We start from the raw sequence: 57,671 nt of genomic DNA, 5'->3' as shown, positions 1-57,671 counted from the left end.
GAACACCAAGTGCTTTTGCACCGGCCCGGCGAACTTCGGCCCCGAGATGGCCACGTCGGCCTGGGCCATGTTGGGGCCGGCCGGCGCGATGTTGGTCACGGCGAAGGTCTCCGGAAAGTTCCCGTTGCGGTAGGCCTTTCGCAGATCGTGGTCGGCAACGTGGCCCTCGTCGGGGCTGATGCCGTTTTCGACCAGATTGTTCTTGGTCGTGTACGAGACGCCCGGGTCGGTGGCCTGGTTGCACAGGGTCGACAACTGTTCGGCGGTCGGCAGCGCTCCCGGGGCCGGCGGCGGCGGCGGTGGCGGGTCCTGCGGCAACGGGGCGCCGAGCGCGGCCAGCTGCACCTGATCCATCGGTGCTGTGACGAATGCGCCACCGGCGGCTCCCCCTACGACGGCGAACGCCGCCACGCCGGTGGCAATGGTCTTCCAGGTCTTCATGGTGTTCACGGTTCCCCCTTCGATGCGCGTCCACCATGACGGGATTTCAGTGATGTTGTCCCCCACACGGTTACGCGTTACCACGGTTTGGTTGGTGTAAGTGTGCCTGGTGTGACCGGCATTTGTGTCTCGCGCCGGTCACGTTACGGTGACGCTACGGCGGCATGGGCCGCCGTCGGCGTCAGCGTCGCTTGAGTGATTCCTGGAGACTCTTCGGCCGGATGTCGGTCCAATTCTGTTCGATGTAGTCCAGGCACTCCGCGCGGCTCGCTTCGCCGTAGACCACCCGCCAGCCGGCCGGTTTTTCGGCGAAGCTAGGCCACAGGCTGTGCTGGTCCTCGTCGTTGACCAGAACGAAGAAGGTGCCGTTTTCGTCATCGAAGGGGTTGATGCTCATCGCGTCTCCTTGTCGTGTGCGTGGACGGGCCCACCAAGCCGCCACTGGATCCCAGTATCCGGTCAGACAACAATCCCAAGCAGCTGAGGTTGGGAAATCCGGGCCCCTGCGTCAGTCCGGACAAATTGGGCAGAAACAGCTTGGGCTTGACGTCGGCGACGGCCAGGTCGTAGCCGATCGCCTCCTGCAGGGTGTCGGCGGTCAGCGGTCCGCCGAGGCCGAGCTCCAACAGGTCCAGCACGTCCTGGCCGAACAACGACGTGAACCACAGCGCGTCGGCGCCGGAGCCGTCGATGACCAGGTCGAAACCGTGTACCGTCTCGAGGTTTTCGGTGCCGCGGTTGGTGGACAGGGTCAACCGGATCTGCCCGTCCCGGCCCACCGCATGGGCCACCCGGCCCCGCAGGTGGCGGATGCGGTCGTCGGCCAGCAGGGCCTCCTGCACGTTGGCCGAGAACACCCCGCGGTCGGTGCGGGCCAGCGCGTCGCGGCGCTCGGCCAGCGTCAAGGCGCTCCAGTCGGTGGGGTCGGAGAACAGCGAGTTCTCGAAGAAGCTCTCCCCACGGGTGAACAGCGTCACCTGCGGGGAAATGACGGTGATGGTCGAAACCCGGTGCCGGAACAGCTCGTTGAGCATGGACGCGGCCGTCTCGCCCCCGCCGATCACCGCCACCCGCTCGGCGCTGATCCGGTCGTGACCGGCGGCCCGGTCCCAGAACTGGGCGATCGAGAGCATCCGTGGGTTGCCGGGCAGCAATGACTTCTCGGCCTGTCCCGGCCCGGTGATCATCAGGGCGTCCGCGTGCACGGTGGTCTCGTGGCTGTGCAGCGCCCATTGGTCGCCACTGACGGCCAGCCGTTCCACCTCGCCGTGCACCACCTCGAGGCCGATCTGGTCGGCGACCCAACCCAGGTATTGACTCCACTTGCGATGAGTCGGAGCCGGCCGGCCCCGGTCGATCCACTCGGCGAACGCCGCCGTCGCGATCAGATAGGACTGCCAGCTGTAGCGGGTCATCCGCTCGTCGAGCTCGGCGTTGCGGCGGGGCACCAGCGCGGACCGGTACGGAAACCCCACATCCTTTTCCGGGCTGGTGCCCAGCCGCTGCGCCCCGTCGGTCCAGCCGCCGCTGGCCTGCCAGTTGGCCGCGACCCCGATCCGTTCGACCGCGACCACCTCGGGGGCGTCGACGCCCATGTCCCGCAGCACGGACGCCTTGGCCGCAACGGCGACCGCCTTGGCTCCCGCACCCAGGATCGCAAGCCTGCTCATGTCACCGTCTCCCGCAGCGATTCGATCCAAAGGCGTTGCAGCTCCGCCACATCGGCATCGTCGAGAATGCCGGGCAGCGTGCGCCACTGCGCGGCCAGCACGCGCTGACCGTCGAACTTCAGGATGGCGGCCACGATGGTGAGCTCGTGACGCACCGCCAGATCGGGCTCCGGTTGCGGCGACACCCCGGCGAGCAGCTCGCGCTCGAGGGTGAGTCCGGTCCCGCCGCCGGAGTGGGCGGCGCCGAGGTAGTTCAGCAGCAGTTGCGGGCCTGGCAGCGGGGCGAGGCGCTCGGCGGTGTCGGGGCGCAGATAGCGCAGCAGCCCGTAGTCCAGCCCGTCGCCGGGGATGGCCGCCAGCTGCTCCCCCACGTCGCGCGGGTCGGCCGACGGCACCCGGATCGGGTAGATGGAACTCAGCAGTCCGACGGTGTCGCCGGTGTCGAGGGTGTACGCGCCCGGCCCGTCCACGAGACCGTCGGCGCGGCCGTGGGTTTCCAGCGCCAGCAGGGGCGGCGGGGTGGCCTGGTTGCGCGACCGCCGCCACCGCGTCACCGTCGCCGCGGTGGCGGCGATCAACAGGTGCGGCAACGGCACGCCCGACTCCAGCAGCCGGCGGGTCGTGTCGGCGTCGGTGGCGGTCAGGCGGACGGTCAGGTCGCGGGCCCGGTCGCGACCCGGGTCGACCCGCCGGGCACCGAGATCGGGATCCGCACCGTCGGACTGGGCGACCCAGAACCGCACCGTGTCCAGCCGGTGGGCGCGCTCGACCAGCGCCCCGGCCCAGCGCCGGTAGCCGGTGTGCTCCCGGACCGGGGCGGGCGGGTGACCGGTGGCCAAAGCCGTTAGCGCGGCGCCCAATTCGCCGAGAACCACTCGCCACGACGCCGGGTCCATCGCCAGGACGTGGGCGGTGAGCAGCAGCACGCTCGGCCCGGTCGGGGGGCGAAGCCACACCGCGGCCAGGAGCGCTCCCCGCTCCGGGTCCAGGCGGTCGACGGCCCGCGCGACGTGTCCGGGGATGGCGGCCTGCAGGTCGCCTTCGACCTGGACTTCGAGGAGTTCGATCCCGGCGGTCTGCGCCGGGATCAGGGTCATCGCGGCGCGGTCCAGGCGGGCGCGCAGCACCTCGTGACCCCGCACGATGCCGGCCAGCGCGGTGTCCAAATGCTCGCGGGTGACACCGTCGGGCAGCCGGATGGCCTCGGTCTGCGCGAGCCGCCGCGGCTCGCCGTATTCGTAGAGCCAGCGGCCGTTGGGCAGCACGGGCATGGGTTCGGTGCCCTCGTCGACATCGCTTGCGGCGGCGATGATTTCGGAGTCGATCGCCTCGGCCAGCTCGCGGATGTTGGCGCACTCGAGGATCAGCCTGGCGCGCAGCGCGATCCCCCGCGCGCGGGCCGCCTGCACCACCGACAGGGCCGCGATGCTGTCCAGGCCCAGCTGCAGGAAGTCCGCGGCCACATCCACCCCGGGTTGCCCCAGCAGTCCCGAAAGCAGCTCGGCCAGAGCGGCTTCGGTGGGGGTTTCGGGCTCGGCCCGGACGGAATCCGGCTCGGCGGCGTCGAGGGCGCTCAGCGCGGCCTCGTCCAGCTTGCCGTTGACGGTGAGCGGGATTTCGTCGACCGTGACGATGCGCTGCGGAATCATGTAGCGCGGCAACCGGGAGCCGAGCATGCCGCGCAGCTCGGCCGGCGACGGCGGGCGCTGCGCCGCGTCGGCGACGACGACGTAGGCGGTCAGCCGCGCGGTGCCGTGCCCCCGGCGCACCAGCACGCCCGCATGCCGGACGGCGGGATGCGATTCGAGGACGGCGGCGATCTCGCCGGGCTCGACGCGGTAACCGCGGATCTTCACCTGCGCGTCGGCGCGGCCCACATATTGCAGCGCGCCGTCGGCGGAGCGACGCACCAAATCGCCGGTGCGGTACATGCGTTCGCCGGCCGCGAACGGGTCGGCCACGAATCGCCGGCCGGTTTCCGCGGCCCGGCCGAGGTACCCGCGGGCCAGCTGGGCGCCACCCAGGTAGAGCTCACCGGTCGCACCGCACGGCACCGGGCGCAGCGCCGAGTCCAGCACGTAGCCGCGGGTGTGCAGCGTCGGCCGCCCGATCGACGGCTCGTTGTGCTCCGCGAGCGCGGCGACCACCGCCTCGACCGTGGTCTCGGTGGGGCCGTAGCAGTTGTAGGCCGTCATGCCCGTACGCGCGCACTCGGCTCGGATCAGGTTCCAGGCCGCGGTACCGAGCGCTTCGCCGCCCAGCGCCAGCACCTCCAGCGGAACCCTGGTCACCAAACCGCATGCCGTGAGTTGGGCAAACATCGACGGGGTGGTGTCGATCATGTCGACGCCGTGCTGGGCGATCGCCGCGACCAGCGCCTCGGCGTCGGTCTGCGTGTGCTCGTCCACGACGTGCACGGCGTGGCCGTCGAGCAGCGCGACCAACGGCTGCCAGGCGGCGTCGAACGCGAACGACCACGCGTGCGCGATGCGCAGCGGTCGGCCCACCCGGGCGGCCGCCGGCCGCAACACGTTGTCCAGGTGGTCGTCGGCGTAGGCCGTCACCGCCGCGTGAGTTCCGATGACGCCCTTGGGTTCTCCCGTGGTGCCCGAGGTGAAGACGACATAGGCCGCCTGGCCGGGCGGCACGTCGACCGCGCGGAAGTCGGCACCGGGCGATACGCCGGCCGAAAGCCACTCGTCGTCGATCACGAGGGACGCCCCGGATTGGCGCAGCATCGATGCCACCCGTTCGGGGGGCGTCCCCGGCTCCATCGGCACACACACGCCACCGGCTTTGAGCACCGCGAGGATCGCGACGATGTACTGCGGGCCGCGGAAAAGCCGGACGGCGACCGGGGTTTCGCGCCCTACGCCGCGGTCCGCGAGCCTGGCCGCCAGGCCGTTGGCGAGCGCGTCCAATTGGCCGTAACTCAGCGCGCCGCCCCCCCAGCTCACTGCGGGGTTGTCCGGGGTCCTGGCGGCGACCTCGGCGAAGCGCGTGTGGACGCCGGCCGGCGCCGGGGCGGGAGCGTACTCGGCTTGCGGGGAGATCTCCTCGTCCTCGAAGAGCACGCTGACCCGGTGCAGCGGACGCTCCCAGTCGCGCAGCAGGCGCTCGGCGGTGACGAGCACCCGCCGGCCGAGTCCGGCGGCGGGGACGGCGCCCAGCGCGCCGTCGATCGCCTCTACCAGCACCACCAGTTCGCCGCCGGCCATGTGGGCCGCGACGGTGATCGGGAAATGCGACAGGGTTTGCAGCGCCGACGGCCGGAATGTCGCACCGGCGGCGGTCAATTCGGCTCCGGCGGTCAGTCCGTCCAATGGAAAGTTCTCGTAGACCAGCAGGGTGTCGAACATCTCCCCGACCCCGGCGAGCGCCCGCAGCTGCGCGTGTCCGAGGTAGCCGTGCTCGCGCAGCAGCGCGGCGTCGCGCTGCACGGCGCGGCATTGCTCGCCGACGGTGGCGGCCGGGTCGAGTCGCACCCGCATGGGCACAGTGTTGACGAACAGACCGATCATCGTCTCCACGCCGGCCAGTTCGGGCGGCCTGCCCGACACCGTGACCCCGAAAACCACGTCCTGGCTGTCGGTCAGCCGGGACAACACCAGCGCCCACGCCATCTGAATCAGGGTGCTGACGGTGATGCCCCGGGAACGGGTCTGCTCGACCATGCGCGCGGCGGCCGCGGCCGGCACCCGCAGTTCGGTGGTGCGGGGCAGCCCGGTCCGCCGGTCCTCCGCCGAGCCCAGCGCCGCCGATAGCAGGGTGGGGCCCGGAAGGCCGGCCAGGTGCTCTCGCCAGACCCGTTGGCCGGCTTCCGGATCGCGACTCGCCAGCCAGCCGATGTAATCGCGGTACGGCCGCGGGGTGACGGGCAGCGCCGACAGGTCACCACCGGCCCGGTACAGCATCGTCATCTCGTTGACGAACACCGGCAACGACCAACCATCGATCACGATGTGGTGGGCGGTGAGCACCAAACGCCATTGCGCGCCGGGCAGTTCGACCAGCAGGAAGCGGATGGCCGGCCCGCGTTCGAGGTCGAACGGCCTGCGGCGTTCGGCGGCCTCCAACGCCGGCACATCCTCGAACGCGGCGGCGACGGTGCGCCACGGCAGGTCGACCCGGGACGGCACGATCTGCACCGGGCGCGCGATGCCGCGGCTGAAGAAGCTGGCCCGCAGGTTCGGGTGTCGCTCCAACATCTTTGCCGCGCAATCACGGAGCAGCGCGGCATCGAGCGCACCGGAGATGTCGGCGGCCATCCCGATCACGTACGGATCCTCGGCGGTTTCGCCGTCGCCGAATTCGGCGAGCGTGGTCAGTGAATACAGGCCCTCTTGCAGCGGGCTCAGCGCCATCACGTCCTCGATGCCGGGCGCGACGTCCCTGGTGGCCGTCATGGCGTACCGTCGCGCGACGACGACCACAGCTGCGTCACGGCGGCGAGATCCTCGGCCGACAGCCCGGACGCGCTCATCGGCTCAAACCGGGCGTCGGCCGGCTCGGCCTCATCTCCGTTCGCGCCCAATGCGTCGAGAGCGGCCGCCAGCTGCTGCACCGTCGGGTTCTCAAAGATCATCCGCGGACTGACCGCCAGGCCGGCGGCCCGCGCCCGCGAGGCCAGCTGCACCGACAAGATGCTGTCACCGCCCAGCGCGAAGAAGTCGTCGAAGCGCCCCACCTCGGGTGTCGACAGCAGCTCGGCGAACACCTTGGCCAGCGCGCGTTCGGTGTCGGTGCGCGACGGTTCCGTCCGTCCACTGGTGCTGACCGCCGGTCGCGGCAGCCCGGGCCGGTTCAGCTTGCCCGACTCGGTCTTGGGGAGCGCGTCAAGGACGGTCAACGACGACGGCATCATGTAGCCCGGCAGCACCGCGCCGATCGCGGCGCGCACCTCCGATGCGAACGAGGCTTTCTCGGCCTCGTCGGCGATCGGCCGTTGTGGCACAACGTATCCGGCGAGCGAGGTGCCCCCATGCAGTTCCCAGGTGCGGGCGGCCGCGACCGCGACGCCGTCGGCCCCCGCCAGCGCCGCCTCGACCTCGCCCAATTCGACTCGGAAACCGCGCACCTGCACCTGATGGTCGGAGCGCCCGACGAACTCCAGCCTGCCGTGCTGGGTCCAGCGCGCAAGGTCGCCGCTGCGGTACAGGCGCGAACCCGGTTCGGTCGCATAGGGATTGGCCACGAACCGGGTCGCGGTCAGCCCGGGCCGCTTCCAGTAGCCCCGCGCCAGTTGATCGCCGGCGTAATACAGCTCACCGACGACCCCGACCGGCACCGGCCGCAGCGCGTCGTCGAGCAGGTAGGCGTCGGCCCCCGGGACCGGCTTGCCCACCAGCGGACGTGGCGGCTCCAGTCGCCCGCGGCACACCGCACCGGACGTTTCGGTGGAGCCGATGTTGTTCAACAGCTCGGTGTCCGCGCCGGAGCACACCGAAACGAGTCGCTGCAGGAGCGCGGTGCCCACCGGTTCTCCGCCACACACCAGGCGGGACAGGGCCCGCACCGCGTCGGGCCGGCTGTCGATCAGGGCGGAGACCAGGCTGGGCACGGCGGTCAGCTGGGCGACCGAATGCCGGATCATCAAGTCGCCCAGAGCTTCCGGGTCGCGGTGCTCGGCATCGTCGGCGAGGATCATGGTGGCCCCCGCCGCGAGGCCGGCCAGCATCTCCATGCCGCCCTCGAGGAACGTCATCGAGGCCTGCGCCAGCCGAACGTCGTCCGCCTTCGGCGGGTAGTGCCGCAGCTGCCAGTCCAGCCGGGCCGCCATCGATCGGTGGGTGCCCACCGCGCCCTTCGGCGTGCCCGTCGATCCCGACGTGAAGACCAAATACATCGGGTCATCCGGGTGCGGATGCGGCAGTTCCCGCCGGTCGGCCCCGCCGTTGTGCACCGCGTCGCGTACCTGCGGGTCGTCCAGCGAGATCACCGTGATGCCGGCGACTTCGGGCATGCTGTCGGCGGCATCTGCGGTCGCCAGCACCACTGGCGGCCGCACGTCGTCGAGCATGAACTGCTTGCGCGCCGTCGGGTAGCCGGGATCGATCGGGAAGTAGCCGCCGCCGGCCTTCATGATGGCCACCAGCGCCACCACCAGGTCGAGGCCCCGCCGCGTCGAAAGCCCCACCAGCGTCCCGGGCCCGACCCCGTGCGCGGCCAGCAGCTCCGCCAGGTTGTCCGAACAGCGGTGCAGCGCGGGGTAATCCATCTGCTGATCGCCGCACCGCACCGCGATCCGGCCGGGTCCCCAGCTTCGGCTCGGCTGCAGCAGTTCGGGAATGGTGCGCGGCCGGTCGCGCGGCGCGCGCTCGCCGCGGCTCCAGTCATCGAGCATCCCCCGCCGCTCGCCGGCGTCGGTCAACTGTACGTCTCGCAAAGTCTGGTCGGGGTTGTTGGCAAACTCGGCTACCACCCGGGTCAGCCAGGCGGCCATCCGCTCGATGGTGGTCCTGGCATACAGCTCCGTCCGGAAGATCAGGTTGCCGTTGTAGCCGATGCCGCCCGAGCCGTCGGTGCCGAAGAAGTTGACGCTCAGGTCGGCGTGCGCCATGTCGAAGACGGGGTCCAGGGAGGTGCACACCGCGTCTTGTCCACCCTCGACCGGCGCCTGCTCGATCACCCGGGTGGCGGGCAGGTGGTCACGGACGTGCACGACGACCTGGAACAGCGGGTTGCGTGACAGGGAACGGACCGGGCTGACGGCGTCGACCACCCGGTCGAACGGCAGGTCCTGGTGGGCGTAGGCGGCCAACGCCGTCTCGCGCGCGCGGGTGAGCAGCTCGCGCAGCGTCGGGTTGCCGGTCAGGTCGTTGCGCAGCACCAGGATGTTGACGAAAAAGCCGATCAGTTGGTCCAATTCGGCCTCGGCGCGCCCGGCGACCGGTGTGCCGAGCGGGACGTCCGGGCCAGCACCCGCCTTGTGCAGCACCACCGCGACCGCCGTTTGCAGCAGCATGAACTCGGTGATGCCCAACTCGCGGGACAACGCGGCAAGCTTGCCGCGCGTCGCCGCGTCGACGCGGAACTCGACGGATTCGCCCGCGCCGCCGGGCACCGGCCGGCGGGGGAAGTCGGGCCGCAGCCCGGTGTCCTCCGGCAGCCCCGCGAGCTGCCGCGTCCAATACTCGCGCTGCTCGGCGGCAACGGCGGACTCCTGGCCGCCCGCGTCACCCAGGAACGCCCCCTGCCACGCCGCGTAGTCGGCGTACTGCACGCGCAGCGGCGCCCAGGACGGGGGCTCCCCGGCCCGGCGCGCCCGATAGGCGGTCATAACATCGGCGAACAGCACGCCGGCCGACCAGTGGTCGGAGGCGATGTGGTGGATCACCAGCGACAGCACATGCTCGGCGGGGTTGTCGGCCGTGTGCAGCACCGCGACCCGGACCGCCAGCTCGCGGTCCAACTCGAAGCAGTGCCGGCGCTCGTCGTCCAGCTGCCGTTGCAGCCACGCGTGGTCGGGGCCGCCGGCGCGGCGCACCGAGACCTCCCGGGCCGTCCCCACCACCTGGTAGGGCGTGCCGTCCACCTCGACGTAGGAGGTGCGCAGGATCTCGTGGCGGGCGATGACGTCGCCGACCGCGGCGATCAGGGCCTCGATGTCCCACGGGCCGGTCAGTTTCGCGGCGAAGGGAATGTTGTTGACCCAGCTGGGACCGTCGACGCGGTAGGCGAACCAGCTGCGCAGCTGAGACGCCGACAGCGGCATGGGCTCGTCGTGGGCGGTCGCGATCAGCTTGGGCCGCGACGGCCTGAGCCCGCCGGAACTCAGCTGGTCGACCCGCTCCGCCAGCAAGCCCACGGTCGACAGCTCGAACACGTCCCGGATGCCAAGGTCCACCCCACACTCGGAACGAATCGCGGTGACGAGTTTGGTGGCCACCAGCGAGTGACCGCCCAGGTCGAAGAACGAGTCGTCGGCCCCCACCCGGTCGTGACCCAGGAGCGCGGAAAACAGTGCGGCGACGCGGCGTTCGGTGATGGTGGTCGGGTCGCGATAGTCAGCGGCCGCAGCGATCTGCGGTTGGGGCAGCGCGGCGCGGTCGATCTTGCCGTGCGCCGTGATCGGGATTTCGTCGAGCGTCACAAAGGCCGCCGGTGTCATGTAGTCGGGCAGCGCGGCGGCCACCCTGGCGCGAATGCGCTCGACCTCAACGGTTTCCGGTCCACCGCCCTGGGCCGGCGTGACGTATCCGACCAGGCTCTTGCCCAGCCGGGGCAGGTCCATGGCCAGCACGACCGCTTGCCCCACACTGGGGTCGACGGAGATGGCGGCCGCGACCTCACCCAGCTCGATGCGAAAGCCGCGGATCTTCACCTGCTCATCGGCGCGGCCGACGAACTCGATGTCCCCGTCGGCGTTGCGGCGAGCCAGGTCGCCCGAGCGGTACAACCGGCGGCCCGGGGCGAACGGGTCGGCGACGAAACGTTCGGCCGTCAGTCCCGGTCTGCCGTGGTATCCGTGCGCGACATGTGTTCCGCCGATGTAGATCTCGCCGATCACGCCCGCGGGAACGGGCCGCAGCGCGTTGTCGAGCAGGTGCACCTGCGTGTTGATCTTGGGACGGCCGATGGGCACCACCCGGGTGCCCTGTGCCCCTTCCACCGGGTAACTGGTGCAGTTGACCACGGTCTCGGTCGGCCCGTAGAAGTTGTACAGCAGCGCATCGAAGGTGGCGTGGAACTTGTCGGCGACCTCGCCCGGCAAGGCTTCCCCGCCGATGGGTACGCGCCGCAGGGTGCGCCACTGGCCGACGCCGGGCAGCGACAGGAACAGCCCGAGCAGCGACGGCACGAAGTGCATCGAGGTGATGCCTTCGCGGCTGAGCAGTTCGGTGAGGTAACCGATGTCGCGCAGCCCGTCGGGCCGCGGAATCACCAGGCGCGCACCCATGATCAACGTGCCGAAAATTTCTCCCATGGAGACGTCGAAGCTGGGCGACGCGACCTGCAACAGCCGGTCGGTTTCGTCGACGCGGTACTCGTCGCCGAACCAGACGAAGTACTCGGCGATGGGCGCATGGGGCACCGGCACGCCCTTGGGCAGCCCGGTCGATCCTGATGTGTAGATCATGTACGCGGTGTTCTGCGGGCTCAGGGGCCGGACCAACTCGGCGGGCGCGGAGGCCGGGTACCGGGACAGGCCGGTAACCGGTTCGCGCAGCGTCAGTTTGGCGTCGGCGTCACCGAGGATGAAGGCCAGCCGGTCCTCGGGGTAGGCGGGATCCACCGGCAGGTAGACCCCACCGGCCTTCAGCACGCCCAACGCGGTGATGACCAATTCGGGTGACTTGTCCAGCAACACCGCGACGCGGTCCTCGGTGCCGATGCCCTGTTCGATCAGCCAGTGCGCCAGGCGGTTCGACTCTTCGTCGATCTCGCGGTAGGTGTACTGGCGTCCCTCGTAGACGACGGCGACGGCCTCGGGGGACAGTCCGGCCCGGCGGGTGACCAGCTCGGGCAGCGTCGCCGCCGGGGTTTCGAAATCCTCGCCGGCCGAGGCCCTGCGCAACCATTCGGCGTCGTCGGCGTCCATCAGCGCGCACGCCGACAGCGCGGTGTCGGGATCGCTCAACGCGTCGTCCAGCAACACTGTGTAGTGCCGCAGCAACTGATTGACCAGCTGCTGATCCAGCACCTCGACCAGGTATTCGGCTTCGACAAGCCCGCCGCTCGAGCCATCCAGCTCGATCATGAAACTCAAGGGCAGCTGGTTGAAATGGCCGCGCAGCTCCGCCCGCTCGCATCGCACCCCGCGCGGGCAGAAACCGGCGCCGTCGGGCTCGCGCTGCCCGAAGCTCACCCGGGTCATCCGGTCGGCGCCGTGCCGGCGATCTGGATTGGACTCGCGCACCAGCCACTCCAAGTCGGCGCGCGAGTGCGCGAAGGCACCCACCGCGCTGTCCCGGGTTTGCGCCAGCAGCTCGCGGAACGTCTGGTGTGGTTCCGGGCGCAGGCGGAGCACCACGGTATTGCCGTAGTAACCGATGTCCGAATCGGTCCCGACGTCCCGGTTGAGGACGGGGGCGGCGACGAGGAAGTCCGTCGACTGGGTGTATCGGTGCACCAGCGCGGCGAACGCCGCCATTAGCACCATGTACGGGGTGGCACCGGTTTCGCGCGCCAGCGCGGCCGCCCGATCGAGGGTGGCCCTCGACAACCGCGCGGTGGCGCGCTGCGCGCGCCAGATGCTGGGCACCACCGAGCCGTTGGGGCCCGGAAGTTCGAGCGGCTCGGGCAGATTCGCCATCAGCGGTCGCCAGTACTCGATGTCCGCCGCGGGATCCGCGGCATCGCCCGGCGGTGGGGCCGGCAACGCGGGTTGGCCGTCGAAAGCGTCCGGATCCGTGTACGCGCGGGTCAGGTCGGCGAAGAACGGTGTCCACGAGGCGTCGTCCCAGGCGACGTGATGGGCGGTGATCAACAGCATCAGCTCGTCGCCGGACAGGCGGGCCACGGTGACCCGTAGCGGCGAATCCTCGGCCAAGTTGAAGGGCCGGCGAAAGTCCCGCTGCGCCAGCACGTCCAACCGCAGCCGGCGGGCCTGATCGGACAGCTCCGACACGTCGTGCTCGGCCCACTCGGGCCGCAGCCCTTCCCGGAGAACCGGATACGGGTCGCCATCCTCGCCCACGGAGTACGTCGTGTGCAGCACGGGGTGCCGCGCGGCCACGGCGTCCACCGCGCGCCGCAAGCGTGCGGGGTCGACCGGGCCGGTGACGAGGTAGGAGACGCAGACGTTGAGCAGCGCGCTGTCCGGGTCCACCGACTGCACGAACCACATCCGGTGCTGGCCGGCGGACATGCGCGGCCGTGCGTCGGCCGCGGCCGCCTCGGCGGCCGGGCTGCCCAGGCCGCGTTCGGCGATCTTGCGGCGCAATATCTCCAGGCGCTCGTCGTCGAGACGGGCCCTGGCCCCGATGGTGTCCGTCACGCTGGGAGTCCAACCTTTCTGCCTTCGGGAGCGTCGAGTGTCACGCCGTCCCGCGAGCCGCCGGGCGAGCCGGTGCTCATCTCGTCGATCAATTCGTTGAGGGTGATCCCGCCGAGCATGCGGGCAACGGGGATGGAGCTTCCGACCGTCCGGCGCAGCCGCTTGCGCAAGTCGAGTGCGAGCAGCGAGTCGACACCGAGGTCGATGAGCGGTGCGGTCGGGTCGATCGCTGCCGGGTCAGCCAGGTGCAGCGTCGCGGCGAGTTCGGCGCGCACCGTCGCGGCGAGGGGTTTGGCCGCGGAGCCGTCGGCTCCCGCCACCGGCGTCGTGGACGGCGTTGGCATGCCCTGACTTTCGAAGAACACCCCGAGCCGATCGAGGTCCGCATCGAAGATCAGCGGATCGCCGTCGTAGCTGTGCAGGCTCGCCTCGATCGCCCGGTCCGGAGCCATCGCGATCAGGCCGGAGCGTTCGGTGCGGGCGATCTCCTCGGCCGCCACGACGCCGGCGGTCTGCCACAGTCCCCACCGGATCGCCATCGTGTCGCGGCCCCTGCGGCGCAGCGCGGCGACCAGCACGTCGAGCATCCGGTTCGAGGCGGCGTACGCGGCGTGGCCGTAGCCGCCCCATACCCCGAACACCGACGAGCAGGCCAGGATTCGGCAGTCCGGCCGCAGCGGCCACACCTCGGCCAGCACCGCCAGGCCGCGAACCTTTGCGGCACACACCGCCGCCACGTCGGCGCCCGTCAGCTCGGAACTTGGGCGGGCCTCGGCGATGCCGGCGCTATGGATCAGCAATGACGCGCCCGGGCCGGCGTGCCGGGCCGCGGCGGCTGCGAGGGCGGCCGGATCGGTGATGTCGCAGCGCGGGGCGTGTACCTCGGCGCCGTGGTTTTCGGTGAGCCGGCGCAGCGCGTCCCCACCAATGCCGTTGCGGCTCAACAACGTGACCGTCCGCGCCCCCCGCTCGATGCAGTACCGCGCATACTGCAGGCCGATGGCTCCGCTGCCGCCGGTGATCACCACATGGTCCAGCGCGTCGGCACTCAGCGGCCGTTCGGTTGTCGAGTCGAAGCACTGCCGAAAGGTTCGGACGTAGGGTCGCGGTGATTCACCGCCGCGCAGCGCCACCTCGGCCGCCTCGCCGAGCAGCGCGTCGACGACGGCGCGCGCGGTTGCGGCATCGACGTCCCGGTCCGGCAGGTCGAGATGTTTGAAGGTCTGCTCGGGGAACTCGAACCCGACGCTGCGATGCATCGCGGCCAGCGCCGCCTGCGCCGGGAAGGCGTCCGAGTCGTCCGGATCGACGGTCTCGGCGCCCGCGGTAAGCAACCAGACGGTCCGGCAGCGCGGGCCGATCAGGGCGGCGTAGTCGGGTAGACCCGCGTCCGGCCGGCCACCGATCTGCTCGACCGCGGCGGCGGGGTCCGGCTCGTCCAGCGCCGGCGCGATGACCGCGAGGACCTCCGCGTCGTTCGGCGGCACCACCCGGCAACCGCCTTGTGCCCCAAGGGCATCGATCAGCCGGCGCGTCAGGGCGCCTTCCGTCGGCGCGACGGCGAAGACGCCGACGTCGGCGCCCGACGCGGCCGACGGGGCCGCGTGCTGCCAGTCCTCGATGACGATGTTGAGCGCCGGGGCGGGCGGTGCGGTCTCGATCGGCGGTTCGGGCGCCGCCCACAGGTGTACGGCCCGCATCGGCGCGTTCGGGAACCCGCGCAGCGGTGGCCGGACGCCACCGGGAATGGCGTGGGCCCATTGGCAGCCGGGATCGGCGGTCCCCACTGCCGCGATGTTCGCCGTCAGCGTGTCGACGATGGCGCCGTCGCGATGACCGGACCCGACGGCCACCGCCGTCTCGCCGATCATGTCGGCGAGCGGATACAGCAGCGAGGGGTGCGCGGACAGCTCGACGAACGTGTTGGCCCCGAGCCGTTGGGCCGCGGTCACCGCTTGGTCAAATCGTACTGTGCTGCAGAGGTTTTCATACCAGTATCGGGAGAAGTCCGCGTCACTACCGACCTCCGTGCCAAAGGTCGAGCCGATGAACCGCACCGGACCGTCCCGGAATGCCGAGCCTGGTACCCGCTCGGCCAGTGCGGCGCGCAACTGCCGCAGCACGCTGGTGTGCCCGGGGTAGTCCACCGACAGTTGATGGGTGAACATGCCCCGCTGCCGCGCCAGCCGCACGGCGGCCGCGACGGCGTCGCGGTCTCCGGACACCACGGTCGACGCCGGGCCGTTGACCGCCGAGACTTCCAGCCAGCCTGCCGTTTCGGCGATCAGGGACTCGGCCTCGTCGACACCGGCACCGAGCACCGCCATGGCGTAGTGGCCCGCCAATTGGTCGACGATGGTGGCGCGGGCGCCGACCAGGCTGGCCGCGTCGGGCAACGATATCCTTCCGGCCACGTACGCCGCAGCGACCTCACCGAGGCTGTGACCAATCGCGAGGGCCGGCAGCACGCCATGGAATTGCCATTGGTGGGCCAGGCTGACCGCGTGGGTGAACTGTGCCCCCTGAATTTCGGTGCGCGAGCAGTTCCGGTCGCGCTCCCCGATCAGGTAGGGCAGCGGTGAGGGCAGCCCGGCGGCGCGGAAGGCCCGGGCGCACCGGTCGGCCTCGGCGCGGTACGCCGGAAGCCGTTGATAGGCCTCGGCGCCCATCGACTGCCACTGGTTGCCCTGGCCGGGAAACACGAAGGCGATGCACGGGGCGGCGCCGAGGGAGGATCGGGTGACCAGCGGGTGCTCCTCGCCGCGGGCCAGCGCGGACAGGCCGGAGAGCAGCTCGCCCCGGCCGGAGGCCCGCACCACCGCGCGGTGCCGGCGCACCCGCCGCAGGCGCAGCAGCGTCGAAGCTACCGCCGCGGTATCCGCGTCACCGCGGCCCAGATAATCCACGATGGCCCGGGCGTCCTGACCGATCAGCCCTTCGTCGTGTGCCGAGAGCAGCACCGGCACGCGGTCGTCGGGCAACGGGGTGGTCAGCATCATGCGACCTCGGGGAGGGAGACGATCACGTGCGCGTTGGTGCCGGCGATGCCGAATGCCGACGCCGCCGCGACCCGTTGGCCGCCGATCGCGGGCCACGGCGTCAGCGTCGTCGCGAGGCGCAATCCCTGGCGGTCCCAGTCGATTTCCGGGCTGGCTTCCGACGCGTGCAGCGTGGGCGGGACGGCTTCGTGCGCGGCGGACACCACCACTTTGGCTAGGCCGAGGGCCCCGCTGGCGGCCAGCGCGTGGCCGACGTTGGATTTCACCGAACCGAGCAGCGCGCCGCCGCCGGGCGCCGTGTCGCCGTAGGTCCGTGCCAGCGACCGCAACTCGGTGCGGTCACCGAGGCGGGTGCCGGTGCCGTGGCCCTCGACCATCCCGACGTCTCCGGGCCGGATCCCGGCCTGCGTCATGGCGCGCCGGAACAGCCGGACCTGGGCGTCCCCGCTGGGGGCGCTCAGTCCGGCGCTGCGACCGTCCTGGTTGACGGCGGTGGCGCGCACCTCGGCGACGACGTGGCGACCGGCGCGCAGCGCGGCCGATTTGCGTTGCAGCACAAACATCGCCGCCCCTTCGGCCCACACCGTCCCGCTGGCCTGCGCGCTGTACGGCCGGCAGTGGCCGTCGTCGGAGAGGGCGTGCTGTTTGGAGAACTCGACGAAGAACCCGGGCGAGCCCAACACGTTGACCCCACCCGCCAGCGCCAGATCGCAGTCGCCGATCTGGATCGAACGCACGGCGAGGTGGAACGCCGCCAGCGCGGACGCGCACGAGGAGTCCACCGTCAGCGCCGGGCCGGCCAGCCCCAGCGTGTAGGCGACCCGGCCGCTGATCACGCTCAGGGCCGTCCCGGCGAGCAGGTGGCCGCTGTGCCGGGAGAAGCTGGACATCTGCGGGCCGTATCCGGTGGCCGAGGCGCCGACGAAGCACCCCACATCGTGCCCGGCCAGGTCGTCGGGATTGATGCCGCTGTTTTCCAGCGCGCGCCAGGACACCCGGAGCACGACGCGTTGCTGGGGGTCCATGGCGACGGCCTCCCGCGGGGAGATGCCGAAGAACTCGGGGTCGAACATCGTTGCGCCGGAGAGGAATCCACCGCGATCGTGGATCTCCTTGAAACCCCCGCGCCGCGAACCGGCGAGCAGCTCGCGCACCTGCCAGCCCCGATCGGCGGGGAACGGCCCCAGCGCCTCACGCCCGTGTGACAACAGTTCCCAGTACTTGTCGGCGGTGTCGATGCCGCCGGGCGCTTCGAGCGCCATGCCGACGATCGCCACCGGATCGGACGCACCGTCGAACCCGTTGTCACCCATCGGCGCTCACCCGCTGCGCAACCGCGTCGAGGTGGTCGCTGAGATAGAAGTGCCCGCCGTCGTAGAGGAACATCTCGAAGGCGCCCGCGGTGTGGTCCTCCCACAGCCGCAAGGCGACCGGATCGACGCGGTGGTCGTCGCGCGCCCCCAGTACGGAGATGTCGGCACCGATGCGGACGCCGGGGGCGCATCGGTAGCGGTTGAGGGCTTGGTAGTCGGCCCGCACCGCGGTGGTCAGCAGCTCGGCGAACTCCTCGTCGGCGAGCAACTCGGGGTCGGTGCCGCCGAGATCGGCGATGTCGGCGAGCAATCCGTCGTCGGTGGTGGGGAGTTCGGGCATGGTGGCAACCGCGGACGGCGCCGGCCCGGCCGAGACCCACAGGCGCTGCACCGCCGTGTCGCGGGATTCGGCGATCCTGGCGAATTCGAAAGCGACGACGGCACCCATGCTGTGGCCGAACAACCGCAGCGGCGCAACCCGGCTCCACGGTCCGCCGTCGAACAGGTCCTGGGCAAGGTCGTGCACGGTGTCGGGAGCCGGATGACCCAGCCGGTCCGCACGCTGCGGGTACTGCACGATGTACGTGTCGCCGCCCGCGGCCAGCGCGGTCGCCAGCGCCCGGTAGCCCGCCGCGGCCGCGCCGGCGTGCGGAAACACGACGGTCGCGCCTGGCCGCCGGCCCCCGTTCCTGCCGGGCACCCGCTTGATCCAGGACGCGAATTCGGTTGGCATGCTCACCACGTGGTTGAAGGTCATTGCGGCGTACCGGATTTCCCGCTCTGGTGAGCAGCCGACAGTACCGCATCGGCGTCCATCTGGATGACCTCGAGATACAGCTCGGCCACCTGATCCAGCCGCCCGCCGTCGCGCTCGCGAGCGGCAAGCAGGCCGGCGAGCGCCGCGACTGTCTTGGTGGCGAACATGTCCGCGACCATGACGTGCGGGGTGTCCAGCCACGTGCGAATGCGGCCCACGGCCTGGGTGGCCAGCACCGAATCACCACCGAGGGCGAAGAAGTCGTCGTCACGACCGACCCGCTCGGTGCCGAGCAGCTCGCCGAGGAGCGCGGCGAGCGCGGATTCCAGCGGCGTCGACGGGGCGCGGTAGCCGGGCTGCCCGGATCGCGAAACCGCCACTCCCAGGTCGCGTGCGACGGCGCGACGATCGATCTTGCCGGCGTCGGTGAACGGGATGCGCTCGACCAGCGCGATGTGGCGCGGAACCATGTGCGCCGGTACGAGTTCGCCCATCAGCTCCCGAATTCGGTCGGCGGTCAGCTCGGCGCGTTCCCTGCGGACAGCGGCGGCCAGCACCTCGGATCCACCGGATCCGGGCAGCACCGCGGCGACCGCGATCGCGACGCCCGGCAGCCGGCGCAGTGCGGCCTCGATCTCGCCGAGTTCGACGCGGTACCCGCTGATCTTGACCCGATGGTCGGCCCGGCCGACGAATTCCAGCGTGCCGTCGGGCCAGTAGCGGGCGAGGTCACCTGTGCGGTACCACGTTCGGCCGGCGTGCTCGACGAAGCGCTCGGCGGTGAGGTCCGCACGTCCGCGATAGCCCCGGGCGATGCCGCGACCGGACACCCAGAGCTCGCCCGCGACCCAGTCGGGGCAGTCATCGCCCGCGTCGTCGACGACGCGGCAGGCGTTGTTCGCCAGCGGGACGCCGTACGGCAGGGCGGTCCAGTCCGCCGGCAGTTCGTCGGGATCGGCGACCTCGAAAATGGTGTTGTGCACCGGGGTTTCGGTCGCTCCGCCCAAGCCCGCGAAGCGGAGGTTCGGCGCCTCGGCCTTCAGGCGGCGCGCCACCTCGGGGCGCACCCAGTCCCCGCCGGTGGGAATCACCCGCACCGAGGAGAGCCTTCCGCGGCCGACCTCGAGGAGCATCTCCAGCCAGCCCGGCATGAAGTGCAAGACCGTGACCCGGTGGGTGTCGATGAGCCGGGCCCAGGCGTCGGGGTCGCGGCGCTGGGCCTCGTCGACCACGACGATCGACCCGCCGGTCCGCAAGGTGACGAAGACGTCCATCACCGAGATGTCACCTTCGAGCGTGGAGAGGGCCAGGCAGCGGTCCGCGGGGCCGATCTGGAAGTGGCGGGCGATGAACTCCACGGTGTTCATCGCGCCGTCGTGGGTCACCTCGACGCCCTTGGGCTCGCCGGTCGAGCCGGAGGTGAACAACACGTAGGCGAGTTCGGCGGGATCGACTCTCGCCGGGCGCATCTCAGCGGAGGCGGGTGTGTCGCGCAGCACGTCGGCGAGGATCAACTCGGGCACCGGCAGCGCCAGCCGCTGCCCGCCGCACACCAGGGCCAGGCGCACCCCGCCGGTCCGCAGGATGCGTTCCGCGCGATCGCGCGGCTGGTCGACGCCGATCGGCAGGTAAGCCGCGCCGATGCTCAGGATGCCCAGCAGGGCGGGCACCTGCTCGGCGGTCTTCGGGCCCACCACCGCCACCGTGTCGCCGGCGCCGACGCCGGCCGCATGCAGTACGGCGGCCACCGCCAGCGCCTGGTCGCGCAGCTGGCCGTAGCTGAGGTCACCGGAGCCGGCGAACACCGCGGGCGCGTCGGGCCGCCGCTCGGCTTGCCGAAAGAACCCATCGTGCAACGCTTCTCCGCTAGGTGGGGCGATGCGGCCATTGACCGCCTCGCGCACCGCGCGCTGCGCGTCCGGCAGCGGCGCCGGCCCCGGTGCGTCCCAGTCGTCGTCGGCGCGGGCCAGCCTGAGCAGTTCGTCGATGTGGTGGGCGAACATGGCGTCGATCACGCCCGGGGCGAAGATGCCCTCGCGCACATCCCAATTCACCAGCACGCCGCCATCGAACTCGGTGACCTGTGCGTCGAGCAGCACCTGCGGGCCCTGGGAGATGAGCCACGCGGGCGTGCCGAATTGCGCGATGACCTCGCGGCTGAACAGCTCGCCGAGGCCCAGGGCGCTGGTGAACACCACCGGTGCCAGCACCTGGGTGCCGCGGTGCCGGCTGAGGTCCCGCAGCACCGACAGCCCGGGATAGGCGCAGTGTGCGGCAGCGGTCCGCATCGCGTCCTGCACGGCATCCGCCCGCGCCGCCGGCGTGCGGGTTCCGGTGAGGTCGACGTCGAGCAGCAGCGAGGAGGTGAAGTCGCCGACCAGCGAGTCGACGTCGGGATGCAGGGGTTGGCGCCCGAACAGCGGCACGTTCAGCAGGAAACGTGAGGTGGTCGACCAGCGCGCGAGCGCGTTGGCGAACGACGCGGCGAGCGTCATGGCCGGGGTGATCCCGCGGGCCTGCGCGCGTGAGAACAGCGCGTCGCGGGTGTGGGGATCCAGCCAGTGCCAGAGCCGGGTGCTTCTGCGCGAGCTGCGGTCGCCGGTGGTGGGAAGCGTCGGCGGGTCCGGTAGACCCGGGATGCGCCGTGCCCACCACTCGCGGGCGGCATCGCGAGCCGGCTGGGGCCGCGCCTCTTCCACCTCGATCGCATGCCGGTACTGCCGGTAGGTGTAGCCCAGTGCGGGCAGTTCGTGCCCGAGGTAGAGGGCGGCCAGGTCGGCCATCAGGGTGCGATAGCTCATCGCATCGGCGGCCTGCATGTCCAGGTCGACGTGCAGGCGCGAACGCTCGCCGGGCAACCGCGTCAGTGCCAGCTCGAACACCGCGTCGTCGAGCTGCTGGTGCGATCTGGTGTCGCGGATGGCGGCCAGCCGCTGATCGACTTGGTCGCGGCCCAGGTGGCGGAGGTCTTCGACCGCGACCGGGAAGTCGTCGCCCGCCGCGGCATCGGCGATGCGCTGGGTGCCGTCGGGCAGGAACCGCACCCGCAGCATCGGATGGCGCCGCGCCAGCGCCGCGGCGGCCGCGCGCAGCCGCTCGGGACCGACGGGGCCGCCGTCGAATTCGACGTACAGGTGACCCGCCACACCGCCCAGCTGCTGACCGTCCTGGCGGCCGACCCACATCGCATGCTGCATCGGCGCCAGGGGGAAGGGATCACCGGCCGCACCCTCCGGTGATTCGGCGGGCGGCGAATCGGCGGACCCGTCCCGGCCGGTGAGCAGGTCGGCCCAGGCCTCGAGCGTCGGGGTGGCGGCCAGCGTGGCGAAATCGACCGCGATGCCCTGACGTCGCCAACGGCCCGCCAACGTCATGATCCGGATCGAGTCCAGGCCCTGGCCGATGAGGTTGGCGTCCGGTTGCAGGTCGTCGGCACCGACGCCGAGCAGTTCGGCAACCTCCGCCCGGACGTCTTCCGAGCGCACCGAGGCACGCACCACGAACCCTCCCTGAATTAGCACAGGCTGCCCTAAGTTGTGGTTACCCTATCCTTACTCCCGGATCGCCGCCACTACGCCCCCATGCCTGAGGAACTCATGACCGCGAACACAGGGCAGCCCCCGGCCGGGGCCCTCGACGGCTTCGTGCCGTTCCCCGCCGAGCGGGCCGCCGCCTACCGGGCGGCCGGCTACTGGGCGGGGCGCACGCTGGACACCATCCTGGGCGACGCGGCGCACTGGTGGCCCGGCCGCACGGCCGTGCTCGACGCCGTGGGCGGCGCGAGCCTGACTTATGCGCAGCTCGACGAGCGCGCCGACCGCGCCGCGGCGGGACTGCGCGGCGCGGGCATCGCACCGGGCGACCGGGTGCTGCTGCAGCTGCCAAACGGATGCCAGTTCGCGGTGGCGCTGTTCGGGTTGTTGCGGGCGGGCGCCATCCCGGTGCTGTGCCTGCCCGGACACCGGGCGGCGGAACTCGGACATTTCGCCGCCGTCAGCCAGCCCACGGCATTGGTGATCGCCGGCGCCGCAACCGGTTTCGACTACCGCGACATGGCACGCGAGCTCGTCGCGGACCACCCCGCGCTCGAGCACGTCATCGTCGACGGCGACCCCGGCCCGTTCACCTCGTGGGCGCAACTCTGCGCGCAGAGCACCACCCCGCCCCCTACACCGCCGCGCGATCCGGACTCGCCTGCGCTGCTGCTGGTTTCGGGCGGAACCACCGGCACTCCCAAGCTCATCCCCCGCACCCATGAGGATTACCTGTTCAACGCGACCGCCAGCGCCCGGGTCTGCCGGCTCACCGCCGACGACGTGTACCTGGTGATGCTCGGGGCGGGGCACAACTTCCCGTTGGCCTGCCCCGGGCTGCTCGGAGCCATGACGGTGGGTGCCACCACCGTGTTCGGCACCGACCCCAGCCCGGAGGCCGCCTTCGCTGCCATCGAGCGTCACGGCGTCACGGTCACCGCCCTGGTGCCGGCCCTGGCCAAACTGTGGGCGCAGGCCTGCGAGTGGGAGCCCGTGACGCCGAAGTCCCTGCGGCTCCTGCAGGTTGGCGGCGCGAAGCTGGAGCCCGACGACGCCCGCCTGATCCGCACCACCCTGACGCCGGGACTGCAGCAGGTCTTCGGGATGGCGGAGGGGCTACTCAATTACACCCGCCCAGACGATCCTCCCGAGCTCGTCGACCACACCCAGGGGCGCCCGTTGTGCGCGGCGGACGAATTGCGCGTGGTCGACGCCGACGGTGAACCTGTCGAGCCGGGCGAGGAAGGCGAGCTGCTGGTGCGCGGCCCGTACACGCTCAACGGCTACTTCCGAGCCACGCGCGACAACGAGCGCTGCTTCGATCCCGACGGCTTCTTCCGCAGCGGCGACCTGGTCCGGCTACGGCAGGACGGCTATCTGACGGTCACCGGGCGGGTCAAGGACGTGATCTGCCGCGGCGGTGAAACCATCTCCGCGGCCGACCTCGAGGAGCAGATGCTGCGCCACCCGTCGATCTTCGCGGCGGCCGCGGTGCCGCTGCCCGATCCCTACCTCGGCGAAAGGATCTGCGCGGCGGTCGTTTTCACCGGCCCACCGGTGACCCTGGCGGAGTTGAACGCGCACCTCGACCGGCGCGGGATGGCCGCTCACGCCCGACCCGATGTGTTGTTCCCGATGGCCGCGCTACCGACCACGCCGATCGGCAAGGTGGACAAGAAGGCGATCGCCAGGCGGCTTTCGGTGCAGGCAACCTCGTCGGGCTGAGCCGACCCGCGTCAGCCGGTGTCCTTGGCGCGCAACGCATTGAGGAGCCGATCCATCACGGCGCCGGCATCGGCGCGCGCCTGGCGCTGATCGTCCGCGCGGGCGATGTAGAGCGTCGCCTCGCGCAACGCCCCCATGACGGTGAGCGCCGTTGCCTCGACGGGTTGGGGCGGGATGCTGCCGGACTCGATGGCGTTGGTCAGCAGCGCCGTCACGAAGCCGATGTTGTATCGGTGCCCGATGTCGCTCCAGCGTTCCCATCCCAACACCGCCAGCGCCTCCAGCAACACGATGCGCTGAACCTCGGGTTCTGCGCACGCGTCCAACCACAGGCCCGCGCACAGTCGCATGATCTCGACCGGATCGGAGTGCCCCGCCGCCGCGACGGCCTCCCCCATCCGGGCGGCCATCTCACCCTCCACCTGCTCGAACACCGCCGCGAAGAGCTCCGTCTTGTCCGCGAAGTGGTGGTACAACGCGCCGCGCGTCACTCCCGCGTCGCGCACGATCGTCTCCAGCGATACCTCCGCGAATCCCCGCGAGGCGAACAGGGGCCGGGCGGCGCTGATCAGCGCGCCACGCGTGTCGGCGGCACGCTCGGCCTGCGTGCGGCGACCGTCTCGCGCCATGCCACCCTCACTTTCACCCGTAGGTGTGCATTGTCATACACACCGCATGAAGGTTGCGGGACGGTCTGCCGCGGCGTCGTTCAGAACACCCTGAACCGGCGGGCGATGTCCAGGGCCGACGGGTCGCCCTCGGCCTGAACGCCAAGCCCCTCCCAGGTGCCGCGCTGGGTCACCCACCGCACGAACGCCTGTGAATCCGACCCGATCCGCGCGGCCGGCTCCATGTGGGCGCCGAGGTGCAGCGTCCGGGCGCACATTCCGTCGAGGCGGATCTCGACACCGCCGCGTAAACCGTTGAGTAGCTCGGTGTTCTGCTGCGGCAGCGCAGCCTCGATCCAGTCCAGCGTCGGGGCAAGGCGGAGCTCGTCGACGGGCGGCGGATCCGACCGCAACGGGCCATCGGGAGCGAACAAGTCGTACCGAAGGTGGACGAAGGACTCGAAGACAAAAGTCGTGGGCACGACCGAGGCCGGATACGTTCCGACATCGCCAATCGGTATATCGACGTCTTGGCCCTCGACCGCGGCCAGTACGTCCAGGCCTCGTGCACTGACCGACTCGTAGTCAGCCAGCACTTGGGCGGGGGTCATGGAGCGACGCGACTCGACGTAAAGGTCCGCCGCGCGTTCGGCGGGCAGGCCGCCGGGATCGGGCAGCGTCGACGGATCGACCGCCAGCCAGTAGCTACAGGCCATGTGTGACACCAGGTCCTGGACAGACCAGCGCGGACATCCGCTGTCGGTAGCCCACGTCGAGTCGGGCAGGCGGGAGCACACGTCCAGTACGATCGCGCGCTCCTCCGCTATGGCTTCAAGCGTGGTACTCATCAACCTTGACCTCCTTCATACATACCGTATGTATCAACATACACACTGTATGTATGAAGTCAACGGCGTGGCATCTGACCTCCAGCGGGGTTCAGGGAGCGGCGTCGGCGCCCGACCCTCAACGGCCCGACCCCCCACCGCCTGCCCCGCTAGCGCAGGGTGGACGGGCCGAGGGTGGACGACTGGTGAGACGGCACTGCGGACGCTCGCCGAGTTCCGTGTTCGATGCGTTCGAACCCTCTTCGTGCGGCACTAGCCGCGCCGCCTTCCGCCACATCATCAATGGACTTGCTGCGCTGACGCTTTCGCTCTTGGCGAAAGTTGTTGCCTGCGGCCGACTCTGGCGTCCGCGCAGAAATAATGCGGATCTTTGCGTCGACATCGGATGTCCCAGTCGGGCGGTGCCTCATTCGCGCAGTCACCCCGCCATGCCCAGATGGTAGCGAAATCATGGTGATGGCGACTTTTGGGCTCTGAGCGGCGACGATGTAAAACGATTTGCGATCCGCAGCAAAAACATTGCTGCACAATGGGATGGCGTCCCATATCCGATGCCGACCACCACTTCGGATAGTGGCTTGACTTCAACGCGCGGTGAGCATAAGGGATCCGCGTCGTCGCCCCCATTATTGCCTCCGAATATGTCGGCCGTTTGCTCGACAAGCGCAAGAAGTGTTCGGCTGGTACTATTCCGCCGTGACCGTACCTGGGATATGGTGACCGAGGCTCGTTTCGCAGGAACGACAGAGGCACGAATGGCTTCGTCAAGATAGCGCTGGCTATCGGGGGAGGCATCGACGGATTGGGTCATGACGTCGAGAAAAAGGGCTGTTAGAGCACTGTTTTGGAGTTAACCACAACGCGAATTCAAGGCATTCGCGTTGTGGTTAACTCGCATGGCAAAAACGATGGCAATGGGGTGGACACTCAGAAATCCTCTGAGATGGCCGGGTTCAAGGGGGCCCATTATGGTTACGCCAGCATGCGGTAGCACCGGCTTGAACCGCAGCGAGGACAACGTCGTTCAGCAATTTTCCGCGCAGCGGGTCAAGTCCGTTCGGAATTGGCGCCGCCAACTGACGAAAGAAAGGTAGCGCATGTTCCTGGGCACGGTGGACGACTGGACGGCCGAGGGCACGGTCGTGTCCTGGTATCCCACCGCGCACACTTACGCGCGCGCCGCCGAAGCGCAATATCATCCCGCCCCTGTCAGTTACCAACAATCGCAGCATCTCCGGTATTACCGGCGCCAGGTCAGCCTCGGCCGTGACATCCCGCGGTTGTGCATCGGGGCCTGGGAGATCAGGGGCATCTGCGATATCGATGCGATGACGCAGGCGCTGAACAGCCATGTGCGGCGGCATGATGCCTACCACGACCGGTTTGCCCTTCGCGGCAAGGACGACGAGATCCTCCGCTACGTGATTGCCGACCCGGAGAACATCACCCTGGCGCCAACGGTTCTCGGAGGAATGGCTCCGCTCGAGATCCGGAAACTGATCCTGGACACGCCCGATCCGCTGCAATGGGATTGCTTCAGCTTCGGAATCATCCAGGGCGAGGACCGTTTCACCATCTTCATTGCCGTCGACCACCTACGCGCCGACGGCATGTCTGCCGGTGTGATCTTCTTGGACATCCAGACGGCGTATTTCACCGCGCTGCAGCAGGGGCAAGTCGCGCTGCCACCGGCGCCCAGTCACCGTGAATACAGCGCGAAGCAGCGTGCCTACACCGCCGGCCTCGATGGCGATTCACCCGAAATCCAGGGTTGGCGAACCTTTCTCGCGGCCAATCGCGGTGCGCTGCCGAGGTTCCCGCTCGAACTGGGCGAGGCCGCTGCGGACACGCCCGGGGCCATCGACGTATTCGACCTGATCGATGGCGACCAGGGGCGTCGTTTCGAGGCGGCGTGCCGCGCCGCCGGAGCGCGGTTCAGTGGTGGCGTGTTCGCCTGCGCTGCACTCGCCGAACATCGGTTGACCGGCGCGGACACCTACTTCGGGCTCACTCCCTTCGACAACAGGCGAGACCCCGCCCACGCCACCGCCGTGGGTTGGTTAGCCAGCTTCGTCCCGCTGGCGATCCCGACGGGGGGTGCGTCCTTCGACGAGGTGGTCAGCGCCGCCCAGGCGTCGTTTGACGCGAACACGGCCCTCGGCGCCGTGCCCTATTACCATTTGCTGGAGACGGTAGACGAATCGTGGGGCCGTCTCGAGGTTCCGGACCGGCCCGTCCCGATGCTGTCCTACATCGACATCCGCAAGCTGCCGTTCGGCGACTACTTCGACGGTTTGCGTGCCGGTATCTGGGGTGACAACCGGCTGTCGGAGACGGTGTGCATGTGGGTGAACCGCATGCACAACGGAACGCAGTTGGTGGTCGCTTACCCGGGCACCGACGTCGCCCGCGGATCGGTCGCGCGCTACGTGGAGACGCTCCGTGCTGAGTTCACCCGGGTAGCGGACGCCGGGCTGCACGACGACGCCTGATGCATTTCCCTTCTCGTGCCGGAGGTCTCGGTGCGGATGCCGCTGCGGCACTCCCCGCACCGTGCTCGAGCACTCGAAGCGGGGTTGCGGTGACGAGGCTGGCGTTTCTGGACCAGGCCGCCTTCTTGCGGCTGCGGGCCACCGGTCAAGGCAGCACCGTGCAGTGCACGTGGGTGTACGACCGCGACGTGCACCTCGACGCATTGCGCCGCTTCGCAGCCGATCTGGGGACTGGTCTTCTCGGCCGGCGGATCGAGCGTTCGCCGCTACCGTTCGGGCGTCATCGCTGGGTGCTGGAAAACCGCTCGCCCGACGTCGCGCTGGAACCACGGCGACCGCGGTCGGAGATCGGCGCATGGGTCGAACGACGCGCGCAGGTGCCCGTCGATCCCGAGCGCGGTCCGGTGTTCCATCTGGGCGTCCTGCCGTTGGATGACGGCGGTGCGGCAGTCACCTTGGTGGCATCACATTGCGTTGTCGACGGACTCGGATTCATCACGGCGGTGACCGAGGCGGTCGAGGGCGACCGACGCAATTTCGGCTATCCACAGCCGCATTCACGAGGCCGGGTGCGCGCCGTGTGCGAGGACCTGGCCGACGCCGTTCGCGGCCTGCCGGCGGCCATCCGCGCACTGATGGCGACGCTGGTGATCGTGCTCAAGACCTCGTCCGGCCCCAGGGGGGCGCGACGGCCCGGGCCGCCCTCCCCCATCGATGATGACCTGACGGCACTGCCATCGGTAACGATGCAGACCGACGCTGCGGCATGGGAAGCGCGTGCGCGCAGCCTCAACGGCAGCAGCAACACACTCTTCGTCGCGTTCGCGGCCCGCCTTGCTTACCGCATGGGCCGCGTGCTCGCCGACGGAAACTCGGTGACGGTCGTGCTTCCGGTCAGCGATCGCACCGCCGACGACGACCGCGGCAACGCACTGACATCGATCACACTCACCGTCGACGGAGCGGCGGTGACCAACGACTTGAGTTGCGCGCGTGCAGAGATCAAACACATGCTGACGTCGCTGCAACACCAACCCAACGAGATGCTCGCAGCGTTGCCGCTCGTCCCGTTCACGCCGCGCTGGCTGGTCCGGCGCGGCGAAGGCATTGCGATGTCGACCGGCCGGCTCCCGGTCGGCTGCTCCAACCTCGGAAGCCTCGACGCCACCGTCGGGCGCATCGATGGTGAGGATGCCGCCGAGGTCTGTATCCGGCTGGCCGAGCAGGGCGTCACCCGCGGCCGCGTCGAGCAGATGCAGGGCCAATTGTTCTGCAGCACAGGCATAATCAACGGAAGCCGGTTTCTCAACGTCGTGGCATGCCAGAGCGAGGCCGACACCACCGCCGCACAGACCCGCGATCTCGCGTTAAGCGCACTGGCCGATCTGCAGCTGTCCGCCACCACGGTCTATGAGGGACGAATTTGACGGCGGAGCTGGACCTGAAGGCGCAGGAACACGCACGCCGCCGAAGGTATGTGGGGATGGGCACCGGGATCGCGGCGTGGATAGTGGCGGTGCTGTGGTTCGCGATCAAGACCGTTCCGCTCGACGTGTACTGGATGTCGTACTACGCCGCCGATTACGCACACGGCTTCGTGCGTCGCGGGCTCGCCGGAGAACTGGTGCGTTCGGTGCCGGGTGACTACTTCGCGGTCACGCTGAGCCTGCGGTGGCTGTCGACGGCGGTCTACCTGTGCGCCCTGGCGGCGGTCGCGGCCATGGTGCTCGTCCGTCGACCTCTGTCGGGTCGCAGGATTTTGGTGGCGATGCTGATTCCGTTGCTGCCCTTCGGTGTCCCGTTTGCGGCCTATTCGGCCCGGCCGGACCTGTTCGGTGGGGCGGCCCTGGCGCTGTTCTCCTGCGCGCTGGTGGTCGCGCGTTCCCGCGCTGTCGCGACGGCGTGGTGCGTGGGCTACGGCGCGGCGATCGCGGCGTTGACGCTCGTGCACGAGGCAGTAGGGCTGCAGTTCGCGTTGGGGTCCGTGCTGGCGGTCATCGTCCTGGGCGGCGGCCTGAGAGATAGCCGGGGACTGGGCGCGCTGCTTGCGGTGGTGCCGGGCGTCGTCACGACGGCCGCCGTGGCGGTGTTCGGCCGGCACGACGTCGCCGCCCAACTGTGCGCGTCGGTGCCCCATCGCCTGATGCCCAATCCGTTTGCCACCGTGACGTCGCCGACCACGTTGCTGCGCTATGTCTTTGACGGACGAACGAAGCAGACCGACTATCACGACTGGGTGTGCCGCAATGTGATGCCGAACTACGACAATGGAATCGGCGATGCCATCCGGACCGTCGGCCACATCGGAATAGTCGGCCTGACGATGTCCCTGCTGTTCGGTGCGGCGGCCGTGGCGGCGACGATGTGGGGGCTCGGCAACGCTTCGGGCGTGCCGCTGCGTGTGTTTGTCGAGGCGCTGCGCGGGCGGATGGCGTGGGTCATCGGCGGGTTGCTGTTGGTGTGCCCGGTTTTCCTGACCGGCTACGACTGGACCCGCTGGCTGACGGTCGTGGCGCTCGATGTCGGCGTGGTATTTATCCTCCTTGCGGCGCGCCGGCCGGAGATCGAGCAGGAACCCTCCCGAAAAGCGTTGCGCTCGTTCACTCTTCTCGCCATCGCGCTCGCGCTGGTCCCGGTGGGCACGGTTCCGGGCTTCGGCGGACCGCGGATGATCTAGCCCGTGCCTCCTGCTTGTGTGGGAACCCATCTCGCGATTCCCCGGCGTGCGGCCGATCTCTCCCAGTGCTCAGCGCGCGATCAGGGTATCGAGTTCGGTGAGCCCAGGCCCTTGATGCGCAACTCCGCGAAATGCTCGGCGAGGACGTCGTCGACCATCACCGGGCCATAGAAGCGGCGGGGGCCGTGGACCAACCGTTCCGGACGGCGGCGTCGCCTGCGTACGCGCTTTCGGCGATCGCTCTGGTCAATGCGCGTGGCGCCGTCTAGAGTTTACACAACTAGTACTTGTAAAAACCTCACCGGTCCCAGAAAGGGGTCAAGGACCCGTGGACCATCGCCCACCCGTCCCACACGACTTCCCGAGTCGTACTGAAGGAGAATTCTCATGCGCGTCGTGGTAGACCGTGATCGTTGTGAGGGCAACGCCTTCTGCGTGAAGATCGCTCCGGAGGTGTTCCAACTCGATGACGACGAGTACGCCGTGGTCGTCACCGACCCCGTCCCCGTCGAGCAGGAGACGCTTGTCGAGCAGGCCATCGAAGCGTGCCCTCGCGCGGCGTTATCCCGCAAAGACTAGTACTGCGCTGACGCTAGGTCATCAACCCTGCTGCGTCACAGCGGATTTCGATCCGCTTGTTTGAAGATGGCGGTCGCCTACCGCTTGGTCAGCCGCAGCCGCCAAGCCTCCGGCCCGCGCTGCTCGTACCGGATCTCGAGCCGGCCGGAGGCGCGGTGGTCGAGTTGGCGCAGCAGGGGAATCGGGTCATGGGGAGCCACCAGCACCAGTGTGCCGCCGTCCGGGACGGCGTCGAACGCGCCGAACACGGTGGCATGCCGGATCGAGTGTGGCACGTCGCGAACGTCGAGCACGGGATCGTCGGCGTCGGATTCGCCGCAGCCGCAGCTGTGTGGCGCCTCGGCGCCGTTGGTGGAGTGGTCGTGACCGAGGAGTTCGTGCATCCCGTGGGTCACCTCGCCGAGGGAGACTTCCGGATCTGCGGCCACGATCGGCAGGATCCGCTCGTTCTCGTCGGTCAGGTGCGCGTCGAAGAGAACCCGCAGGGCGTGACCGGAGGCGGCCGCGCGCACCGGTGGCTCAATGCGGATGCGCTCGATGAGTGCGCCGATGATGCGGTGCACGGCGATCATCGATTCGACCAGCGGCCGCGCGCGCTCGGTGCGGGTCGCGGCCGGGTACAAATGCTCCTCTTCGGCGGCGGCGTGCGGGAGCAGCTCGCCGGTCAGGAAGAACAGGGCCGCGGCTCGCGTCGGCTCGAAGTCAGCACCGCGCTCGACCGCCCACAGCATCGCATCGATGAGGACCGCAAGCCGGCCCGCGAGCTGCGCGTGATGACCCTTGATGGCTTCGACGGCCTCGGCGTCAGCCGCTGTGGACGCGACGATCACATCGTTGGCTGACATGTCGGTTCCTTTCCGTTGAGTCCGGACGCTCCGCTGAGCGAATGTGACTCATTGCCCTATGTGCATCACTCACCAATTTACTACACTAAATTCCGTGAAAAAAGACCTGGCCGCCCTGGGCCCCGAACCGACGCCGGTGCTCCGGTCCGCGATAGCGCTGTCCGGGCAGCGCCTGCGGGTGCTCGAGTACGTGCGCGCATACTCCCCCGTCCGGGTCGCCGACGCCGCCACCGCTCTTGACCTGCACCCCAACACCGTTCGCGAACACCTCGACGCGGTCGTTGAACTCGGGCTCGTGGAGCGCTCCACGGCAACCGCACTCGGACGCGGGCGCCCGGCCACGCTGTATCGCGTGTCGGCCGCCGACCCCGCCGTAGCCGTTCGGGACTACGCGGGTCTGGCGACCGCGCTGGCCGGTCACCTGGCGCGTACCAGCGCCCACCCCGAGCGCGACGCGCAGGCGGCCGGCATCGAATGGGGACGCGAGCTCATCGATGTACACGGTCAAGCCGGCGGCGATCCGCGGCAGTCCGTCCTCGAGGCGCTGGCGCGCCTCGGCTTCGCACCGGACGACGAACCCGACACTTCCGGCGCCCACCCGGGGATCGCGCTGCGTCGCTGCCCGCTGCTCGACGCGGCCCGCCGCTACCCGGCCATCGTCTGCCAGGTCCACCTCGGCATCGTCGAGGGAATGCTGGAGCGCCTTGGCGCTCCCAGCGTCCGGGGACTCGATCTCGTTCCGTTCGCCGAACCCGGTGCCTGCCGGCTGTTCCTGCCCGATCCCGTTGTGCGACATGCCAACTGACCGACGGATTCCACCCCGGGCGCTGCTTCTGGTTCCCGGCGGGTTCGCGCTGTTGGCCGGGCTCGATGCGGCGCTGACGCTCCTCGGTGTGCCCGCGCCGATCACGACGACACGGCTGGCCGAAGTGCACGGCGTCCTGCTGGTGCTCGGGTTCGTCGGCACGGTGGTGGCGCTGGAGCGAGCCGTGGCGGCACACCAGTGGTGGGCCTACCTGAGCCCGGCGTTCCTCGGCGCCGGCGCGGTGCTGCTGGTCAGCACGGCGCCCCGAAACCTCGGGGGCGCGGTGCTGCTCGCCGGGTCCGCGACGCTGGTTGCGGTGTACGTGTCGCTGTGGCGGCGATCTGCCGACGTCGCGATCGTGGTCCAGGTAGCCGGTGCGGTGTTGGCGACCGGCGCGGCGCTGTTGTGGCTGGGCGGTGTGCCGGTTCCCAACCTGTTGCCTTGGCTGTCGGGTTTCCTCATCCTCACGATCGTCGGGGAGCGACTCGAGCTCGCCCGGGTGGCGATGCTCGGTACCCCCGCCGAGACGCTGCTGATCGTCCTCACGGTGGCGATGGTCGCCGGGACCGTCGCCGCCTTGTTGTGGCCGGTACCCGGCTACCCGTTGCTCGGCGCGGCGCTCCTGGCGACGGTGGTATGGCTGGGCAGATTCGATGTCGCGCGCCACACCGCGCGCGCAACGGGCCTGACCCGATACATGGCGGTGTGCCTGCTTGCCGGTTATGTGTGGTTACTGGTGCCGGCGCTGACCTGGTTGCTGATCGGCCAAATCCTTTCCGGTGCGGGCTATGACGCGGTGGTGCACGCGGTGATGCTCGGCTTTGTGCTGTCGATGATCATGGCGCACGCACCCGTGATCCTGCCCGCCGTGTTGCGTCGCCCGCTGCCCTACACCCCGTTGATGTACGGCCCGGCGGCGCTGTTGCACCTGTCGCTGCTGCTGCGGCTGGCGGTTGGTGACGCGCGCGGCGTCCACTGGGCACTCCAGGCGGGCGGTGTGCTGAACATCGTGGCCGTCCTCGGATTCATTGCCGTTGCCGGTTATTCGGCGACCCGCGCAACCAGTCGGGTGCCGGCATGAATCGCTCGCGATGGCATCTGCGTGTCGGGGCGGTCGTGTTCGCCTGGCTCGCAGCGGTCGTCGGGGTCGCGGTCGGGCATCGGTTCCTTCCGCTGTCCGGCTGGCTGCTGGTCCATCTCTTGGGGCTCGGGGCGGCGGGCAACGCCATCCTGATCTGGACCCGGCATTTCGCCGATGCCTTGCTGCGCCGGCCGCCCGGTCCCGCACGGACTGCGGAAGGGTTGCGCCTCGCGGCGTTCAATGCCGGGGCCGTCGCGGTCGTCACCGGCGTGCTGGGCCGGTGGTGGTCGGTGGTATTGGCGGGCGGTGTCGTGGTCGGCGCCGTCGCCGTGGTGCACGGGGCGACACTTGTGCGACAGCTTCGTGCCGCGTTGCCGGCCCGCTTCGGCGTCACCGTGCGTTATTACGTCGCCGCGGCGGGGTGTCTGGCGATCGGCGCGGGACTTGGTGTGGCGATGGCGAATCCGGCGCTCCCCGGCACTGTCCACGAGCGGTTGGTCATCGCGCACGCGGCGCTGAATTTGTTCGGCTGGGTGGGCCTCACGGTGCTGGGCACGCTGGTCACGCTGTGGCCGACGATGCTGCGCACCCGGATGGCCAACGGAGTCGAGGTGGCCGCTCGCCGCGGCCTGCCGGCGCTGCTGACCGCCCTGGCCGTGACCGCCGGTGGTGCGGTGGCGGGATCGCCCCCGATCGCCGGGCTGGGCGCCCTCGGGTATCTGTGTGCCACCGGGATCGTGCTGCGACCGCATCTCGACGAGGTTCGCCGCAAGCGGCCCAACGACTTTGCGACCTTGTCGGTGTTGGCCGGCGTCGCCTGGCTGATCGGGTCGCTGGCCTACGCCTCCGTCGCACTGACGATGTCGCCGACCTGGCCGGTGGCGGTCGCGGCGGCCGGCGCACTCACGGCACCGGTACTGGCCGGCTTCCTGGTGCAGGTGCTGCTCGGGTCGCTGACCTACCTGGCGCCCGTGGTGATGGGTGGGCGGGCGGCAACGCTGGCCGCCGGGGCCGAGCTCGAGCGGGGGGCTCCCTGGCGGATCGCCGTCGCCAACGCCGGGCTGCTGCTCTGCGTTCTTCCGACTCCCAGCCTGGTGCGGGTCGTGGCATCAATGCTGGTGCTGGTGTCTTACGTGGCATTCCTGCCGCTGCTGGTTCGGGGGGTATGGCGGGGACACCGCGATCGCGACCAGCCCGCTTTGGGCCCACCACAGGTCGCACCGCCGCGGCGACGGCTCGGCATCGCCGCCGCCGGGCTCGCGGTCGTCGTGCTGGCGACCGCGGCCGCCGTGGCCGCGGACCCCGCGTCGCTCGGAATCGGCACCTCGCCACAGGTGGCCGTGGCGGCCACGGGCCACACCACGACGGTGTCGGTCCGGATCGAGGACATGCGTTTCGTGCCGGACACGGTCGAGGTTCCCCCCGGGGACCGGCTGCAGATCACCCTGGTCAACACCGGCACCGACCAGCACGACCTGGTGCTGTCCAACGGCACCCGCACCGGACGGATCGCGCCGGGCGAGTCGGCCGTCCTCGATGCAGGAGTGATCGGCTCCAGCCTCGATGGCTGGTGCGCGGTGGCCGGACACCGGCAGATGGGCATGACGTTTTCGGTCCGGGTGACCGGCGCGCCGATGCCCGCCACACACCCGGGCCACCCAGACCACCACCAGGGCCCGGCGCACCTCCCGCCGATCTCCGCCGCCGATGTCGCACGCAGCCTCAGCGCGGACCCCGCCCCCGGCTTCACCGCACGCGACGCCACGCTGCCCCCGGCAGCGGCCGAGCACCGCGTGACGCTGCCGGTGACAGAAATCCAGCGAGAGGTCTCGCCCGGAATCACCCAGCGGCTCTGGACATTCGGCGGTACCGCGCCCGGACCCACATTGCGGGGCAAGGTCGGCGACGTCTTCGAGATCACCCTCGTCAACGACGGCAGCACCGGGCATTCGATCGACTTCCACGCGGGTGCGCTCGCGCCCGACGAACCGATGCGAACCATCCAACCCGGCCAGCGCCTGGTGTACCGGTTCACCGCGATGCGGGCGGGTATCTGGCTCTACCACTGCTCGACGATGCCGATGTCACTCCACATCGCCAACGGCATGTTCGGGGCGGTGATCATCGACCCGCCGGACCTGCCGCGCGTCGACCGCGAGTATGTGCTGGTCCAGTCCGAGATGTACCTGGGCGCGCCCGGCCAGGATGCCGACGCCGACAAGGTCGCCGCGGACAAGCCCGACCTCGTGGTGTTCAACGGCTACGCTCGCCAATACGACCATGCGCCGTTGGCCGCGCGGGTGGGCGAGCGCGTTCGCATCTGGGTGCTGGCCGCGGGGCCGAACCGAGGCACCTCGTTCCACGTCGTCGGTGGCCAGTTCGACACCGTATGGTCCGAGGGCGACTACCGGCTGGGAGGTAAGGGAGGGCCGGGCGAGGGCGGTGCGCAGACACTCGGAATGTTTGCGGCCCAAGGCGGATTCGTCGAATTGACCTTCGGCCAGCCCGGTCGATACCCGTTCGTGTCGCACGCGATGGTCGACGCCGAACGCGGTGCCCACGGCATCATCGAGGTAGCCGGGCGGTAACTCATCGCACCGGGATTATCACCATTTGCGCTTCAGTCCTGCTTCAGCTGAACGCTTTTGGCGACGGTGAGCAGGATGACGGAGTCTTTGACGGCCTCTACCCCATGCCGGGTCGGCGGGATCACCAGGTGATCGCCCGGAGCGCCGTCCCAGCTGGTCTCGGGGGCCGTCAGCCGGATGCGTCCCTCCAATACATGCAAGGTCGCCTCGCCGGGGCTGTCGTGGTCATGCAGCGCCGCTCCAGCGGTCAAGGCAACCATGGTTTGCCGCAGTGTGTGCTGGTGACCGCCGTAAACAGTGTGCGCGCTACGGCCGCTGGCGGCGCGGTGCGCGGCCGCCAACTGCTCGCGCGCGAGTGCTGTGAGCGAGATCTTGTCCATCGGGCAGGCTCCTTCCTCGCCGCAAATCATATGCCGCACCGTGGCGGCTTGGCGATGGAGGCGCCGCGGGCAATCAACGCGCTAGCGCGGTTACCGCGTCAAGGTCTGGCTAGACACTGACGACGAGTGACAGTCCTCCACGGCGATGTATTTTCTTGCGCTGCTTGCTGATTGCCACCAGACGTGCCACTGCTAGCTCGATTCCGCGGGACAATGCGTCGATATCGGCCACGGCCCCGTAGTCGGAGAGGACACCGAAGAACAGGTCCTCGGCGTAGCTGAGCATCGCCACCCAGCTGCCCGGGCCGCCGATGTCGGGCGGCATCAAGTCGCCCGAAGCTGACATTGACTAATGTCACCATTTGGTATTGACTTCGTGGCATGGCGGACGGCGTTCCGGCCCGCGGGCCATTGCGGCCCCGCGACATCGAGGAGGTCCACTGAAGTGTTCGGACCCGTGGACAGGCTGCTGGGCAGGGCCAAGACCAGCCGGGGCGCATCGGCGGTGGTGACCGGTGCCGGAAGCGGCATCGGTGCGGCGTTCGCCGTCGAGCTCGCGCGCCGCGGCGGCGCGGTCGTGTGCAGTGACATCGATGAAGCCGCGGCCGCGCGCACGGCCGGCGCGATCACCGAACAGGGCGGCAAGGCGGTGGCTATTCATTGCGACGTCTCCAAATTCGAAGACGTCCAGGCGCTCGCCGAGCGCTCACAGGCGTGGTTTTCGGAGCCACCCACGCTGGTGATCAACAACGCGGGCGTCGGTGCCGGCGGCGCGGCCATCGGTGATGCGCCCCTGGACGATTGGGTGTGGACACTGGGCATCAATCTATGGGGGCCGATCCACGGCTGCCACGTGTTCACCCCGATTCTGCGCGAGGCCGTCCGGTCGCACGCGCCCCGAGGCATCATCAACGTTGCCTCCGCGGCGGCGTTCGGCGCGGCACCGGGCATGGCCGCCTATAACGTCAGCAAGGCCGGAGTGCTGTCGCTTTCGGAGACCCTGGCCGCCGAATTGGCCGGCACCGCGGTGCGAGTCACCGTGCTGTGCCCGACCTTCGTGAAGACCAAGATCGTCGAGTCCGGCCGCATCAGCGAGGAGTCCAGCGAGCTGGCCAACAAACTGATGCGCTGGACCGGATTCTCGGCGGACAAAGTCGCGCGGATCTGCCTGGACGCGCATGACCGCGGCGAGCTGTACTGCATGCCGCAGCTCGACGCCAAGATCGGCTGGAGCATCAAACGCATGGCCCCGCAGGCCTATACGCGGGCGGCGGGCCTGATCTCCCGAATCAATCTGCCCTGATCACCAAACGCAAAGGAGCACCCGGTGGCCATCGACATGGAAGCTATGCTCGCCAAGATCAAGGATCGCCAGTGGGCGCTCGCGGACATCAATTGGGACGCGCCCGGTGCCGAAATGATCAGTGATGAACAGCGGCCACAGCTCAAGGCGTTCATGGCCGACCTGTGCTGGATCGAGAACATCGGCGCCAGAGGCTTCGCGGCGCTAGCGAAGAAGGCACCCACGCCGACCATCGCCGAGATCTACCGCTACTTCCACGCCGAGGAGCAGCGTCACGCCAACGCAGAACTGGCGCTGATGAAGCGCTGGGGGATGCTCGAGGACGGTGAGATTCCCGAGCCGAACGTGAACATCCGACTGGCGATCGACTGGTTGGACCGCTGGGCCGACGACATGCCGCTGTCTCTGCTGGGCACCGTCATTCCGATGCTCGAAGTCGCACTGGACGGCGCCCTGTTGAAATTCCTCCTCGACGAGGTGCACGACCCCATCTGCCACCAGGTCTTCGAGAAGATCAACAATGACGAATCACGCCACCTGGTTGTCGATTTCGAAGTCCTCGACATGATCGGGCACGCGAAGATCCGACGGTTACTGATCGACTTCGTCGGTCACAATGCCACTCCGGGTCTCATCATCGGTGCGATCATGGGCGCACCGCTGATCAACAGGATCCGCAACGAGATCACCGCCATGGGTATGGAGCCGGAGCGGCTTTACAGAGCTGTGAAAAGATTCAAAGAGCTTGGCGATCGCGGCGAACGTACTAGGCGGGTACCGACTTATCGTTTCCTGAGGCGCTACGCGGGAGTGGTCACAAATCCACGCCACCCGTACCACCTGCTGGCGAATTCGATGGTATGGCTTTCCGACCGATATCCGCGGCCCCTGCTTCCGTCGGTACCGACTTGGGTTGGAGAACTCACCCACGAGCCGGCGGCGTGACCATGACCGACGACCGCACCCACGCGGTGCTCATCATCGGGGCCGGCTTCACCGGGCTCGGAGCCGCGATCCGGTTGGCCGACGCCGGGGTCGACGACATCATGATCCTCGAACGCAGCGACCGGGTCGGCGGAACTTGGCGCGACACCACCTATCCCGGCGCCAGCTGTGACGTTCCCTCGCTGCTGTACTCGTACTCGTTCGTCAAGAACCCGACGTGGTCGCGTACCTACTCCCCTGCCCCGGAGATCTGCCGCCACCTGGAAGACATGGCGACCAGGTTCGACGTCCGCCGCCTCATTCGATTCGGCCACGAGGTCAGCGGCTTGGCGTTCGACGAGGACAGCGGAGTCTGGACCGCGACCACCAAACGCCGCAGGCAATTCCGTGCGCGCACCGTCGTCCTCGCATCGGGGCCGCTGTCGGACGCGAGCTTCCCCGACATTCGCGGCCTGGACAGTTATCGCGGACACAAGGTGCACAGCGCCCGCTGGGACCACGGCTACGATTTCGCCGGCAAACGCGTCGCCGTCATCGGCACCGGCGCCAGCGCGATTCAGATCATTCCCGAACTGGTGAAGCAGGCCGGGTTCGTCAAGGTCTTCCAGCGCACGCCGTGCTGGGTCTTGCCGCGCGTCGACGCCGCCACCCCGCCGGCCGTGCAAGCCCTGTTTGCCAAAGTCCCTGCGGCCCAGCAACTTGCGCGTCAGGCCCTGTTCTGGGGCCACGAGGCCAGCGCCACGGCTCTGGTGTGGGACACGCCGCTGACCTCGCTGGCCGCGCGCCTGGGTCGGGCGCACCTGCGGGCGCAGGTGAAGGACCCGTGGCTGCGGCGCCAGCTGACGCCGGACTTCCGCCCGGGTTGCAAGCGCATGCTGGTCTCCAGCGACTACTACCCGGCCCTCCAGCGCGACAACTGCAAGCTCATCGACTGGCCGATCGCCACCCTGAGCCCGGCCGGCATCCGCACCAGCGACGGCATCGAGCATCACGTCGACTGCATCGTCTTCGCCACCGGCTACGACGTCCATCTGACCGGACCGCCATTTGCGGTCACCGGGCTCGGCGGCCGGTCACTGGCCGACGAATGGGCCGGTGGCGCACAGGCTTACAAGAGCATCAGCGTGCACGGGTACCCGAACCTGTTCGTCATGACCGGACCCAACTCCGGGCCCGGCCACAACTCCCTGCTGGTCTACATCGAGGGTCAGCTGGAGTACGCGGTACGCGGCATCACTGCCATCCTCGACAACGACCTGCGCTATCTCGACGTGCGCGAAGAGGCCCAGCGCCGCCACAACGACGGCCTCCAGCGGCGCCTCACCAAGACGACGTGGATGTCCGGCTGCCGCAGTTGGTACCTCACCAAGGACGGATACAACGGGTCGATGTACCCCGGTTTCGCGACGCAGTATCTTCGCCAGATGAGGGATTTCCGCTACCAGGACTACCAAGCGGTGGCACACCGCTCCCGGGCGTCTGCCGTCTCGTCGGGCTGACACATGGCACCGGACCGCCCGCTCGACCGCTCTTCACGACCCGAACCCGGCACGATCGCCAGCGTGTTGCACAACGTGCGGCGCGCGCCCAAGCGAGTTCGGCGCCAATCGCGGGAGTACCGGCAATTGATCGAGACGGCGGTCTCGCAACTTTTCGACGCGGCCGTCCGCCATCCCCACGGCGACCCCGTATCCGGCGAATACCGGATCGACGACCTGGCCCGGCTGGCCGGCACCACCACCCGCAACATCAGGGTCTACCGTGACCGCGGGCTGCTCCCCCCGCCGTTGCGCGTCGGCCGCATCGCCTTGTTCAACGACACCCACCTGACCCGGCTGCGGCTGATCACCTCGATGCTCGACCGCGGATACACCATCGCGCACGTGCGCGAAATGCTCAGCGCCTGGGAGGAAGGCAAGAGCCTCGGCGACGTGCTGGGCCTGGAGACGGCCATCGTGGGCACCTGGACCACCGAGAAACCAGAGACCATGCCGCTGGTCGACGCGCAGCGACTCGTCGACGACCCAGAGGCTTTCGGACGCCTGGTAGCGTTGCACGTCATCCGGGTCGACGGGGCACAAGCCACCCTCACCCGCCCCAAACTGATCGAAGCGTTCAACGAAATCCGTAGCTACGGGGTCGAATTGGAAAAGCTGATCGACCTACACGAGCAGATCGTGCCCGAAATCGACAAGATCAGCGACCTGCTGGTCCGCGCCGGGGCCGAGCACGTGCTGGACCGCATCAAACCGGGCGAGCCCCTTCCGGCGGATGCCGAGATCGCCGAGCTGATCACCATGTTGGTGCGGTTCCGTACCCAGGCCGTGGCCACCGTTACCGCCACGCTCGCGTCGTCGATCGAGTCCAACATCGAGGCACTCGCGGGCCGCATCCTCTCCGACTATCTGGAGTCCAGCTCGTCGGCCTGAACGTCACGCCCCGCCTCAGTGCCCGCTCAGGGTCAGCCGCCCCTCCGTCTCAAGCACTTTCCTCGCGGTGATCTTTTCGGTCTTGCGGGCCTCGCGCTCGAGATAGCGCTGCTTGGATTCCTCGAACTTGTCGGAGGCCTGCTCGAGCTCCTTGACCAGCACCGCCAGATCGTCGCGCATCCGCGCGGCCTCGCCGCTGAAGTCTTCGCGTTCGAAGATGCGCCAATTCCTGAGCACCGGCATCACCACTTCGTCCAGATGAATGCGCGGGTCGTAGACGCCGCCGACGGCGATGACCACCGCCTTACGCCGGAACTCCGGCACCGTGAACCCGGGCATCTTGAAGTTACGCAAGATCCGGTGCACCGACTTCATCGCCTGGTTCGGGGCGATGTCCAGGCCCGCCGCACTGACGTCCCGGTAGAAGATCATGTGCAGGTTCTCGTCGTGGGACACCCTGGCCATCAGCCGCTCGGCGATGGGGTCCTGAGATGCCTTACCGGTATTGCGGTGGGAAACGCGGGTGGCCAGTTCCTGAAAAGACACGTACATGACCGCGTCGAACAAGCTCTCGGCAAACATGTCGCCCTGCTGATTCTGCCCCGGGCTGAAGCCTCGCGTCATTTGCTCCATGCGCAGCTTCTCCAACGCCACCGGGTCGACGACGCGGGTGACAACCAGGTAGTCGCGCAGCGACGTGCTGTGCCTGGCCTCCTCGGCCGTCCATCGGTTGACCCACTGCCCCCAGGGGCCGTCCATGCTGAAGTTCATCGCGATCTCGCGGTGATACGACGGCAAATTGTCCTCTGTCAGCAGGTTTTGCACCATCGCCACCTGCGCGACATCGGGCAGCCGGGTGTCCCCGGGCTCCCAGTCCTGACCGTCCAGCGCATGGAAGTTCTTGCCGTCCGACCATGGGACGTAATCGTGTGGATTCCACTCTTTGAACATCGAAAGGTGGCGGTTGAGCAGACCCTCGACCACAGGCTCCAGCTCGTGGAGTAGCTGCAGGTTTGTCAGATCTTTGGACACAAAGCCCTCCAGTTATGTGTGCCGTCAAGTAACGCACAATGTATCTGTGTCATGCGGTTACATAAAGATGACACGCCGGAAATTGCGCGAACTAGGGCCAAAGGTCCCTATGGCGGAAGGGCGCTCAGCGCGCCGCGGTGATCTTCGCCACCACCGGTCAGACGATCAGCGGCGCGCAACCAGATACGGCGCGAGAGTGGAGAGCTTTTCGCAGGTCTCTTCGAATTCGCGCTCGGGCGTGGACTCTTCGATGATGCCGGCGCCGGCTCGCAGCCACGCCTTGCCGTCGCGTTCGTAGGCCGCCCGCAGCGTCAGCGCCGCGTCCAGGCCGCCATCAGCCGAAAACATCACGACCGCTCCCGAATACAGTCCGCGCGGGCTCTCGTCGAGACGCAGGATCGCTTCCACGCCGTCCGCTTTCGGGATGCCCGACGCGGTGACGGCCGGGAAGAGCGCTTCCAGCGCGTCCATCCGGTCGTTCGACGGATCCAGCCGCCCCCTGACCGTGGACCCGAGGTGCTGCACGCTCCCGCGCTCCCGCACCGTCATGAAGTCGGTGACCGCGACGCTGCCGGGTGCGGCGATCTCGGTCATCTCCTGCAGCGAACTCCGCACCGAAATTGCATGTTCGACAATCTCTTTGGAATTCGATTCCAGATCGTCGCGCGCCTGTCGGTCGCGCGCCACACCGCGACCCAGTGCGCGGGTACCCGCCAGGGGCTCGGTCACGACCATCCCGTCGTCACGGACGGCCGCGACGAGTTCGGGGCTGTAACCGAGCGCGCGAATCCCGCCCAGCCGCAACAGGAACGACCGCACCGGGGTGTTGTGTCGGCGACCCAGCCGGTAGGTGGACGGAAAGTCCAGCGCGAAGGGGATTTCCAGACAGCGGGAGAGGATGACCTTGTGGTAGCGACCCGCCGCGATCTCGCCGACGGCCGACGCCACCCGATCGCGGTAGCCCGAAGGGTCGGCGACAACGTCAAGGGCGCGAGGCAGGCCCGCGTCCGGCACACCGTCGCCCAGCAGGCCGAGCACCGTATCGCGATGAACCGCGGTCGCGCCCCACAGCTGCACCTCCTGCCGGGTCACCACGATGCGAGTACGCGGCCAGACCACGCGGGCCAGCGGTGTACGTGGCGCCAGCCGGTGTTGCAGCCCATAGCGATACACGCCGAACTCGAAGGCGATCCAGCCGAGGAGTTGGGCGGTCTCGAGCAACAGTCTGTCGACGGCTTCGCCGAGAACGGGGCCGGGCCGCCCCGACCACTCTTGCCGCTGGGTCACCCCGTCCCGGATGACGCGCACCTCGTCGCTGTCCAGCTCGATCATCGCGCGCACGCCACTGCCCAGCACCCATTGACCACTGCGCTCATACAGGACGTACTCCTCGCCGACCCGCTCGGGCAGCCGTGCGACCAGCTCGGCGGCCAAGTCGGCCGGGTCGACGTGCTCGGGAAGCGGAATCGGTGACGACGTGGAGCCGGCGGAACTCGTCTGAACGCTGACCTCGGTCACGGTTAGTAAATGTAGCCTAACCTATCTAAGAGTGCGCGACCGATCCCCGCGGCGGTCGATCGCACCCCGGCCCTCCGGCCAAAACTCCCCTCGAGTTAAAGCGCCGGCCATCCCCGCACCGAGGCGCGCCCCGGGAGCTCGGCGTCCGGTCGGTTTCCCGTTTCCGCAGCTGGCAGGGGTGCGGCGAGGGCCGTCGTCGACGGCGCGGCCCCGCCGCCAGGACGTCGGCGACACCAAACGTTTCCCGACCGTTTACGCCGCGGCCGCACAGTGCCCGACCGGCCAGGCGTGCCGTCTCCTAAAATTGCTGTCTAACCGTGTGAACCCGCTGGCCGGGGACCTGTTGGTGCGGTGGCTGGACAGCTCCGTCGGCGCGTGTAAAGGAGTGGCGTCGTGAACTCCTGTGCGGACGTTCGAGGGTTGCTTCGGCCGGACGACGGGCGCATCGTGAATCGACCCGACTGATCGCTCAGTGCCGGCCAACCATTTCGAGAGGAACACCATGTTCGTAATCCGCCTCGCGAACGGCGAAGAGGTTCAGGGTGGCGACGGGGACGAACTCGAGATCAATCAGGATACGGGCGTGCTCACGGTTTCCCGCGTCGACGGTTTCGAGGAAATCACCACCCATTACTCGCCAATGGCGTGGGTGTCGGTGACACACCGGAAGAAGGGCGTCGGGGTGCGGCCGTCGCTGATTTCGTCGAATCGCTGACCCGCCATTGGGCCCACAGCAAATACACAGCACCTTCACACCAAATCCACGCCTATCCTGGCGCCGGCACACGTCGGCGAGGGCGCCACGCGCGGGCCTCTGACCAGGCATTTTAGTGGCCTTCGGCCACCCCGGATCGGTCCGACACGCTTAAACGTCGTGCTTTGCATTCGAGTGGCGGTTTGACACCCGCGGGGATAAGTTTTGCACGGTCGTCGGGATGTTCGTGGTGGCTCCGCTTGCGAACGGTGCTTTCCCTGATCACCGCACTCATCGAGGAAGGCATCGGATGCTGCAAGAGTTTTGGCACAACTTCACCCACAACCTGTTCAAGCCGCTCCTGCTCTTCTTCTACTTCGGGTTCCTCATTCCGATCCTGAAGGTGCGGTTCGAATTCCCCTATGTGATCTATCAGGGTCTGACGATGTATCTGCTGCTGGCCATCGGCTGGCACGGCGGAGAGGAACTCGCCAAGATCAGCGCCGGCAGCGTCGGGGTGATCGTGGGCTTCATGGTGTTGGGCTTCGTGCTCAACTTCGTCATCGGCGGCATCGCCTACCTGCTGCTGAATTGGCTGACCTCGCTTCGACGAATCGACCGGGCGACGGTCGCCGGGTATTACGGGTCAGACTCGGCGGGGACGTTCGCCACCTGCGTGGCCGTCCTGACGGCCGTGGGCATGGCGTTCAACGCCTACATGCCGGTCATGTTGGCGGTCATGGAGATTCCGGGCTGTCTGGTGGCGCTGTACTTCGTGGCGCGCCTTCGTCACCGCGGGATGGACGCGGCCGGGAACATGGAGGACGAGCCGGGCTACACCGCGCCGGTCAAGGTGGCAGTCGGGCCCGGCGCCGCTGCAATGCCCCCGCACGGCCAGAGCCTCGAGGAGGCCGAGCATGAGCGCGGGCTAGAGGAAGAGCTGGAACTCTCCCTGGAAAAACTCGACCATCCGGACTGGGAGCCCGACCAGAGCCCGCCTCACACCGCCGGCAAAAAGCCGCCCATCTTCTCCCGGGAGCTGTTCCAGGAGGTGTTCCTCAACCCCGGGCTCGTCCTGCTCATGGGTGGCATCATCATCGGCCTGGTGAGTGGGTTACAGGGCCAGAAGGTGGTCGCCGACGACGACAAGTTCTTTGTCCTCGCGTTCCAGGGCGTGCTCTGTTTGTTCCTGCTCGAAATGGGCATGACCGCCTCCCGGAAGCTCAAGGACCTGCGAACGGCCGGTCCCGGTTTCATCTTCTTCGGCCTGCTGGCCCCGAACATCTTTGCTCCCCTTGGCATCCTGATCGCCCACATCTACTCCTCACTCACCCATGCCGATTTCAAGCCCGGCACCTACGTGCTCTTCGCGGTGCTCTGCGGCGCGGCCTCCTACATCGCCGTCCCCGCTGTCCAGCGGTTGGCGATCCCCGAAGCCAGCCCCACCCTGCCGTTGGCCGCATCGCTCGGTTTGACGTTCTCCTACAACGTCACCATCGGTATCCCGCTCTACATCGAGGTCAACCGGCTGATAGCCCACTGGTTCTAGCGTTCACCCCGGCCGGGCGATCGTCGGGACCACCGAACCATCCTGTGCCACAGGGCCTTTGACGCGTTCCGGCGGTGCACCGGGTGGCGTCCGCTTCCGCTCGTTGTTAATTGTTCGTAAAGACGGGTGGGGTCGGGCCCCCCGAATCGGCGGGTTTCCACTAAGTTCGTTGACGCCGCGCGTCGGTTGCCGTCCCTCGCAGGGCCGACTGCGTCGCCGGGAGGCGTAGATGCTTTACGAGTTGTGGCAGAACTTCATCCACAATCTCTTCAAGCCGCTGTTGCTGTTCTTCTATTTCGGGTTCCTGATCCCGATCCTGAGGGTGCGGTTCGAGTTCCCGTACGTGATCTATCAGGGCCTGACCATGTACCTGCTGGTGGCCATCGGCTGGCAGGGCGGTGAGGAACTGGCGAAGGTGAAACCGGCCGACATCGACAACATCGCCGGGTTCGTCGCTCTGGGCTTCGCGCTCAATGTCGTCGTCGGCGCCCTCACCTACTTCCTGCTCAGATACCTGACCCGGCTCCGACGCGTCGACCGGGCGGCGGTCGCCGGCTATTACGGATCGGACTCGGCGGGTACCTTCGCGACCTGCGTGGCCGTCCTCGCCGGCGTCAGGATCGCCTTCGACGCCTACATGCCGGTCCTGCTGGCGTTCATGGAGATTCCCGGATGTCTGGTGGCGCTCTACCTGGTGGCCCGGCTACGGCACCGGGGGATGGACGAGGCCGGGTTCATGCCGGACGAACACGGCTACACCGCACCCGTGGCGGTGGGGCCGGGAGTGGCCGAGCAGCGGGGACGGGCCGAGGGAGATGACGACGTCGAGCGCGGGATCGAGGAGGAGCTGGCCCTCTCGCTGGAAAAGCAAGAGCATCCCGAGTGGTACGACGCCAACCCGCAACGCAACAAAGCGCCACTGATGTCGGGCGCGATCTTGCAGGAAGTGTTTCTCAACCCCGGACTGATCCTCCTCGTCGGTGGTATCGCCATCGGGTTCATCGGCGCGCTGCAGGGCCAGAAGGTGGTGCACGACCAGAACGAGCTTTTCGTCGCGGCGTTTCAGGGGGTGCTGTGTTTGTTCCTGCTCGAGATGGGCATGACGGCGTCCCGCAAGTTGCGGGATCTCAGACTCGCGGGCAGTGGGTTCATCGTCTTCGGGTTGTTGGCGCCCAACTTGTTTGCGCTACTGGGTATCGTGGCCGCCTACTGCTACGCGAACCTCACCGACACCCACTTTCAGCCGGGTACCTATGTGCTCTTCGCGGTCTTGTGCAGCTCGGCGTCCTACATCACGCTTCCCGCGGTGCAGCGGTTGGGCATCCCTGAAGCGAGCCCGACTCTGCCGCTCGCGGCGGCGCTGGGTTTGACGTTCTCCTACACCGTCACCATCGGGATCCCGATTTACATCGAGATCAATCGAGCAGTCGCGCACTGGTTTCCGGCGATTTGAGCACTACCCCAGGACCGTGCGCACCACCGCGTCGGCCAGCAGCCGTCCGCGCGGCGTGAGGACGAACCGGTCGGCGTCGGACACCAGCAACCCATCGGCGACCGTGCCTTCGGCGCGCTCTTGCTCGACGGGGCTCAACAACTCGCGCGGAAGACCCTGGCGCAGTCGGGTTTTCAACAACACGTCCTCGGTGTGCAGGGCGTCGGCGTCCAACCGCTCGAATCCGGCCACCGGCAATGCGGTACGGGCCAGCGTCTCCGCGTAGGCGTTGGGATGCTTGACATTCCACCAGCGCGTGGCTCCGACGTGGCCATGGGCTCCCGGCCCTGCGCCCCACCACTGGCCACCATCCCAATAGCCGAGGTTGTGCCGGCATTCACCGCCGGGCCGCGACCAGTTGGACACCTCGTACCACGACATGCCGGCCTCGGACAGCCGCGCATCGAGCAACTCGTAGCGGTGCGCCAGCACATCGTCGTCGGGGGCCGCCAGCTCTCCGCGCCGCACCCGCCGGGCCAGCGCGGTCCCTTCCTCGACGACCAGCGCGTAGGCGGACACATGATCGACGCCGGTGTCGATCGTCGTGTCGACCGAGCGCAGCAGATCGTCGTCGGACTCCCCCGGCGTCCCATAGATCAGGTCGAGGCTGACGTGTTCGAAGCCGGCGTCCAACGCTTCGCGGGCGGCGGCCGCCGACCGGTTCGGGGTGTGAATGCGGTCGAGCACCCCCAGCACTCGCGGGGACACCGACTGCATGCCGAGCGACACCCGCGTATAGCCGGCCGCGCGGACGGCGTCGAAGAAGTCCGGCCAGGCCGACTCCGGGTTGGCCTCCGTGGTGACCTCGGCGTCGGGTGCCAGCGCGAAATGCTCGCGCACCATGTCCAGGATCGTTGCCACCCGCGTGCCGCCCAACAGCGACGGTGTCCCTCCCCCGACGAATACCGTGTTCACCGTCGGCCCGGGAAGCCGCTCGGCCGCCAGCTTCAGCTCCGTCCGCAGCGCCGCCAGCCACGCGTCGGGGTTCACGCCACCCAACTCGGCCGGCGTGTACGTGTTGAAATCGCAATAGCCGCAACGTGTTATGCAGAACGGAACATGGATGTACATCCCGAACGGGCGCCCGGGGACGGGCTGCAGATCGGGCAGCTCGACCGGTTCCTCGCGAAGTGCCATGCCAAATCATCCCACGGTGCGCTCGTCGTGGCCGGGGCGTCGATCCGGCCCGACGGCAAAATTCGGGGTGTTTTTACCGGGGCGGCCAGTTTAATCGGGGATTTCGCTCACCGTGAGCCGATATTTGACCTGATGGCACGGCCCCCCGTCGGGCATGGCACAATGGGCACGTGACCGTCGCTCAGCCCAGCCTTCGCATTGCGCTCGTGGCGCGGCGGCACATTGATCTCAAGCGTGTTTGCAGCTGTTGCTGTCTCCCTTGATGTCGTAGACCCGCCCACCTGTACGTCCAGCTGGCATCGGATCTGCGCCGCCGATACCACCGGTGAGCTGCGCTTTCATGCCTGCGATGTCGAAAAGGAGACCTTTTCCAATGACCACCGCCCGACCCGCTGGGTCCCCAAACAAGGCTCGCAACGAGGGCCAGTGGGCGCTGGGAGATCGGGAACCGCTCAATCCCAACGAAGAGATGAAGCAGGCCGGCGCCCCCCTCGACGTGCGCGAACGCATCGAAAATGTCTACGCCAAGGCCGGGTTCGACAGCATCGACAAGAGTGACCTGCGCGGGCGCTTTCGCTGGTGGGGGCTCTACACCCAGCGCGAACAGGGCTACGACGGCACGTTCACGGGTGACGAGAACGCCGATCTGCTCGAAGCCAAGTACTTCATGATGCGGGTGCGCTGCGACGGCGGCGCGCTGTCGGCCGCCGCGCTGCGTACGGTCGGCCAGATCTCGACGGAGTTCGGTCGCGACACCGCCGACATCTCCGACCGCCAGAACGTGCAGATGCACTGGATCGAGGTCGAGCGCGTCCCGGAGATCTGGCGGCGACTCGCCGAGGTCGGCCTGCAGACCGCCGAGGCGTGCGGCGACTGCCCCCGCGTGATCCTGGGTTCACCGCTGGCCGGCGAGTCGCTCGACGAGGTGCTCGACCCCACCTGGGCGATCGACGAGATCGTGCGCCGCTACATCGGCAAGCCGGACTTCGCCGACCTGCCGCGCAAGTACAAGACCGCCATCTCGGGTCTGCAGGATGTCGCGCACGAGATCAACGACATCGCCTTCATCGGCGTCAACCACCCCGAGCACGGGCCCGGCCTGGACCTGTGGGTCGGCGGCGGTCTGTCCACCAACCCGATGCTGGCCCAGCGGGTCGGCGCCTGGGTGCCGCTGGACGAGGTACCCGAGGTCTGGGAGGCCGTGACCTCGATATTCCGCGACTACGGCTACCGGCGGCTGCGGTCCAAGGCACGGCTGAAGTTCTTGATCAAGGACTGGGGCATAGCAAAATTCCGTGAGGTGCTGGAAACGGAGTACCTCAAGCGGCCGCTGATCGACGGCCCGGCCCCCGAGCCGCTCAAACATCCGATCGATCACATCAGGGTGCAACGGCTCAAGAACGGGCTCAACGCGGTCGGGGCCGCTCCGATCGCCGGCCGGGTCTCGGGCACCATCCTCTCGGCGGTCGCCGACCTGATGGACCGGGCCGGCGCCAACCGGATCCGGTTCACCCCGTACCAGAAGCTGGTCATCCTCGACATCGCCGACGACAAACTCGACGAGGTGCTCGCCGGCCTGGAGGCACTCGGGCTGCAGACCACGCCGTCGCATTGGCGGCGAAACCTGATGGCGTGCACGGGCATCGAATACTGCAAGCTGTCGTTCGCCGAAACTCGGGGCAAGGCGCAGGTCTTGGTGCCCGAGCTGGAACGCCGGCTCGAGGACGTCAACGCCGCGCTCGACGTGCCGATCACGGTCAACATCAACGGTTGCCCGAACTCGTGTGCGCGAATTCAGGTGGCCGACATCGGCTTCAAGGGCCAAATGGTCGACGACGGTCATGGGGGCTCCGTCGAGGGCTTCCAGGTGCACCTGGGGGGCAGCCTCGGGCTGGACAGCGGATTCGGGCGAAAGCTGCGCCAGCACAAGGTCACCAGCGACGAGCTGGGTGACTACATCGATCGGGTGGTACGCAACTTCATCAAACACCGCAGTGCGGGAGAACGGTTCGCGCAGTGGGCGATTCGGGCAGATGAGGACGATTTACGATGAGTGGGCAAGCAACGAAACGAACCGAGGCGCAACTGCGGGACCTGGCGGCGCGGGGCGCCGCGGAGCTCGAGGGCGCCAGCGCCATCGAGGTTCTGCGCTGGACCGATGAGACCTTCGGCGGAGTCAACGGGCCACGCGGCTGGGCCACCTGCAACTATGTGCTGACCTCGAGCATGCAGGAGGCCGTGTTGATCGATCTGGCGTCCAAGGTCCGGCCGGGTGTGCCGGTGGTCTTCCTCGACACCGGCTACCACTTCGCCGAAACCATCGGAACCCGGGACGCGGTCGAATCGGTCTACGACATTCACGTGCTGAACATCACGCCCGAGCAGACGGTGGCCGAGCAGGACCAGCTGCTGGGCACGAACCTGTTCTCCCGGGATCCCGGCGAGTGCTGCCGGCTGCGCAAGGTCGTGCCGCTGCGCCGGGCTCTGAGCGGGTACTCCGCCTGGGTGACCGGGCTGCGCCGCAGCGAGGCGAAGACGCGCGCCAACACCCCGGTGATCGGTTTCGACGAGGGTTTCAAGCTGGTGAAGATCAACCCGCTGGCGACGTGGACCGACGAGGACATGCAGAACTACATCGACGAGCACGGCGTGCTGGTCAATCCGCTTGTCTACGACGGGTATCCGTCCATCGGCTGCGAACCGTGCACGGCCAAACCGCTGGCCGGGGCGGACCCGCGCAGTGGACGCTGGCAGGGGCTGGCCAAGACCGAGTGCGGGCTGCACGCGTAGCCGGCGAAAGCGCTCAAGTCAGGCCGAGGTCTTACGCAGAGGTCAGCGTGGTTTGATCCTCGCCGGCCGGGCCGTCGCCGCGGGCGGCCGTCGCCTGATCGGCGATGAACGGCATTCGGGTGGCGCGCACGTAGACGGTGTCGCCTTCGCGTAGGGCCAGCGCCTCGGCGTCGCCGCGGGTGATCTGCGCGGTGAAGGGCCCGCCGGTGGCGGCGCTGGTCAATTCCACCCGCACCTCGAAGCCCAGCACGACGACGCGGTCGACGGTGGCGCGCACCACCCCGATCGATTCCGCGGTGCCATCCCCGCCCGCAATCGCCATCTCGGGGTTGCGGCCCACCCGGATGTCATGTGGCCGAACCAGATTCCCGTTCAGGGTGGACACCGCCCCGAGAAACGACATCACGAAGGCGCTCGCCGGCGCGTCGTAAACCTCGGTCGGCGATCCCACTTGCTCGATGCGACCGTGATTGAGCACGGCGATCCTGTCGGCGACGTCCAAGGCCTCCGCCTGGTCGTGGGTGACCAGCACCGTGGTCACGTGCACCTCGTCGTGCAGGCGGCGTAACCACGAACGCAGGTCCTCACGCACCTTGGCGTCCAGGGCGCCGAACGGCTCGTCGAGCAGCAGCACCTGCGGGTCGACGGCCAGCGCCCGCGCGAGCGCCATCCGCTGCCGTTGGCCGCCGGAGAGCTGGTTGGGGTAGCGGTTTTGAAATCCGCTCAGCCCCACCACTTCCAGCAGGTTGTCCACCTTGGCCTTGACCTCGGCTTTGGGCCGCTTGCGGATCTTCAGCCCGTAGGCGACGTTGTCACGAACGGTCAAGTGCTTGAACGCCGCATAGTGCTGGAACACGAATCCGATGCCCCGTCGCTGCGGCGGCACCCGCGTGACATCCGAACCGTTGATCGTGATCGTTCCGCTGTCGGGCTGGTCGAGCCCGGCGATGGCACGCAGCAGGGTCGACTTGCCGGAACCGCTGGGACCCAACAGTGCCGTCAGCGAGCCGGAGGGCACGACGAAGTCCACATTGTCCAAGGCCACGAAGTCGCCGTAGCGCTTGTAGGCATTGCGCACGATGATGGCGTGGTCGACGTGCCGGTTGTTGTCGGTCATCTACGAGTCTCCATGTCGGGCCTACCCGGCCGCTCGTGCTCGGCGGACGTCCAGAATCACTTGGAAGATCAGGACCAATACCGCAACGCCCATCAACAGCGTGGACAGCGCGTAGGCCCCATACTCGGCGCCGCGGTTGTACCGATCCGACACCAGCAACGTCAGGGTTTGCGACTTACCCGGCAGGTTGGACGACACGATGATGACGGCACCGTATTCGCCGAGGGTGCGCGCGATGGTCAGCACGATGCCATAGGTCAGGCCCCATCGGATGGAGGGCAAGGTGATCCGCCAGAAGGTCTGCCACCAGCCCGATCCCAGGGTCGAGGCCGCCTCTTCCTGGTCGGTGCCCAGTTCGTGCAGAACCGGTTCCACCTCGCGCACCACGAACGGCAGGGTGACGAAGACGCTGGCAAGCACGATGCCGGGCAGCCCGAAGATGATCTTGAACCCGAGATCTCTCTCGACGAAGCCGAACGCGCCGGCGGATCCCCACAACAGGATCAGGGCGACACCCACGATCACCGGTGACACCGCGAACGGCAGGTCGATCGCCGCCTGCAGCACGCCCTTGCCCCGAAACCTGTTGCGGGCCAGCACCAAAGCGGTAGGAATACCGAAGACCACGTTCAGCGGCACCACGATGGCGACCACCAGCAAGGTCAGGTTCAGCGCCGATATCGCCGCGGGTGTGCTCACCCAGTCGAGGAATTGACCGATCCCGGGTTGGAAGGTCCGCCACAGGATCAGGGCCACCGGGACAACCAGCAGAACGAAGATGTATGCGAGCCCGATGAATCGGATCAGGTATCGGACCCTGGGGCTCAGCGTCACGCGGCCAGCTCCTCACGTTTGGCCGTTCGCCCACCCACGACCCTCAGCAGGAACAGCACGACAAACGAGATCGACAGCAACACGATGGATATCGCGGCGGCGCCGGTGCGGTCGTCGTTCTCGATCAGGGTCCGTATCCATTGCGAAGACACTTCCGTCTTGCCGGGCACCGCGCCACCGATCAACACCACCGACCCGAACTCGCCGATCGCGCGCGAGAACGCCAGGCCCGCACCGGACAACAGCGCGGGCGTCAACGACGGCAGCACGACCGAGGTGAAGATCTTGGGAGCGGTGGCGCCCAACGACGCCGCCGCCTCCTCGGTCTCCCGATCGATCTCCAGCAACACCGGCTGCACCGCGCGCACCACGAAGGGCAGTGTGACGAAGGCCAGCGCCACCGCCACACCCCACGCCGTGTGCTGCAGGTGAAGATGCACCGGGCTGTTGTTGCCGTAGAGGGCCAGCATCACCAGGCTGGCGACGATGGTGGGCAGCGCGAACGGCAGGTCGATGATCGCGTCCACCAGCCGCTTGCCGACGAAGTCGTCCCGCACCAGCACCCAGGCGATGACCAGACCGAAGACCAGGTTCACCAACGCGACGCCGGCGGAGATGGTCAGCGTCACCCGAAACGACTCCAGCGCCGCATTCGAAGTGACCGCCAACCAGAACGCGTGCCAGCCACCACCCGCGGCCTGCCACGCGATGGCGGCCAGCGGCAGCAGCACGATCACCGAAAGCCACACCGCCGCCACGCCCACCCGCAAAGACGTCGCGCTCCCGCGGGTGCCCCGCCGGCCCTGCGCTGGGCGGCGCCCGTCGCCGCCCAGCTCGGGCCCGATCGCCCGGGGACCGGGCGTCAGCGCGGCCGTCATCCCGTGGCCTGCGTGTAGATCTTGGTGATGCTGCCGGTGGTTTTGTCGAACAACTGCGGGTCCGTCGTCGACCAGCCACCGAGGTCGGCGATCGTCCACAGTTTCGCCGGCGCCGGAAACTGGCCGCGAAACTCGGCCGCGACGGCCGGGTCGACCGGCCGAAAGCCGGCCTGCGCCCACACCTTCTGCGCCGTGGCCGTGTACTGGAAGTTCTTGAAGGCGACCGCGGCATCCAGGTGTGTGCTGGTGCTCACCACCGCGACCGGATTCTCGATCTTGAACGTCTGCGGCGGGTTGATGTGCTCGACCGGCTTGCCCGCGCGCTCCGTGGCGATCGCCTCGTTCTCGTAACTGATCAACACGTCCCCACTGCCCTGGACGAACACATCGGTAGCCTCCCGGCCCGAACTCGGACGCAGCTTGACGTGTTCGTGCACCAGCTTGCTGATGAAGTCGACGCCGGCCTGGGGGTTGCTGCCACCCTCGCTCTTGACCGCATACGGCGCCAGCAGATTCCACTTGGCCGACCCCGAGCTCAGCGGACTGGGTGTGATGACCTCCACTCCAGGCCGCAGCAGGTCGTCCCAGTCCTTGATGTTCTTCGGATTCCCCTTGCGCACCAACAACGTCACCACCGACCCGAACGGAATTCCCTTGGTGGCGTCGGCATTCCAATCCTTGGATATCTTTCCGGCCTTCACCAGCCGGGTGATGTCCGATTCGACGGAGAAATTCACGATGTCGGCCGGCTTGCCGTCGAGGACACCGCGCGATTGGTCACCGGAGGCGCCGTAGGAGGTGATCACCTGCACGCCCTTGCCCTCATCGGCGGCGTTGAACGCCGGGATCACCTTGCTCCAGCCCGGTTCTGGAACGGAATAGGCCACCAGGGTGATGCTCGTGCGCGCATTCGCCGGCCCGCCCCCGCCGACGACATCGCTGGGACCGCCGCTACACCCGGCCACGACAGCGACAGTCAGGGCAAACGTGACCATCGACCGCCAACGCAGTGCGGTGTCGTTGAGCATTCGGGCCTTCCAGTACGGGGACTCAAGGAGACAGCGGTCCCGATGCTGCGGAAAGGCGCCTTATCCGACGGGAGATATCACAAACCCCATACCAGACCGCACACGGGTTTGGCAGTCAGCGACAACAGTGCACGAAGACATGGCGCTCCACGACACCTGATGTCACCTGCATGGCGCGAAGCCTAACAGGAATCGGTGGGCCGCCACCGCTCGAGTGCCTGGCGGACGGCCTGCATGCTCAGTGCGTCAGCAACCACGCGACGATCACCAGCACCACGAGCGCGACGAGAATCAACGTCACGTGTGACCGAGGCATGCGCGCTACCCGGGCGCCTCACCGGCGTGGCGGGCACGACGCATCAGGGCGATGCCCTTGCCGAGCAACCCATCGAGCAGGCCCGCCGTGACCGCGGCGACCAAGAGCACGACCGGCATCACCACCATGGCCTGGAGTACGAAAGCGAGCCCGGAAAGCCACAGCTCGTTGCCGTCCCACCAATTCAGGAACGCGGTCACGGGCTCACCCTATTCGGCCTTGCGCCGGAAAACCAATGTGCCAAGATCGGCGCATGGCTGCCCCGTCGTCCGCGCCCGAGTCGACGGCTTGCCTCATCGCCGGCGGGGGCCCGGCGGGCATGGTGCTAGGGCTGCTGCTGGCCCGCGCCGGTGTTGACGTCACGGTGATGGAAAAGCACGCCGACTTCCTGCGCGATTTCCGCGGGGACACGGTGCACGCGAGCACCTTGGGACTGCTCGACGAGCTGGGATTGGGCGGCCGGTTCGCGCAGATCCCGCATCGGCTCATCGACACCGTCCACATGGAGATACAGAACGAGCCGGTGGCCCTCGACCTGACCGGTCTCCCGGGCGCGCACAAGCACATCGCCCTGGTGCCGCAATGGGACTTCCTGGAACTGGTGGCCACCGCCGCCGAGGCCGAGCCGAGCTTCCGGCTGTTGCGCAGCACCGAGGTCACCGGCGTCATCCGCGACGCCGACCGAGTCGTCGGCGTCACCTACCGTGACCAGGCCGGTGAGGCGAAAAGCATGCGCGCCGAGCTGACCGTGGCCTGCGATGGTCGCTCGTCCACGGTGCGTTCGGCGCTGGGCCTGGATCCGCACAGTTTCGGCGCGCCCATGGACGTGTGGTGGTTCCGGCTCCCGCGCCACCCCGGCGATCCACGCGGACTGGCCGGCGTGCTGCGGGCCGGACACGCGGTCATCGTGATCGATCGCGGCGATTACTACCAGATCGCCTACATCATCCCGAAGGGGACCGACGCCCGGCTGAGGTCGCAAGGCATCGAATCGCTGCACCGGGCGCTGGTCGGCATGGTGCCCTGGCTCGGTGACCGGGTACAGACGCTGACATCGTTCGATGACGTGAAACTGCTTGACGTACAACTGAATCGGCTTCGACGCTGGTACGCCGGCGGCGTCCTGTTCATCGGCGACTCCGCGCACGCGATGTCACCGGTCGGCGGCGTCGGGATCAACCTGGCGGTGGCCGACGCGGTGGCCGCCGCGCGCATCCTGGCGGGCGCGTTGCGCGCGGGCCGGGTGCCCAGCTGGCGGTTGGCCCGCGTGCAGGCGCGCCGTTGGCTTCCCACGTTGCTGCTGCAGACGGCACAGCGGGTCATCCACGCCAACGTGATCGCCGCAGCGGTCAGCGGAAACGAACACCGCGCGCCGCTCGGTGTGCGGCTGGTGGGCAGGTCCGCGGCAATGCGGCGGCTGGCCGGCTACCTCGTCGCCATCGGTCCGCTGCCCGAGCACGCCCCCAGGTTTGCCCGACGCCGAGGTTGAACCACACCGACGCCACGTCGGCGAAAGAATGGACGCCGGGCCGCTCAACAGATGATGATGTCGGGATGGTTTTGCACGCCCAGCCCGATGACCAGCCCGCCGACGCCATGCCCGAGGAGGCGTTCCAGGCGGCTCCGGCGGTCTTGCCTTCGCCCATCGACTTCAGCGCACCGGCGCCCCTCGCTTCCAGCGCGGCCCTGCGGAACCCGTTTCCGCCGATCGCCGACTATGCGTTTCTGTCGGACTGGGAGACGACGTGCCTGATCTCCCCCGCGGGATCCGTCGAATGGCTGTGCGTGCCGCGGCCGGACTCCCCCAGCGTGTTCGGTGCCATCCTGGACCGCAGCGCCGGCCACTTCCGGCTCGGGCCCTACGGCGTCTCAGTGCCCTCGGCCCGTCGCTACCTGCCCGGCAGCCTGATCATGGAGACCACGTGGCAAACCCACACCGGGTGGTTGATCGTGCGTGACGCGCTTCGCGCCCCTCCAGCCCGATCCGCAGGTTCGTGGTGAGCCGCAACGTCGGGTGGGCGTCGGGCTGCTTGGCGGCCCGCGCGATGGCCTCGCCGTACGCGTTGGCCGAGTATTCCCAGGTGGCGCCGACGCGGTGGTAGTCGAACGCCGGCTCGCAGCTCATCATCAGCTCGACGGTGCCGCTGACGCAGCGCACCGTGCGCAACAGGATGTGCTCGGCGTCCCAGTCCATCGGGGTGCGGCGGTGCGTCCGCGATCGGCGCTCGATGTCGTGCCACGGCCCCATCACCAGCGCGTCACGCACGATCAACCACCCGGTGTGGGTTTGCCACGTGGTCTCCATGATCAGGCTGCCGGGCAGGTAGCG

Annotated in this window: 40 protein-coding genes and 3 pseudogenes (1 of these 43 running past the window's edge); 20 read left to right on the top strand and 23 right to left on the bottom strand. The window is 68.5% G+C overall.

The genetic code is table 11. The features are described 5' to 3' along the window. The 9 genes from A5692_RS06515 to A5692_RS06475 form a co-directional block, all read right to left on the bottom strand. Positions 1-441 carry the 5' portion of a hypothetical protein gene (locus tag A5692_RS06515; RefSeq protein WP_068053736.1) on the bottom strand. It extends 78 nt beyond the left edge of the window, so 441 of the gene's 519 nt are visible here — the first part of the coding sequence; the start codon lies at positions 439-441; its stop codon lies beyond the left edge, outside the window. A 181-nt stretch (positions 442-622) separates the two neighbouring features. Further along, positions 623-838 (bottom strand): MbtH family protein, encoded by a 216-nt coding sequence (locus A5692_RS06510; RefSeq protein ID WP_068053623.1) that lies wholly within the window; start codon positions 836-838, stop codon positions 623-625. Next, entirely contained in the window at positions 816-2,111 is a 1,296-nt protein-coding gene (mbtG, locus tag A5692_RS06505) for an NADPH-dependent L-lysine N(6)-monooxygenase MbtG (protein WP_068053622.1), read from the bottom strand. The genes A5692_RS06510 and mbtG overlap by 23 nt, the downstream gene beginning before the upstream one ends. Beyond that, on the bottom strand, positions 2,108-6,517 hold the full coding sequence (locus A5692_RS06500) for a non-ribosomal peptide synthetase (protein WP_068053733.1): 4,410 nt from the start codon (positions 6,515-6,517) through the stop codon (positions 2,108-2,110). The genes mbtG and A5692_RS06500 overlap by 4 nt, the downstream gene beginning before the upstream one ends. Next, positions 6,514-13,050 carry a non-ribosomal peptide synthetase gene (locus tag A5692_RS06495; protein WP_068053621.1) on the bottom strand — a complete coding sequence of 2,179 codons (6,537 nt, stop codon included), beginning with the start codon at positions 13,048-13,050 and terminating at the stop codon, positions 6,514-6,516. The genes A5692_RS06500 and A5692_RS06495 overlap by 4 nt, the downstream gene beginning before the upstream one ends. Continuing rightward, a complete protein-coding gene (gene mbtD / locus A5692_RS06490) occupies positions 13,047-16,049 on the bottom strand; it encodes a mycobactin polyketide synthase MbtD (RefSeq protein WP_231984219.1) in 3,003 nt (1,000 codons plus the stop codon). The genes A5692_RS06495 and mbtD overlap by 4 nt, the downstream gene beginning before the upstream one ends. Continuing rightward, on the bottom strand, positions 16,046-17,362 hold the full coding sequence (locus tag A5692_RS06485) for a polyketide synthase (RefSeq protein ID WP_068053618.1): 1,317 nt from the start codon (positions 17,360-17,362) through the stop codon (positions 16,046-16,048). The genes mbtD and A5692_RS06485 overlap by 4 nt, the downstream gene beginning before the upstream one ends. Then, on the bottom strand, positions 17,355-18,119 hold the full coding sequence (locus A5692_RS06480; protein ID WP_068053616.1) for a thioesterase II family protein: 765 nt from the start codon (positions 18,117-18,119) through the stop codon (positions 17,355-17,357). The genes A5692_RS06485 and A5692_RS06480 overlap by 8 nt, the downstream gene beginning before the upstream one ends. After that, positions 18,116-21,619: a non-ribosomal peptide synthetase gene (locus A5692_RS06475; protein WP_068053614.1), complete on the bottom strand. Its 3,504-nt coding sequence runs from the start codon at positions 21,617-21,619 to the stop codon at positions 18,116-18,118. The genes A5692_RS06480 and A5692_RS06475 overlap by 4 nt, the downstream gene beginning before the upstream one ends. Before the next feature lie 96 nt (positions 21,620-21,715). Here A5692_RS06475 and A5692_RS06470 point away from each other — a divergent pair, with 96 nt between their 5' ends. Next, a complete protein-coding gene (locus A5692_RS06470; protein ID WP_068053611.1) occupies positions 21,716-23,377 on the top strand; it encodes a (2,3-dihydroxybenzoyl)adenylate synthase in 1,662 nt (553 codons plus the stop codon). An 11-nt stretch (positions 23,378-23,388) separates the two neighbouring features. Here A5692_RS06470 and A5692_RS06465 read toward each other — a convergent pair whose 3' ends face one another. Further along, positions 23,389-24,006, bottom strand: a complete 618-nt coding sequence (locus A5692_RS06465) for a TetR/AcrR family transcriptional regulator (RefSeq protein ID WP_068053608.1) — start codon at positions 24,004-24,006, stop codon at positions 23,389-23,391. An 80-nt stretch (positions 24,007-24,086) separates the two neighbouring features. After that, a complete protein-coding gene (locus A5692_RS06460; protein ID WP_082962419.1) occupies positions 24,087-24,833 on the bottom strand; it encodes a maleylpyruvate isomerase family mycothiol-dependent enzyme in 747 nt (248 codons plus the stop codon). Positions 24,834-25,930: 1,097 nt separating this feature from the next. On the opposite strand from A5692_RS06460, the gene A5692_RS06455 reads away from it, so the two are divergent. The 4 genes from A5692_RS06455 (at position 25,931) to A5692_RS06440 (ending at position 30,581) form a co-directional block, all read left to right on the top strand. Further along, entirely contained in the window at positions 25,931-27,325 is a 1,395-nt protein-coding gene (locus tag A5692_RS06455) for a condensation domain-containing protein (protein ID WP_068053605.1), read from the top strand. Positions 27,326-27,414: 89 nt separating this feature from the next. Then, positions 27,415-28,752 carry a hypothetical protein gene (locus A5692_RS06450; protein ID WP_068053602.1) on the top strand — a complete coding sequence of 446 codons (1,338 nt, stop codon included), beginning with the start codon at positions 27,415-27,417 and terminating at the stop codon, positions 28,750-28,752. After that, positions 28,749-30,002, top strand: a complete 1,254-nt coding sequence (locus A5692_RS06445; protein WP_068053599.1) for a hypothetical protein — start codon at positions 28,749-28,751, stop codon at positions 30,000-30,002. The genes A5692_RS06450 and A5692_RS06445 overlap by 4 nt, the downstream gene beginning before the upstream one ends. Positions 30,003-30,389: 387 nt before the next feature. After that, a complete protein-coding gene (locus A5692_RS06440; protein ID WP_068053590.1) occupies positions 30,390-30,581 on the top strand; it encodes a ferredoxin in 192 nt (63 codons plus the stop codon). Between the two features lie 77 nt (positions 30,582-30,658). Here A5692_RS06440 and A5692_RS06435 read toward each other — a convergent pair whose 3' ends face one another. Further along, the gene (locus A5692_RS06435) at positions 30,659-31,426 is read right to left on the bottom strand and encodes a DUF2249 domain-containing protein (protein WP_068053588.1); all 768 of its coding nucleotides are present in this window, start codon (positions 31,424-31,426) and stop codon (positions 30,659-30,661) included. 94 nt (positions 31,427-31,520) lie between these two features. Here A5692_RS06435 and A5692_RS06430 point away from each other — a divergent pair, with 94 nt between their 5' ends. From A5692_RS06430 to A5692_RS06420, 3 genes are read left to right on the top strand one after another with little or no spacing between them, the layout of a single operon-like run. Beyond that, a complete protein-coding gene (locus A5692_RS06430; RefSeq protein ID WP_068053586.1) occupies positions 31,521-32,231 on the top strand; it encodes a metalloregulator ArsR/SmtB family transcription factor in 711 nt (236 codons plus the stop codon). Continuing rightward, positions 32,221-33,312 (top strand): hypothetical protein, encoded by a 1,092-nt coding sequence (locus tag A5692_RS06425; RefSeq protein WP_068053584.1) that lies wholly within the window; start codon positions 32,221-32,223, stop codon positions 33,310-33,312. Before A5692_RS06430 ends, A5692_RS06425 begins: the two co-directional genes overlap by 11 nt. Continuing rightward, positions 33,309-35,900 carry a multicopper oxidase domain-containing protein gene (locus A5692_RS06420; RefSeq protein ID WP_068053576.1) on the top strand — a complete coding sequence of 864 codons (2,592 nt, stop codon included), beginning with the start codon at positions 33,309-33,311 and terminating at the stop codon, positions 35,898-35,900. Before A5692_RS06425 ends, A5692_RS06420 begins: the two co-directional genes overlap by 4 nt. A 32-nt stretch (positions 35,901-35,932) precedes the next feature. Here A5692_RS06420 and A5692_RS06415 read toward each other — a convergent pair whose 3' ends face one another. Together A5692_RS06415 and A5692_RS06410 are read right to left on the bottom strand one after the other, a co-directional pair. Further along, positions 35,933-36,280: a cupin domain-containing protein gene (locus A5692_RS06415; RefSeq protein ID WP_068053722.1), complete on the bottom strand. Its 348-nt coding sequence runs from the start codon at positions 36,278-36,280 to the stop codon at positions 35,933-35,935. 109 nt (positions 36,281-36,389) lie between these two features. Continuing rightward, positions 36,390-36,572, bottom strand: a pseudogene (locus A5692_RS06410) (wax ester/triacylglycerol synthase family O-acyltransferase); the annotation flags it as partial. A 153-nt stretch (positions 36,573-36,725) separates the two neighbouring features. Here A5692_RS06410 and A5692_RS06405 point away from each other — a divergent pair. From A5692_RS06405 to A5692_RS06390, 4 genes are read left to right on the top strand one after another with little or no spacing between them, the layout of a single operon-like run. Further along, the gene (locus A5692_RS06405; protein ID WP_068053570.1) at positions 36,726-37,583 is read left to right on the top strand and encodes an SDR family NAD(P)-dependent oxidoreductase; all 858 of its coding nucleotides are present in this window, start codon (positions 36,726-36,728) and stop codon (positions 37,581-37,583) included. 24 nt (positions 37,584-37,607) lie between these two features. Continuing rightward, a complete protein-coding gene (locus A5692_RS06400; protein WP_068053567.1) occupies positions 37,608-38,528 on the top strand; it encodes a reductase in 921 nt (306 codons plus the stop codon). Between the two features lie 2 nt (positions 38,529-38,530). Further along, positions 38,531-40,027, top strand: coding sequence for a flavin-containing monooxygenase (locus A5692_RS06395; protein WP_369830268.1), 1,497 nt, complete (start codon positions 38,531-38,533; stop codon positions 40,025-40,027). A gap of 3 nt (positions 40,028-40,030) precedes the next feature. Next, on the top strand, positions 40,031-40,957 hold the full coding sequence (locus A5692_RS06390) for a MerR family transcriptional regulator (protein ID WP_068053561.1): 927 nt from the start codon (positions 40,031-40,033) through the stop codon (positions 40,955-40,957). Positions 40,958-40,972: 15 nt separating this feature from the next. On the opposite strand, the gene A5692_RS06385 is transcribed toward A5692_RS06390, so the two are convergent. Both A5692_RS06385 and A5692_RS06380 read right to left on the bottom strand, forming a co-directional pair. After that, positions 40,973-41,989 carry an acyl-ACP desaturase gene (locus A5692_RS06385; RefSeq protein ID WP_068053558.1) on the bottom strand — a complete coding sequence of 339 codons (1,017 nt, stop codon included), beginning with the start codon at positions 41,987-41,989 and terminating at the stop codon, positions 40,973-40,975. 165 nt (positions 41,990-42,154) lie between these two features. Next, the gene (locus A5692_RS06380; RefSeq protein WP_068053556.1) at positions 42,155-43,507 is read right to left on the bottom strand and encodes a salicylate synthase; all 1,353 of its coding nucleotides are present in this window, start codon (positions 43,505-43,507) and stop codon (positions 42,155-42,157) included. 502 nt (positions 43,508-44,009) lie between these two features. Here A5692_RS06380 and A5692_RS06375 point away from each other — a divergent pair. From A5692_RS06375 to A5692_RS06365, 3 genes are all read left to right on the top strand, one after another. Beyond that, a complete protein-coding gene (locus A5692_RS06375) occupies positions 44,010-44,222 on the top strand; it encodes a hypothetical protein (protein WP_068053720.1) in 213 nt (70 codons plus the stop codon). Between the two features lie 289 nt (positions 44,223-44,511). After that, positions 44,512-45,750, top strand: a complete 1,239-nt coding sequence (locus tag A5692_RS06370) for a sodium-dependent bicarbonate transport family permease (RefSeq protein ID WP_068053552.1) — start codon at positions 44,512-44,514, stop codon at positions 45,748-45,750. Between the two features lie 229 nt (positions 45,751-45,979). Then, positions 45,980-47,203: a sodium-dependent bicarbonate transport family permease gene (locus tag A5692_RS06365; protein WP_068053546.1), complete on the top strand. Its 1,224-nt coding sequence runs from the start codon at positions 45,980-45,982 to the stop codon at positions 47,201-47,203. 3 nt (positions 47,204-47,206) lie between these two features. On the opposite strand, the gene hemW is transcribed toward A5692_RS06365, so the two are convergent. Continuing rightward, complete coding sequence (hemW, locus tag A5692_RS06360; RefSeq protein ID WP_068053544.1) at positions 47,207-48,379, bottom strand: radical SAM family heme chaperone HemW; 1,173 nt, start codon at positions 48,377-48,379, stop codon at positions 47,207-47,209. Between the two features lie 170 nt (positions 48,380-48,549). Here hemW and A5692_RS30350 point away from each other — a divergent pair, with 170 nt between their 5' ends. The 3 genes from A5692_RS30350 to A5692_RS06350 all read left to right on the top strand — a co-directional run bounded on the left by A5692_RS30350 (position 48,550) and on the right by A5692_RS06350 (position 51,169). Then, complete coding sequence (locus A5692_RS30350) at positions 48,550-48,642, top strand: Ms4527A family Cys-rich leader peptide (RefSeq protein WP_368664890.1); 93 nt, start codon at positions 48,550-48,552, stop codon at positions 48,640-48,642. Positions 48,643-48,752: 110 nt separating this feature from the next. Beyond that, on the top strand, positions 48,753-50,432 hold the full coding sequence (locus A5692_RS06355) for a nitrite/sulfite reductase (RefSeq protein ID WP_068053542.1): 1,680 nt from the start codon (positions 48,753-48,755) through the stop codon (positions 50,430-50,432). Then, entirely contained in the window at positions 50,429-51,169 is a 741-nt protein-coding gene (locus A5692_RS06350) for a phosphoadenylyl-sulfate reductase (RefSeq protein ID WP_068053539.1), read from the top strand. Before A5692_RS06355 ends, A5692_RS06350 begins: the two co-directional genes overlap by 4 nt. 31 nt (positions 51,170-51,200) lie before the next feature. On the opposite strand, the gene A5692_RS06345 is transcribed toward A5692_RS06350, so the two are convergent. The 5 genes from A5692_RS06345 to A5692_RS06325 all read right to left on the bottom strand — a co-directional run bounded on the left by A5692_RS06345 (position 51,201) and on the right by A5692_RS06325 (position 55,542). Beyond that, positions 51,201-52,286 (bottom strand): sulfate/molybdate ABC transporter ATP-binding protein, encoded by a 1,086-nt coding sequence (locus tag A5692_RS06345; RefSeq protein ID WP_068053537.1) that lies wholly within the window; start codon positions 52,284-52,286, stop codon positions 51,201-51,203. A 21-nt stretch (positions 52,287-52,307) separates the two neighbouring features. Continuing rightward, positions 52,308-53,120, bottom strand: coding sequence for a sulfate ABC transporter permease subunit CysW (cysW, locus tag A5692_RS06340; protein WP_068053534.1), 813 nt, complete (start codon positions 53,118-53,120; stop codon positions 52,308-52,310). Next, a complete protein-coding gene (gene cysT / locus A5692_RS06335; protein WP_068053531.1) occupies positions 53,117-53,998 on the bottom strand; it encodes a sulfate ABC transporter permease subunit CysT in 882 nt (293 codons plus the stop codon). The genes cysW and cysT overlap by 4 nt, the downstream gene beginning before the upstream one ends. Further along, a complete protein-coding gene (locus A5692_RS06330; RefSeq protein ID WP_068053528.1) occupies positions 53,995-55,026 on the bottom strand; it encodes a sulfate ABC transporter substrate-binding protein in 1,032 nt (343 codons plus the stop codon). The genes cysT and A5692_RS06330 overlap by 4 nt, the downstream gene beginning before the upstream one ends. Before the next feature lie 321 nt (positions 55,027-55,347). Continuing rightward, positions 55,348-55,542, bottom strand: coding sequence for a hypothetical protein (locus A5692_RS06325; RefSeq protein WP_067918713.1), 195 nt, complete (start codon positions 55,540-55,542; stop codon positions 55,348-55,350). 53 nt (positions 55,543-55,595) lie between these two features. Here A5692_RS06325 and A5692_RS06320 point away from each other — a divergent pair, with 53 nt between their 5' ends. Further along, positions 55,596-56,831 (top strand): FAD-dependent oxidoreductase, encoded by a 1,236-nt coding sequence (locus A5692_RS06320; RefSeq protein WP_068053526.1) that lies wholly within the window; start codon positions 55,596-55,598, stop codon positions 56,829-56,831. Positions 56,832-56,938: 107 nt separating this feature from the next. After that, positions 56,939-57,307 (top strand): annotated as a pseudogene (locus tag A5692_RS28055) (trehalase-like domain-containing protein); the annotation flags it as partial. On the opposite strand, the pseudogene A5692_RS06315 reads toward A5692_RS28055, so the two are convergent. Further along, a pseudogene (locus tag A5692_RS06315) lies at positions 57,300-57,671 on the bottom strand (glycosyl hydrolase family 15); the annotation flags it as partial. The pseudogenes A5692_RS28055 and A5692_RS06315 sit on opposite strands and share 8 nt — an antisense overlap.

It is taken from the genome of Mycobacterium sp. E342 (assembly GCF_001667665.1).
GTDB lineage: Bacteria > Actinomycetota > Actinomycetes > Mycobacteriales > Mycobacteriaceae > Mycobacterium.
The sequence above is the reverse complement of the archived record's forward strand: the minus strand, read 5'-3'. Positions and strand labels throughout refer to the sequence as shown.

Bases quoted from the DNA above. Each gene is read 5' to 3' on its own strand.
- A5692_RS06425 (WP_068053584.1), top strand. From the start codon at position 32,221: ATGCCAACTGACCGACGGATTCCACCCCGGGCGCTGCTTCTGGTTCCC.
- A5692_RS06420 (WP_068053576.1), top strand. From the start codon at position 33,309: ATGAATCGCTCGCGATGGCATCTGCGTGTCGGGGCGGTCGTGTTCGCC.
- A5692_RS06465 (WP_068053608.1), bottom strand. From the start codon at position 24,006: ATGGCGCGAGACGGTCGCCGCACGCAGGCCGAGCGTGCCGCCGACACG.
- A5692_RS06330 (WP_068053528.1), bottom strand. From the start codon at position 55,026: ATGCTCAACGACACCGCACTGCGTTGGCGGTCGATGGTCACGTTTGCC.
- A5692_RS06365 (WP_068053546.1), top strand. From the start codon at position 45,980: ATGCTTTACGAGTTGTGGCAGAACTTCATCCACAATCTCTTCAAGCCG.
- A5692_RS06320 (WP_068053526.1), top strand. From the start codon at position 55,596: ATGGCTGCCCCGTCGTCCGCGCCCGAGTCGACGGCTTGCCTCATCGCC.
- A5692_RS06415 (WP_068053722.1), bottom strand. From the start codon at position 36,280: ATGGACAAGATCTCGCTCACAGCACTCGCGCGCGAGCAGTTGGCGGCC.
- A5692_RS06500 (WP_068053733.1), bottom strand. From the start codon at position 6,517: ATGACGGCCACCAGGGACGTCGCGCCCGGCATCGAGGACGTGATGGCG.
- A5692_RS06470 (WP_068053611.1), top strand. From the start codon at position 21,716: ATGACCGCGAACACAGGGCAGCCCCCGGCCGGGGCCCTCGACGGCTTC.
- A5692_RS06355 (WP_068053542.1), top strand. From the start codon at position 48,753: ATGACCACCGCCCGACCCGCTGGGTCCCCAAACAAGGCTCGCAACGAG.
- cysT (WP_068053531.1), bottom strand. From the start codon at position 53,998: ATGACGGCCGCGCTGACGCCCGGTCCCCGGGCGATCGGGCCCGAGCTG.
- A5692_RS06435 (WP_068053588.1), bottom strand. From the start codon at position 31,426: ATGTCAGCCAACGATGTGATCGTCGCGTCCACAGCGGCTGACGCCGAG.
- A5692_RS06440 (WP_068053590.1), top strand. From the start codon at position 30,390: ATGCGCGTCGTGGTAGACCGTGATCGTTGTGAGGGCAACGCCTTCTGC.
- A5692_RS06390 (WP_068053561.1), top strand. From the start codon at position 40,031: ATGGCACCGGACCGCCCGCTCGACCGCTCTTCACGACCCGAACCCGGC.
- A5692_RS06350 (WP_068053539.1), top strand. From the start codon at position 50,429: ATGAGTGGGCAAGCAACGAAACGAACCGAGGCGCAACTGCGGGACCTG.
- A5692_RS06510 (WP_068053623.1), bottom strand. From the start codon at position 838: ATGAGCATCAACCCCTTCGATGACGAAAACGGCACCTTCTTCGTTCTG.
- A5692_RS06375 (WP_068053720.1), top strand. From the start codon at position 44,010: ATGTTCGTAATCCGCCTCGCGAACGGCGAAGAGGTTCAGGGTGGCGAC.
- mbtG (WP_068053622.1), bottom strand. From the start codon at position 2,111: ATGAGCAGGCTTGCGATCCTGGGTGCGGGAGCCAAGGCGGTCGCCGTT.
- A5692_RS06345 (WP_068053537.1), bottom strand. From the start codon at position 52,286: ATGACCGACAACAACCGGCACGTCGACCACGCCATCATCGTGCGCAAT.
- A5692_RS06370 (WP_068053552.1), top strand. From the start codon at position 44,512: ATGCTGCAAGAGTTTTGGCACAACTTCACCCACAACCTGTTCAAGCCG.
- mbtD (WP_231984219.1), bottom strand. From the start codon at position 16,049: ATGATGCTGACCACCCCGTTGCCCGACGACCGCGTGCCGGTGCTGCTC.
- A5692_RS06460 (WP_082962419.1), bottom strand. From the start codon at position 24,833: ATGAGTACCACGCTTGAAGCCATAGCGGAGGAGCGCGCGATCGTACTG.
- A5692_RS06480 (WP_068053616.1), bottom strand. From the start codon at position 18,119: ATGACCTTCAACCACGTGGTGAGCATGCCAACCGAATTCGCGTCCTGG.
- A5692_RS06455 (WP_068053605.1), top strand. From the start codon at position 25,931: ATGTTCCTGGGCACGGTGGACGACTGGACGGCCGAGGGCACGGTCGTG.
- A5692_RS06485 (WP_068053618.1), bottom strand. From the start codon at position 17,362: ATGGGTGACAACGGGTTCGACGGTGCGTCCGATCCGGTGGCGATCGTC.
- A5692_RS06395 (WP_369830268.1), top strand. From the start codon at position 38,531: ATGACCGACGACCGCACCCACGCGGTGCTCATCATCGGGGCCGGCTTC.
- hemW (WP_068053544.1), bottom strand. From the start codon at position 48,379: ATGGCACTTCGCGAGGAACCGGTCGAGCTGCCCGATCTGCAGCCCGTC.